This window comes from Streptomyces sp. NPDC006872 (assembly GCF_040635845.1).
In the GTDB taxonomy this organism is placed as follows: Bacteria; Actinomycetota; Actinomycetes; order Streptomycetales; family Streptomycetaceae; genus Streptomyces.
The window spans coordinates 1-57,671 of sequence record NZ_JBEYIL010000006.1 but is presented as its reverse complement, the minus strand read 5'-3'; the positions used below and the strand labels follow the sequence as shown (position 1 = coordinate 57,671).

Genomic DNA, 57,671 nt, shown 5'->3' with positions numbered 1-57,671 from the left:
GAACGTGCCCGCAGAACTGGCCCAGACCTTCTGGTGGGCATCGATGATCTCGACCGCGTCCGCCTGCTGGGCATAGCCGTTGGGATCGACCTTGTCCTTCGGGTTGACCTGACCCTTGGTCATGGCCCCGGTGGCGACGCCGATGTCGACGTTGGTGAAGGTGCCCTTCTTGGCCTGGAGGTCGGTCATGTCGATGTACAGGTCCTTGGCCTTGACCGGCGTGCCCGATCCGCCGGCCTTGAGCGTCATCGTGTAGGTCCCGAGCACGGGAATGTCCACCGGCACGGACTGGCACATGTCGACGATCGTCGCGTTCTTGATGGACGACACGGAGACGGGCACGTGCTTGCCGTTCTTGGCGACGTCCACCGTGGCGTAGTTGCCGAATCCGGTGCCGCTCAGCTTGCCGGCCGAGACCTGGAAGTCGGAGCCGGAGATGCTGAACGAAGCGGCCAGTGCACCCTGGGCCATGGAGACGGCGACCGCCGCAGTGGCGGCCACCGTCGGCACTGCACCGATGGCGAAACGCTTCCAGTGGGTCTTGCCGATTCGCTGGGACATCGTGTGGTTCTCCATTGTCTAGGCGTACGAGACGACCGGACCCAGAACTGACTGGCCCGGGGCGGGGGAAGAACTGCGGCTGGGTGTGGCCGTGGCGGTGCGGGCGGCTTCCGCGGGCGCATGTCGTCCACGCACACGAAGAAGTGGGCACGCCGGAGAAGTGCTCGATAGTGCTACTACCGAGTACCCGATAGTGGCACTATCGAGCCCGGTGGGGCAACCCCTGGTAACGCGATACTGGTGGGACAGTTGAGCGTGAGGGAGCGCATGAGGATTTCAGAGCTCAGCCGACGGTCCGGGGTGCCGGTGGCGACCATCAAGTACTACCGACGGGAAGGGCTGCTCCCCGAGGGGCGCGCACTGAACCCGACGGCGGTCGAGTACGGCGAGGAGCACATCCAGCGGCTCCGTCTGATCCGTTCTCTCATCCAGCTCGGCGGGCTGTCCGTGGCGCGTACCCGGGAAGTGCTCGATGCGGTGGACCGTCCACTGGATGCGTTCGAGACCCTGGGCGTCGTCCACCACGCACTGCCCGTGCCCTCCGCGGAGACGAACCGGAGGAGCGGCGCGGACAACAAGGACGGCCCCGAAGCGGAGAGCGCCGCCGACGAGGCGGTACCGGGTGGAGCCGCCGCGAGGGTCGAGGCTCTCATCGAGAACATGGGCTGGCGGATCTCCGACGCGTCACCGCACCGCCCCGCACTCGCCGAAAGTCTCGCCGCGCTGAGCCGCCTCGGCACCGACTACACGGCCGACGACCTCATCCCCTACGCACGGCTCGCCACCTCCAGCGCCGATTTGGACTTCGCGCAGTTCGAGGGGATCGAGGACCGCATCGCCCTCGCCGAGCGGGCGGTGGTCCTCACCGTGCTGTTCGAGCCGGTCGTCCGCCTGCTACGGCGCCTGGCCCAGGAGGACGCGAACCACCGTCGCCATGATCGCCGTGCGTGCGTGCGGGGCGAGCATCCGGAGGAGTGAGTCCCCAGCAGTGAACCGCCGGCACCCCCGCTCGCGACGGCAGCGAGGCCCGAAGCGCCTCGGGCGAAGGCGCTTCGGACTCTCGGGAGAGTTCAGCCCGCGGCGACGGGGACCCGCTCGCCGGCGGTGTCGTCGGCCGGCATGTCGGTCTCCTTGATGCCGAACCGGTCGTAGAAGCGGGCCAGCGGGCCCGGAGCCCACCAGGCCGCTCTGCCCAGCAGCCTCATGACAGCAGTTCCCAGCAGGATGCGCACCACCAGCACGTCCACCAGGACCGCGAACACCATGCCGACGCCGAAGAGCTTGATGGTCAGCACATCGCTCATCCCGATCGCCGCGAGCGGCACGCACATCAGCAGCGCCGCGCTCACGACCAGGCGGCCGATGGACTGCAGCCCGCTCGCCACGGCTTCCGTGCTGTCGCCTGACTTGTCGTACTGCTCCCGCATCCGGGACACCAGGAACACCTCGTAGTCCATGGAGAGTCCGAAGATCAGCGCGAACAGCATGATCGGCATGTTGGGCTCGATGTTGCCCGTCGGATCGAAGCCGAGCAGGTTGTGCAGATGGCCGTCCTGGAAGATCCAGACCAGGACGCCGAAGGTCGCGGTCAGCGACAGCATGTTCATCGCGATCGCCTTCAGTGGCAGCAGCACCGAGCCGAACGCGAGGAACAGCAGGATGTACGTCATCACCGCGATGTAGAGCAGCATCCACGGCAGGGTCTCGCCCAGTGCGTCCAATGTGTCGTCGTAGACCGCCGACTCGCCGCCGAAGTACGCGCGGGCGCCCGGTGGTTCGGGGACGTTCTTGAGCCGGTTCACCAGGTCGCGCGCGTGGGTCGAGATGGGATTGCCGTCGTAGGTGACCGACACCCGGGCCGTGGTGCCCTCGACTCCGGTGATCCTGGCGCTCTTCGCGCCCTCGGTGGCGCCGAGCCGCTCGGCGTACGCCTTCAGTGCCGCGCCCTGGTCCTTCGAGGTCCCGTCGGACTTCAGGACGAGCAGGGAGTCGATGGACTTCACCGCGTCGCCGTCGAAGTCGTGCTCCATGGCGTCGAAGACCTGGCGGCCCTCGGAACTGCTCCGCAGCTGCTGCGCGTTGATGGAGCCGAACTCGATCTTGGAGAACGGCAGGGCGAGCGTCAGCAGCAGGCCCACCGCGCCCACCACCACGACCCATCGCCGCCGCATCAGGCCGTGCCCGAACCGGTACCAGGCGCCCTCGCCCGCCGCCGTGGGGCGCCCTGCCTTTCTGCGGCGCAGCGGGAAGGCGTTGACCTTCGGTCCCATGACGGCGAGCAGCGCGGGCAGTGCGACCAGCGAGAAGAGCACCGCCAGCAGGACCGCGGCCACCCCGCCGTACGACATCGACTTCAGGAACGTCGACGGGAAGAGGGTCAGGCCGGCCAGCGCCGCCGCGACCGTGGTGCCGGAGACCATCACGGTGCGCCCGGCCGTGGCGAGGGTGCGCCCGATCGCCGCTTCGCCGGTGTAGCCGGCCGCCAGTTCCTCGCGGTAGCGGCTGACGATCAGCAGGCCGTAGTCGATGGCGACCGCGAGACCCAGGATGGTGACCAAGCTCATGGAGAACACGGACACGTCGGTGATGTTGGCGATGGTCCGCAGAACAGCCATCGAACCGAGGATGGAGAGCACGCCGACGAGCAGCGGGAGGAAGGCCGCGGTCAGACCGCCGAACACGACCAGCAGGAGCAGGAAGAGCACGGGGGCCGAGATGATTTCCGCGGTTCTCAGGTCGTGTTCGATCTTCTCACTGGCCTGGTGGCCGGTGGGCACCGTTCCGCCTTGCAGCGTCTGAAGGCCGGGTGCCGGGATCTTGTCCTTGACCGCCTTGTACGCGTCCTCCTTGGCCTTCTCGCTGCTGCCGTGGAGGTTCAGGGCGACGTAGGTGGCGTGCCGGTCATGACTGACCTGCGCCGGCATCTTGGTCGTCCAGAAGTCCAGGTAGCCGGTCACCTCCGACTTCGGCAGGGACGCCAACTGCTGGACGACCGCCTGCTGGAAGGACGGGTCGTCGACGGTGCGGTCCTCGTCCCGGTAGACGATCACCGCGTCGGGTGTCCGCTGCGGGAACGCCTTCTCGGCGATGTGAGCCGCGCGCACGCTGTCCGAGCCGGGGTCCTGGAAGCCGAGCGGTGTCAGAGAGCCGAAGACTCCGGCACCGTAGGCCCCGGACAGGACCGCGAACAGCATGGTCAGTATCAGCACCGGCTTTCGCCTGCGGTGCAGCAGACGCCCAAACCCCTCAAACATGACTTCTCCTAGATCGTTAGCCAGCGCCGGGCAGGACCGCCTGAAGGTCGGCGCCGAACTAACCGTAACAGTGTTTTTATTGCTCGATGCAACGCTGTTGCGCACCTCTCATCCAGAGAGGGGTCGAGCTCATCCGCTCTGACCTGCTGGTATGCAAGAGGTGCTCGTTCGGAAGCGGCGGGTTCCTGGAGCGGACGGCAACAAGCCAAAGCGATACCGAGGAGCATTCGTAACGGCGTTGCAATATGATGGCGCCATGGCCAGGCTCAAGACACATGACGAAGCACTCCGGCTCCGGCTCCTGCACCGCGCGGCCGCCACGGTCTTCGACCGCGGCACTGCCGCGCTGAGCCTGCGACAGCTCGCTGCGGACGTGAAGACCTCGACCACGGCGGTCTACTCGCTGTTCGGCAACAAGGCGGGTCTGCTCAGCAGCCTGTACGAGGAGGCCGTGCGGCTCTTTGTCGCGCGCCTGGCAGCCATCCGGCCCACGGACGACCCGGCCGGCGACGTGATCCGACTCGGACTCGTATATCGCGAGTACGCCGTCGCCAACCCTCACCTCTACGCGATCCTCTTCTCCGACCGCAGCGCCCAGTGCCCGTCCGAGTCGGAGTCGGAGAGGCCGCGTGAGGCCATCGAGACCTACCGGCCCCTCGTCGACGCCGTGCGGCGCGGACAGCAGTCAGGGCAGTTCAGTGCGGAGTCCGACCCGGAGGTCATCGCGCTGTCGGTCTGGGGAACGGCCCATGGCCTGGTGTCCCTGGTGCTGTCGGGGAACGAGCCGCCCGGACTCGCGGTCGCCGACTGCTATGAGCGGGCCCTGGGGGTATTGGTAGCGGGGTGGCGAGTGAGCGAGGGGAAGCTTCAGGGGTTCGCGGACGTGCCGTGAACCCAGGCCGGTCGGATCCTGCGGGACACCGGACGGACTCGGCGGGCTGCGGACGGTCAGGTACCGCCGTGCCGCAGACTGACTTCGATCGCTTGACCGACCAGGGGTGGATTTCATGGCTGACCAGGCCTTGACTCTGATGGCAGTGCACGCCCACCCGGACGACGAAGCCACGGGAACAGGGGGTGTCCTGGCGCGTTATGCGGCGGAGGGCATCCGCACGGTGCTCGTCACGTGCACGGACGGTAGCTGCGGTGACGGTCCCGGGGGCGCCAAGCCCGGCGACCCCGGGCATGATCCAGCTGCCGTGGCCGTCGTGCGTCGAGGCGAGCTCGAAGCGAGCTGTGACGTCCTGGGGGTCGGTCATCTCGAGCTGCTCGGATACGCCGACTCCGGGATGATGGGCTGGCCGGCCAACACCGCACCCGGATCGTTCTGGAGTACGCCCGTGGATGAGGCAGCCGCCCGGCTGGCCGAACTGATGCTGCGTTACGAGCCTGATGTCGTCGTGACCTACGATGAGAACGGGTTCTATGGCCACCCTGATCACATCCAGGCGAACCGGATCACGATGGCAGCGCTGTCGCTGACCGGGATGGCGTCGAAGGTGTACTGGACGACGGCGCCGCGCTCGATGATGAAGGAGTTCGGGCAGATCATGCGCGAGTTCGGCGCGGACTGGGAGGAGCAGGGTCCGTCCGAGGCCGGCGAGGGGCCCGAAATCGGCCTCCCCGACGAGGAGATCCCCACGTGGGTGGACACCACCGAGTTCGGCAGCCAGAAGTTCGACGCGCTGGCCGCGCATGCCAGCCAGGGTGAGAACATCTTCTTCCTGCGGATGGGCAAGGAGAGGTTCACGCAGCTCATGGGCGTGGAGACGTTCGTCCGGGTCCATTACACCACCGGCGCGCCCCTGCCCGAGAACGACCTCTTCTCCGGCCTGCGCTGAGCTCCAGTCGGCGGCCGTCCTTCGGACACACGGAGAACCGCAGCCTGCACACTCCCGCGCGGTTGAAGTACCTGACCACGCGCCTGAAGAAGGTCGGCATTGGGGCATCCACCCCGTCCGTGTACTCGGCGAACTGCCAGCTGTTCTTTCGGCCGACCGGGCCGAGCAGTCCGCGGACGTGGTCCCGCGTCCGCCGCCGGGCCTTCACCCGGGAAAAGCGGGCTCCGGTCCGCAGGAAGAGTTCTTCGAGTTCCAGGTCCCGGGCGTTCGTCGGTACGTCGCGGATCACGACGACGGACTGCTCACTGCGCTGTCATTGCATGCGGCGTGAGCACACGGTGGTGGGACAGTCGGCCCACGACCGTCCCACCCAAGCCAGGCCCCCGCTATGCTCCCCACCGCCAGGCCGCTGACCAGGAGGAATACAGAAGTCCGGCTGGAGTACGAACTGGACCGCCGAACCTCCTATGGAGTCCGCGCTTGCCGGAGGCGTCCTTCGCCGGCCGACGACTCGTCAGCTGGCTCATCCGGCTCCGTAGCGGTGCGGGTTTTAAGGCTTGAGCACCGCCAGCACATCGTCGAGCGAAACGTCGGCGGGGTCACTCATATCGAGACCATCGAACGTCTGCCAGATATAGGACGCCGTACCGTTCTCCCGCAGCGGATGAAAATCGGCCAAGTCCGGATCGTCCCGGAAGCTGTTGAACGCCTCTTCGGACTCCCATTCAACGACAAACAGAACCTGCCGTGGCGCGAGGTCACCGGCTACGTTGTCTCGAAAACGACCAAACGCCACCATTCGACCACCATATTGCGGAGCCTCTTCAGGCAAACGACGAAAGTACGCGAGGTACTTCTCCAAGTCGGCCACGTCAAACATATTCAGGGCGTAGAACTTCTTCTTCTGTGAATTCGCACTCATTGCCAATACCCTCTCCGGTATCAGGAAACTGGCGTTCGCTGCTCCAGGCGGGCGCGGGGCACCGGCAGCAGGACGCATGCATTGATGATGATGTTGACGTCGGTCGCGACTTGCGCCATCTCGGAGACTGACTTTGAAGAACGCACTTCCAGCGCTCGGGTGAAGCCTGAGGTCGCGGGAATCTGAGTACGCTTCCCGTGCCGTTGGGTACACCTTTTGGGCCCAGCGCGGCGCACAGCCTCGTCGACCAACGCCGCGCCGAGGCCAGACTGCTGCACTGGTCCAACTGGCGCAGACGCCACCAGGCAACAGCCCGCCGCAGCCATTACCGACGACGATCCGCCGACAAACCTGTTGGATAGATCACGAAACCGCATTGGAGCACTAGGCGGTTGCCCTACGGCGTAGCACGGAAAGCCATCCGTACTCCTAAGCAATGGGGGTTCGGAACTCGCCCGCTTCCGCGACGAGAAACCGATCGGTTCCCTCATCGTAAACTGATCGGTTTTCGCGCACAAGTCCGAGCGAAGGGGCGGCGTTCGGTGTGCTCCGACAGCGCCCAGGCGGCCGCCTGGCGCGAGTCGGAAAGGTCACGCGAGCCTGACCGGCCCGGCGTCGATCGGCAGGCGGACCAGGAGATAGGGCTTGCGGCGCAGGTCCTTGCCCTCGTGGAAGGGCGACAGCCGGTTGAGCTGGTTGGCGATGGCGTACAGGTGCCGGTCCGAGGCGACGGACAGGGTGTCGACCCAGAGCAGATCGCGTCCCTGGGCGAGGGTCCGGTAGGTGCCGTTCGGGCTCCTGCGCCAGATCGCGTTGTGTTCCAGGTCGCCGCCGTAGAGCCGCCCCTTGTCGTCGCTCTCCAGGCCGTCGGCCATCGGCTTGAACCCCAGGTCCTCGACCGTCGCCGCCACCTCAGCGTCCGTGGCGTCCGGGTCGGCGAGGACGTCGGTGGACACGCTGTGCAGTCGGCGGCTGGAGAGCGGGCAGTAGTAGAGGCGGGTGCCGTCGGCGCTGAGGGCGATGCCGTCGGAGCCGGTCTCGTAGTACGTGGGGTCGCCGCCCGCGGGGCGGACCATGAAGGGCTCGCCCTCGATGACCGGAAGGAACTGCGCGTCCGGGAGTGCCGAGGGATGCCCGGCCAGTCGCCGCCAGGAGCGGCCTGTGGCGAGGTCGACCACGATGATGCCGTTGGAGCCGCCCGAGTCGGTGATGAACGCCGTGCCCTGGGGGCCGCGCCGCAGCTCGAAGCGCATGTCGTTGGGGTAACTGTTCGCCGGCACCACCTCGGGCGGGAAGAGGATCTTCCGTACGATCCGGTCCGTGCGCAGGTCGACCGCCACGAGCTTGGGGCCGCCGTAGGAGGACCCGGCGAACCCCGGGCTTCCGGTGTCGAGGATCCACAGTCGGTCGGCCCCGTCGACGACGACGCTCTGCACCGACTGGAAGTGCCCGGCCAGGTCTGAGGCGTCCTGGCGGTTCACCTCGGCGTCGGGGTAGGCCACCGGCTTCCCGCCGCGCAGTTCGGCGACGGTGAACGGGACGTCGTCGCCCCAGCGGGGAAAGTTGACGAAGATGCGGCCGCGGCACGAGACGGTGACACCCGTCGGCATCGCGCCCCAGAAGCGGGCAACGACCTCGTAGTGACCGGCTGTTGAACCGGAGGGGGATGCGGAGGCGTAGGCGGGTCCGGCGAGTTGGGTGGCGGCCAGCGACGCGGTGGTCGCCGTAAGGAACGTACGTCGGTTCATGGAAGCGTCTCCTGTTGGGTCACGTCACTGGAAGGCGCGGCGAGTTGCCGCAGCACCTCGGCGCATGGGGGGATTGGCCGGACACTGCCGTGGCTGGTGGAGGCCGCCACCAGGAGTGCTGTCCGCCGAGGACATCGCCTGCGGCTACCGCCAACTCCTGGAAGGAGAACGGGGTCAAACGGCCGGTGGACCTGGTGCTCTCAGGTCTATCGGGCTGCCGGGCGGGTCTTCGCAACCATGCTGCGGTCTCCCGAGGAGACCATCGCGTGAATGGGTACGGTGCTGACGCTCATGAGCGTCGCAAGGCCCCGGCGGCCCTGCTGGCGAGCGAGCGCCGGACCCATGAGGTGCATCAGGGCGGTGAGGGCCGGCATCGGACGCCCGAAGAGCGTGATTTCCGTGATGCGTGCTTGGTCGTCGAGCCGCAGCATCTGCACCTCCTCGAACGACTGGGAACCCACCCGTGCCCGGTAGACCAGGGCATACGTGTCGCCCTCGCCGGTCTGGGTGTGGTAGCGGACGTCCTTGACCGCCGCGAACGCCACGGTCAGGAAGTCGCGCAGCTGGTCAGATCCCTCGAAGCGGAACTGCTCGGTGAGCGGCGAGCTGAGCACGACGTCCGGGCTCAGGCACGCGACCGCGGCGTCGACATCACCGCGTTCCTCGGCGGAGCGCCAGCGCGCGATGGTAGTGGCGGCGGAGCGCAGGGGCTCGGACACGGGTCTCTCCCGGTATCAACGGCACGAACGGGTTTGTGGGTGGCGGGATGCGCGGGTGGCAGATGTCAGCCGGTGAGCTTGTTCATCGTGCGGATCTGCTTGTCCAGGACCCAGGCGGGAACGAAGCGGAGCATGCGTGCGCGTGCGGCCATGGGGCCGGCGGCGTAGCGCAGTTTCGGCTTGGTGTCGGTGGCGGCTGTGACGATCGCCTTGGCGACCACGGCGGGGTCGTCACCGTTCTTGATCGTTTCCGTCATCAGGCGGTCGAAGACGTGCCGCTGGCCGGCGTAGGTCTGCAGGGGGGTGTCGGGCTTGGCGCTGTTGGCCTCGAATCCGGTGTTGGTGTAGGCGGGTTCGACGAGAAGCGAGCGGACGCCGTACTGGCGGACCTCGTGGTCCAGGGACTGGGAGTAGCCCTCGATCGCGTGCTTGGACGCGCCGTAGACGGCCATGTAGGGGGCGGGGATGAAGCCCTGTACGGACGAAAGGTTGATGATGCGGCCGCGTCCTTGGGAGCGCATGTGCGGCAGGACCTCTCTCACCATGCGCATGACCCCGAATACGTTGATGTCGAAGACGCCCTGGGCCTGCGTGAGTGAGGTTTCCTCGGCCGCGCCGATCGAACCGATGCCGGCGTTGTTGACCAGGACGTCGATCCGCCCGAACCGGTCGATCACCTGCTGGACCACGGCGGTGACCGACTTGTCACTGACCACGTCGAGGTCGAAGAACGTCACGCCCTGGAGCGGGGTGACGCGTGAGGTGTCGCGGCCCGTGCCGGCCACCTCGAAACCCGCCGCGACCAGCGCGAGCGCGGTCTGCTTGCCGATGCCGGAGGACGCGCCCGTCACTAGGGCCACCGGCCGATTTGTCGTCATCATGCACTCCCGGACTCACCCGGGAAACCGTTCGGTTTCCTCGTGACCTCACTGTAAACCGGTCAGTTTCCACTGCGCAAGCTCAAGCACGGAACTGATCTCGGGCCGCATCACCGGCCGGCTTCAGGTTGACCTGACCAGCGCCCGCCTACAGGGCGGCACGCGCCGGATGAGCAGGCAGGAGAGACGTGACAGCGCCATCCCCGCGCCGCGATCACGAGTTCACGCTCAAGGACTGCTACGACCCCTCCGCCGAGGCGATTGCCAAGAGTGCCGGTGTCACGCAGCCGTACCTCTTCCGACTCTCCCGGGCGCGAAGGCGATCGCCGCCGCCTTGACGCGGAGCACGGAAGAACGCCCGCCTGGCGTTCGAGAGCGTGGGCAAAAGATTGAGGGGCACGAGCGGCCTACCGCTCTATGGACAGCCCAATGGCGATCGCTTACTCGCGGCCGATCTCGGCAAACCCGAAACGCTCCAGATGCAGTTGGAGGGATACGCCGTCGCGGCAGCCACCAGGCAGTAGAAGCCCTCGGCGGCGTCCGGTGAGACGGGCACGAGCCCGATGTCGCCGACGATGATCACTGACGGGGCGCAGCACTCGACTCTGGCGAATGCGTCCACCGCGCGAATACGGACAGTGACTGCGGTCGAGAGCCACAGACACTTGGCGGGCCCGGGCATTTGCGGGCCACCCGGCGATAGCGGCAGCCCGGACTCGCGCGGGCTGGACCCCGGGACAGGCGCGCCAGCGGGGGCGGACTGCGGGTGACCCCCCACCGTTCAGCAGTTCCCCCGACGCGACGGGCCCGTCATGGTTCGCGGCCGCCCAGCCCGATCACATCGCGTCGCTTCCGGATGGATGCTCGATGTGTACCGTCCGACAGTCGATAGTCAGCAGGTGCGCCGCACTTGCGTTCATCGCGCGACGGTTCTCGCCGCCCTCCCTGATCGAAACAGGGCTGCCAAGTGCGCCGGGCCTGAGCAGGGGCGGGGGCTGCCGTCCGATGGAGTAGCTCCTGAAGGAATCCGGCCCTGCCTGATCAGGGCTGATCGCTGATGGCTCGGTAGGCCGCGATGAACAGGGTGTAGCACAGGTCGATCAGTTCTTCGACGGTGGCGTTCTGGTGGCCGAGCGTCCAGTCCACGAGGAGTTCGTTGACTCCGCCGACCAGGCTCATCGCGGTCATGGTGAGCCGGTTGGAGGAGGCTTCCGGGCCAGGGGGCGGTGCAACGACGGCGGCGATCAGCGCGGCGAATTCGTGCAGGACCTCGCGGCGCCGTACTTCGAGGCGGGGGCTGGCGCCCACGACCTCGATGAGCACCAGGCGTGCCATGCGGGCGTCGTCGGCCAGTGTGCGGATGAACACCTCGAGGCCGGCGCGCAGTTGGGCGTCGACATCGGGTGCGACAGCGGCTGCGGCCTGTGCGGTCTCGGCGTGGATCGTAGCGATCAGCTCGTTGTAGACCCCGGCGAGAAGGTCTTCGCGGTCGCGGAACGACTCGTAGAAGTAGCGCTCGGTCAGTCCGGCATGGGAGCACACCTGCTTGACGGAGGCTGAGGCGTACCCGACCGTGCCGAACAGGTCGAGGCCCGCCTGGATGAGGCGGGTGCGGCGCTCCTGCTGTCGTTGCGCCGCGTCGCGTCCGCCGTAGCGCCGCCCGGCGGTCTGTGTGCCGGTCATTTCTCCCCTTCGCAGAGGTGTTGACACCGGTGTGCTCCGAACTGACACTCTAGCTTGTCAGTTCATCTGACACGGCTTCATGTCAGACGTGCGTGGGGGCCGCTTTCCGCTCGGCGTTCCGCTCATGCTCAGGGCAAGAAAGGGGCTCGACCGTGGCAGCACCGCCCAAACACCCGTACACGTCCAGCCGAAGAGACCGCGACAGGCTCCCCCGCACACCACCGCTGACCGGCCGAGTGATCGCGGTCACCGGGGCGGGCCGCGGAATCGGGCGCGCCGTCGCGGCCCGGCTCGCCGCGGCCGGAGCGGCCGTGGCGATCGGGGATCTCGATGCGGAGCTCGCCACGGAGGCGGCCGGTGCCATTGGTGCGCGTCCCGGTGGCCGGCTGCTCGGGCTGTCTCTCGACGTCACCGACACACCTTCCTTCGAAGACTTCCTGCGCACCGTCGAGACCCGGCTGGGGCCGATCGACGTACTGGTCAACAACGCCGGAATCATGTGGGTGGGCCCCTTCGCGGAGGAACCGGAGGAAGCCGCCCTGCGCCAGTTCGACGTCAACGTCCACGGCGTACTGCGGGGGATGAAACTCGTGCTCCCGGGGATGCGGAAACGCGGTCGCGGCCACGTGGTGAACATCGCCTCCGCCGCCAGCAAGGTCGCCCCGGCCGGCGAGGCGACCTACGCGGCGACGAAGCACGCCGTCCACGGCTACAGCACAGCCGTTCGCGCCGAACTGCGCGGCACCGGCGTGCACGTGTCCCTGGTGATGCCCGGCGTCGTGGACACCGAGCTGGCCGTGGGCACCGCGACCGGCCCCACCCGACGCCTGACGAAGGATCAGGTGGCCGACGCGGTGCTCGACGTCGTGCTGCGCCCGCGGTTCGAGGTCTTCGTTCCCCGCCAGGTGGCCGCCCTGACCCGGTTGGCCGCGGTGCTGCCGGGCCGTGCCCGCGACGCCCTGCATCACCGTCTTGTCCCTGACCAGGTCGCCGCCCTGTCCGACCGGTCGGTCCGCGCGGCCTACGAGCAGCGCACCCGGACCGCCCGCCATCCCGAAAGTTGAGCCCGTGACCACCACGCCCAAGCCGGCGCCCAGCGTGAAGAAGGCCCAGGACGCCGCCGCTCCGCGCCCCATCCCCGAATTCGAAGGTGTCCACGACGTATGGCCCCGCGGCGACCGGCTGAGCGCCGTGCGCGGCGCCGCGGCCACCTACCGTGAGCGGTTCGTCCAGCAGGGCCGCATCCACGCCGTCCGCAGTTTCGACATCGCCGCCGCCCCGTACCCGACCCGGTTCGGCTTCCACGGCGCCGCGCTCGCCGTCAACCCGTTCGTGAGCATCGTCAACCGGATGCTCGTCGTGCAGTTCGACGGCTTCGACGGTGAGCCGAAAACACTGGTGTGGGAGCCGACCGTCGCCGCCGGAACGGCTCAAGCGCCGTTCTACGCCCAGCTGAAGCGTCTGGCGGGGGACTTTCTCACCGAGCACGTCTTCGCCCGCTTCTACCAGGAACCGAACACCGTCCTGCCCTCCTGCGGTCTGCGACCCGAGGACGTGGACTTCGTCAGCTTCGACCACCTGCACGTCCAGGACGTGCGCATGATCATGGGAAGCACCAGCACCATTCCCGGCGAACGGGCGCCCCGCGAAGCGCTGTTCCCGCGCGCCCGGTTGTTGGTGCACCGCAGGGAGCTGGGCACCTTCGCATCAGTGCATCCGATGCAGTGGGCCTGGTACGTCGACGGAGGCATGGACGGGGTACCGGACGAGCGCATCACCGCCTTCGACGGCGATGTCGAACTCGGCGTCGGCGTCAGCCTGTTGTGGACCCCCGGCCATACCGACGGCAACCACTCCCTGGTGCTGAACACCCCCGACGGCGTGTGGGTCTCCTCCGAGAACGGCATCTCGGCCGACAACTGGCAGCCCGAGCTCTCCCGCATCCCCGGGGTGCGCCGCCACGCCGCGTTCTACGGCCATGAAGTGGTGCCCAACGCCAACACCCTGGAGGACTCCCTCGACCAGTACGACTCCATGGTCAAGGAGAAGACCCTCGCCGACCCCAGCCGACGCGATCCACGCTGGCTGCAGATCCTGCCCTCCTCGGAACTGGCCCCCTTCAAGCGGCACTGGCCGGTGCAGCCCAGCTTCTTCCACGGCGGTCTGAACTACGGCGAACTCAGCCCTGCCGGTGGTGGCCGATGACTGGCCCGGCCGCCCGTCGGATCGCCGCGGACGGCGTGGAGTTGGCCGCCTACCAGTGGGGAGTGTCCACGGCTCCTCCGGTGGTGCTGGTCCACGGCTATCCGGACACCAGTGCCGTGTGGCGGCCGGTCGCCGAGCGCCTGGCCGATCGCTTCCACGTCACCGCCTTCGACGTGCGGGGAGCCGGTGCCTCCCACCGGCCCAGGGGTCTGCGCGCCTACCGGATGTCCCGCCTGGAAGCCGACCTGGAGGCGGTCCTCGACGCCGTGAGCCCCGACCGCCCGGTGCACCTGGTCGGACACGACTGGGGATCGATCCACTCCTGGGAGTCGGTCACCGGCACTCGCCTGGCCGGGCGGATCGCCTCGTTCACCTCCATCTCCGGCCCGTGCCTGGACCACGTCGGTCACTTGATCCGGGCCCGCCTTCGGCCGCGGCATCCGGATCTGCCGAAGATGCTGCGGCAGGCCGCACGATCCTGGTACATCGCCTACTTCCACTTCCCGCTCCTGCCCGCCCTGACCTGGAGAGCACTGGGACACCGCTGGCGCGCCTTCCTCACCGGCTCCCAAGGCGTACCCGGGCACACCCCCTACCCCGCGCCGACGCTGACCCGCGACGCCGTGGTCGGCACCGCGCTGTACCGCGCCAACATGCTGCCCCGCCTGCTGCGTCCCCGGGACCGCCCGACCACCGTCCCGATCCAACTCATCATCCCCACACGCGACTTCTGCGTCACCCCGGTGCTGTCGTACGGAGTGGAGCACTGGACGCGCCAGATACAGCGGCGCCCGATCGACGCCGGGCACTGGGTACAGCTCAGCCACCCCGAGGAGGTCGCGTCCCGGATCGCGGAATTCGCCCACCGCGTCGAAGACGGCTCCCGTCGCACTCCGGACCACACCGCGCACCCGATCTGACAGCCCAACAGCCCATCAGGCCGGCAGTACTGGACGACTGCCTGACCGCGCTTCCGCACACACCGATCGCCGACGGAGGAGGAACCTGTCATGTTCCGAGCCGCACATGCCCACCCGGAGAGTCCGTCCGAGCCCATCGACCACCACGACCTGGTGCTGCAACCCCGGGACGTCACCTTCGACTGGGGCGCCACCCCGCTGCACTGGCTGCCGGGTGAGCCCTTCGCGACCCACACCTTCGATGTGCTCCACCTCATGCTCCCCGAACTCGAGCGCTGGTTCGTCCGCACCTTCGAGCAGGCGCTGCCGCGGATCACCGATGACCGGCTGCGCGAGGACGTACGCGGCTTCATCGGTCAGGAGGCGATGCACGCCGAGGCGCACCAAGGGGTCCTGGAGCACCTGCTCGCCAAGGGGCTGAACCCCGCTCCGTACACCGTGCAGTCCGAATGGATCTTCCGAAGGGTGCTCGGAGACCGGCCGGAGCTGACGCCGGCCGCCGCACACGCACACCTCCTCCAACGGCTCGCCCTCATCGCGGCCTTCGAGCACTTCACCGCGTACATGGGTCACTGGATTCTCAGCAACGGGCACCTGGACCGGGCCGGCGCGGACCCCGCGATGCTGGATCTGTTCCGCTGGCACGGCGCGGAGGAGGTCGAGCACCGTTCGGTGGCGTTCGACCTGCTGGTGCACCTCGATCCCCGGTACCGGCGCCGAGTGGTCGGCATGCTCGTCACCGCTCCGGTGCTGACCCAGCTGTGGATCCGCGGAGTCCGCTTCCTGATGAGCGCCGACCCCGAACTCGACGACCGGGTCGAGGTCCGCTTCCGCGACTACCTGGCCGCCGCCCGCAAGGACCTGTTGCCGCCACCGGGCGCGTTCACTCGCTCGGTACTGCGCTACTTCCGCCCCGGTTACCACCCGACCCAGGAGGGCTCGACCCAGCAGGCGGTCGCCTACCTGGCGGCGTCCCCCGCTGCCCGAGCGGCTGCCCAATGACCCGGCAACCAGTGGGGCATCCCATGGACACCAGCACACCCGCCACTCGGCCACCGGACCTGTACGGCCGACCGCGCAGCGACTCCTTCATGCGGAAACTGGCGGCTTTCAGCGACAACGCGGTCACGCGCCTCGCGCGGCGCAGCACTCCACCCAGGCGCCCGCCGGCCACCGAGATACCCGCGATCCGGGAACTGGTGGTCGCCACCAGGCACCGGGAGGCCGAGGATGTCGTCTCCCTGCGGCTGGCAGCACCCGACGGGGGAACGCTCCCGCCCTGGCAGCCCGGCGCCCACATCGAACTGCACCTGCCCTCCGGCCGCAAGCGGCAGTACTCCCTGTGCGGCGACCCCGTCGACCGGCACCGGTATCGCATCGCGGTGCGCCGCATCCCCAACGGCGGAGGCGGTTCGGCCGAGGTGCACGACGCCCTCGGAGAGGGTATGCGGGTCGCCGTCACGGGGCCCCGGAACGCCTTCCCCTTCGCCGCCGAGGCATCCATCCTGCTCATCGCGGGCGGCATCGGAATCACCCCGATCCTGCCGATGGCCCGGGAAGCCGCCCGACGCGGGCTGGACTGGAGGCTCGTGCACACCGGCCGCAGCCGCGGCTCGATGCCCTTCGCGGCGGAGCTGGCCGAACTCGCGGCCACAGCCCCTGGCCGGGTCTCCATTCGTCCTGACGACGAGTCCGACGTGCCCGAAGCTGCCGATCTACTGAGCTTGAGCCCGGCGGCGGGTGCGGTGTACTGCTGCGGACCCGCGCCCATGATCGACGGCGTTCGGCGCGCGTTTGGTGGCAGCCGCGCGTCAGCCCTGCACTTCGAGCGTTTCGCCCCGCCCCCGATCACGGACGGCCGTCCCTTCGAACTTCAGCTGGGCGACACCGGACGGGTTCTGCCAGTGCCGCACAACCGCTCCGCCCTGGATGTTCTCCACGACGCCCTGCCAAACCTGCCGTTCTCCTGCCGCCAGGGGTTTTGCGGCACCTGCCGAGTACAGGTAGCCCATGGCCATGTCGATCACCGTGACCGCCGGCTCACCGCCACCGAACGTGCGGCCGGCGCCATGCTGCCCTGCGTCTCGCGCGCACCGGAAGGAGAGCGATTGGTGCTGGAGGTGTGAACGATGGCCGAGCGCCCGTACACCGCCCCCCGCTGACGGCTCAGTGACAGCGCATCCATCGCACCGGCACAGGTCCACGACGAAGTCCTCGAACTCGCCGCCCGACATCGTGTCCACCTCGGCAAGGAACCGATGGGCGGCCTTGAGTGCCTCCTCCTGCCGCCACTGGTGCTAACGCCCTTTGACGAGTCGTAAATCACGGTGGATGTCGGTCTCGCGCCTGCTCGGTCGTTTGTTCACGCCGCCTGCGGGCGACCCGGTCCTAGCACGATGCCGAACCGGCCTATGCGCCGCGTACATCACGCCATTCCCCTACAACACGTTGCCCTGCCTGCTTGGCCACCTCATCCTGAAACGTTCGCCACCAGCCGAGGGGAGCAAGGTGAACGTGCCACGACATGGCGCGAACGACCCTGACGTCATTGGGCAGACCACCGGTCTGATCGGCTTCCTCAAGGAAGTCGTACAGAGCAGCCACAACCGCCTACGCGACGACCGGCGCCCACGAGAACGCCTGTGGCTGGCCAATCTGCCCGCATCCTTACGACGACCGTCGGATCGAATCGACGGTCTACTGCTCACACTCGACCACGTGCCGCAAACAGCTCCGCCTCCTCCGCCAGAGGTACTGGACGGATGGTTATCCGCGGAACGGTGCCAGGACGCGGACGGCGGTGATCCCCCGCTCGCCGTCGAAGGCCCGGGCCGGGAACTCGTGCTGGCCGCAGACGGCCGCCAGTGGTGGGAGGAAGCAGAGGATCACACCGTCCGTCGAGAAGACGCGGCCGAGGTGCTGCGGGCCTACGGTCCATGGCTGGAACGCTGGCGCCGATGGGCGGAGCGGGAGCGTACCGACCGAGCCCTTCGGGAGCTGTACGAGCAGGTCTACCACTGGCACCAGAAGCTGACGCAGCAGGACGACCAACTCGAACTCGTGCTAGCCACGGGGCTGTTGACGTGGAGCGATCCGCGCGGTGACGCTGTCCACCGCCACCTGCTCACTCACCGGGTGGAGACCTCGGTGAACCGCAAGACCGCCCGGCTCACGGTCCGCCTCATGGCCGAAGGAGCGGTGCGGCTTGAGGATCAGGCGTTCCTTGACACCGATGACGGCTGGGCTCCTGAGCGCTCGGCCGCGCTCGCGGAGGAGATAGCCGCCCAGTCGCTGCACCTGCTGGGCACGGAGGCCCTGGAGCAACTGGCACAGTGGCAGGAGCGGGTACTGCAGCGTCCGGTGTCGTTCAGTGCCGAGTGGCAGCCGCCCCGCGAGCCGGAGGCAGGCGCACGGCTCACCTACGCGCCGGCGCTGATCGTACGGCCACGGGACCGCAACGCCCTGCTGAGCTTCTACGACCGAATCGCGGACAGCGTGGCCTCCGAGGCACACGCGCCCCTGGGACTGGCTCAGTTGGTGCTCCCCCTGAACTCCGAGGACCGCGCGAACTGGGACGGCCACGAGATCCCTCCCCTCTTCGGGGACGACCCGCTCTTCCCGGGGAAGACGAACGAACGGCAGCGGAGTGTGCTGCGGCGACTGGAACACGACACGGGCGTGGTGGTTCAAGGCCCGCCCGGTACCGGCAAGACACATACGATCGCCAACCTGGTGTCCGCGCTGCTCGCCCAGGGGCAGCGGGTCCTGGTGACCAGCGCCCGCGATCAGGCCCTGACAGTCCTGCGGGACAAACTTCCGCCCGCCGTACGGGATTTGTGCGTCCTGCTGCTCAGCTCCGCGCGACAGGACGGGTCGGACGAGCTGGAACGCACCATCAATGCCCTGACCGACCAGGTCGCCGCCAGCGACCCCGATCAGCTTCGGGACGAGATCCGTCGTCTCACCGCAGACCGGGAAGACGTGCGGGGAAGGATCAATGCGCTCACGGAGCAAGTGATCGCACTGCGGGAGGCCGAGGTCTACCGGCACCGCGAGGTCGCCCCCGGATACGGCGGCACCCTCGCCGCGATCGTGCAACGCGTCCACGAAAACGCTGAACGTCATTCCTGGATCAGCGTGGTTCCGGATCAAGGGCCTGCCCCCTCCGTTCCGCCGCTCTCCCCCGCGCAGGCGGTAGAACTACTGATCCTGCTGCGCGACGGCGCGGCCGAGCTGCGTGCGGGCGGCCAGCTGCCGGATCCTGACACCCTTCCCACGCCCGACGACCTGGCACAAAAGCTCGCAGCCGGCCGCGTCACCGATGACGGCCTCACTCCCGAGGCTGCACACATCCGCGACCGCCTCGTCCAGTTGGACACTTCCGTCACCGATGAACTGACCTCGCTCGCGGGCGCCTGCCGCACGGCCCTGCACCGCCTCGGTCTGGCGGCGTCCGCCCTGCAGTGGGATTCCGACAAGTGGACCACCAAGGCCCTCACGGACCGGCTCTCCCGTGAAAACCTCCCCCGGTGGCGTCGCGTGTCCGAACTCGCCGATCAACTGGCTGCGGTCTCACGCCAGTTGGATGCGCAGGGGATGAAGCGCGTCACCGTCCCCGAACAACTCTCCGTCGAGCGGGCGGACGCGATGGTCTCGACCGGCTCCGCGCTGCGTGACCATCTTGCCTCGGGTGGCAAGCTCCGGCCCAGCGGCAGTTTCCGCGCGGCCAAAGCGCAGAAGGCGGCTCAAGAGCTCCTCGACACATGCACTGTGAACGGCCGCTCCCCGGAAACACTGGAGGATCTCGATGCCGTCCTCACCCATCTGCGCGTTCGCTCCTCTGTTGTCGCACTCGCGGAACGGTGGGCCCAGGTCGGAGTCCCCATACCCGAAGGCCCAGTAGAACTCCGTCTGACCTCCTTGACCGAGGCGTACGAACGCCTGGAGCACATCGACGCGTTCGGCACCGCCCGTGACCGGATCGACGACCTGCTCGTAAGCCATGGCGTCCACATCCCTTTCACTTCCCGCCCGGCCTGGCAGGACTTCACCACGGCGCTGGCCGCCCTCTCCGGTCGGCGGGCCGCCGATGAAGCCATGGCTGAGCTGGCCATTTGGGAGGAGCACCTCCGCACACCGGTGGAGGGCTCACACCCCGCTACCGAAGCCCTCGCCGCCGCCCAGGCGATCCGGGACCAGGACATCGACCGCTACGCCAAGGAACTTGACGCGTTGCGGAAGGCTCATCTACGGGAACACCGCCGACGCCGATGCGCCGTGCTTCTCGACAGTGTTCGCAGGGCACACCCCATGCTTGCCGACCAGTTGACGCAGGAGCCCGACGATCCGGCCTGGGAGACCAGGCTGGACTCACTGGCCGACGCCTGGGCCTGGTCAGCGGCCTCCGCGTTCGTACGTCGACAGCGCACGCCGGGCCGGGAGCGTCAGCTCGAAGGCGAACTGGCCCAGTACGAAAGGAACCTGGAGGACCTCACCGGTGAACTCGCCGCCATCTGCGGTCGGTTGCACTGCCTGGAACGCATGACGCAGGAGCAGCGGTCCGCGCTCCAGGCGTACCGGACCCACATGGCCTCGTACGGCAAAGGCAAGGGCAGGAGCGCGGGCCGCTACCGCGCTGCGGCACACGACGCCATGCGGACGGCACAGGGAGCCGTACCCGCATGGGTGATGCCCATCTCGCAGGTCGCCGAAATGGTGTTGCCCAAGCGGGACGCGTTCGACGTTGTCATCGTCGACGAAGCCAGTCAGGCCGGCATGGACGCGCTGTTCCTGATGTGGCTGGCTCCTCGCGTGATCGTCGTGGGGGACGACAAACAGTGCGCGCCCTCGCTCAGCGGCATGGGCCGTCACCAGGCGATCCACGACCGGCTGATCTCCCACCTGCCCGACATGCCTACGAGCCTGCGCACGCTCTACGGCCCGGCTACGAACCTCTACCAGTTGCTGTCCACGTTCTTCCCGAAGGTGATCAGGCTGGAGGAGCATTTCCGGTGTATGCCGGAGATCATCGGCTGGTCGTCCCAGACCTTCTACAACAACAAACTGCAGCCGCTGCGCCAGTACGGCGGTGATCGTCTCGACCCGCTCGTGACGCACTTCGTCGAGGGCGCCGTCATCCAAGGACGCGACAGCCGGCTCCGCAACGCGAAGGAAGCCGAGGCCCTCGTCGACTGCCTGGCCCAGTTGGTGGAGGACCCCGCCTACCGGGACAAGACCATGGGGGTCATCACCCTTCAAGGACCGGTCGGCCAGGTCAAGCTCCTGGAACAGCTGATCAACGAGCGGATTCCGGCGCCGGTCCGCGAACATCACCAGATCCGCGTGGGCAATCCCGCCTCGTTCCAGGGTGACGAGCGGCACGTCATTCTGCTGTCGATGGTGGCGACCGACCCGCCGCGCATCGCAGGTGGCGCGCGCAACGAACGACAGGCGTACAACGTCGCCGCGTCCCGAGCCCAGGACCAGATGCGGCTCTTCTACTCGGTTCCGCCGGACCGCCTGAAGACCGGAGACCTCCGACTCAACCTCCTCGCCTACATGGAGAACCCACCAGCCGCGTTGGCCGACTCCGACGACATCGGGGAAGTGTCGAGCGAGATCCCGCAAAAGCCATTCGAATCGCTCTTCGAGCAGCATGTCTACCTGCGTCTGAAAGCTCGCGGGTATCACGTGATCCCGCAGTACCCGGCAGGAAGCAAACGCATCGACCTCGTCGTCGTAGGGGCACGAGGGCGCCTGGCCGTCGAATGCGACGGCGAGCGTTACCACTCGTCACCCGAACAGATCCGGTACGACCAGCAGCGTGACCGAGAACTTCAACGGGTCGGCTGGACGTTCTGGCGCCTCCCCGAAAGCGAGTTCCGGTTCGACCCGGACGAGGCCCTGGTCGGCCTCTGGGAGGAACTGAACCGGCTCGGCATTCGTCCGGCCACGTTCGGCAGCGCCGATGACCGGTCCCATGCCGCGTCCACCTCCGCCGAAGTGCAGTGGACCCCCCTCGATCTCTCCTCCGACGAGGAGCTGGCCGAGGACCCGGCAGAGTCTCCCGACGGCCCGGACGCAACCGATCCCGTCGCCGCCCTCGACATGACCGAAGACGACGTCACCAGTACGGAAGGCCCGGCATGACCCCGCAGTCCCCACTCGGCGTCCTCGATGCCAACACCCTGGAGGAACTGGCTCGCGTCATCTGCGGCGACGACCACCTCTACTACCGCAAGGGCTACGAGATCGCCCAGTTCCTGGAACGTGCCGGCTGGCAGCAGGTTCCGGAGTACGACGGTTACCGCAAGGACTGGGCCCTCGCCCGGCTCACCGAACGCCGAGACGACCCGGCAGAGTTGGAGAAGGTGCTGCTCCGACTGGCCGACCCGCGCGAATACCTCGACGAACCCGAGCAGCTCCCCGCCGTCGTCTCCGCGGCCAACGCCTTCCTCATCCACGAGGGCGTACGCCTGGAAAACCCGGGTGGCCGCCCCCGCCTCGTCGCCTGCGACCCTGCTCTCACCCACCCGGGCAACCAGGGCCAGGTCGAACTCAGAGCTGCGATGACCGACCTCATCAGCGACCAGCGGATGGCCGGTCTCCTCCAGCACCGCCTTGACGAAGCACACACCTGCTATGCGAACGGCGCCCACGTGGCCGCCATCATCATGCTCGGCAGTCTCCTCGAAGGCGTCATGGTCCACGTGGTCCAGGAACGCGACGCATCACTGCTGGGCAACAAGACCCCGGACAACGTGAGCCTGGACTCCCTGATCAAGATCTGTAACAACGCCGGCTGGATCGGCGCCGACGTCGAGCGTTTCGTCCACGAACTGCGCAAGTACCGCAACTTCGTCCACCCGAGCGCCGAAATCCGCGAGGCTCACGCCCCGGACCGCGACACACTGAACATGTGCTGGCCCGTGGTCAACGCGGTCCTGAATGACCTCGCCGACACCCAGACCACGGCAGCCTGACCAAAACGAACTGGCCCCGTCCCACGCTGAGGTTCAGACGAGCCTCAGCGCGGGACGGCTCTCCGGCCCGGGAATCCGCGCCCCCAAAAGGTCAGCATCCGGATCAGACATCACCCGCTATGTCCGTTGGACGGCGTGGACGACCGATCGCTGTCTCTGGTGAGTCGGTGCTCTCATTCCGAGAGCCGGGCTGTCGCACTGAGCCATCCAACCGCCCTCAAGTCACGGATCAACCACTCGTAGGCGAGTGCGGTCGCAGGGCGGGCTGCCCCTGTGGGCAGTTCGCAATCTTGGTAGTACGGCCGGTGAAAATTCGTCTTGGAGTCGACCGGACCACCGGGGAACGGCTCGGTAGGGCCAAACCCTGGTTCGGTCCACAGGTCCAGGTCCACCTCGGGAGGATCGCTGCGGCGGCCTGCGGCCTTGGGACGGAGGGTGTAGAGCAGGCCGCTATGCGATCCGTCTGAGTCATCTTCAGGCATGACCACCATGCCCTCGGCGCTCACAGGCAGGGCGGTGTACAGGCCCAGAGCGGGGGCAAGGGCCGGGAAGCTCGACTCGACCAGCTGCCGGTAGCCAACAATGGCATCCCCTAGAATTTCCATGTTGATTCTCAGCGTCAGCAGTGGGGAGTAGCCCTGCCAGTTGCTTCTGTGCCGCGGGCTTTTCCGATCCGGTTCTCCGTACGGTCTGCGCAGCAGATCGTCAGTGACACCGTCCAACTGTGAATGCATCCACCGAACGTCCGCCGAGTCAAATGTGTAGCCCGCAGCCTGATGGGTGAACGACACGGACGCACGCTCACGCTCCATCATCGCTTCGACTCGCTGGCGCAGTTCGGGTACGACGACCGTATTGGGGGAGCTATTTCTGAGACGAAGTCTCTGGGCGAGGTACCACAGCCGTTCACGGGCCAGCGGTGAGTCTGACGGCACCATGAGAGCGCCACGCAGCACAACCCGCTCAAGCGGCTTACGGATCTTGCCGCCGGCCCAGTGCCACCTGCCCAGCGGATCACGAGGAAAGAGGAATTGGCTCCACCAAAGCCATTCTGGGTCTTCACGAGTCCTCGGGTGCACTGCCAGAGGCGTCACCGCAGGAGACTCGAAGGAGAATCTAGAGGGAGAGACGGCCACCCATCCTTCCTTCACCCACACGCCCCAGCGAGGCAATCGTCCATCATATAGGTCGAGGAGCGAACCGCTCAGTGGGCCAAAACCCTCCACGTAGGCGTCGAGTGCCTCCCGCAACCATGTGCCAACCGTTCCGGCGGTTCGGAGTTCATCGAATTCCGCAGGGACCATCTGGGCGACTGCGGCCCTGGCCTTTTCCTCGGCCTCACCCATCCCGTCTTCTTGCTTCGCGCCTCGCGCGATCTCGTCGAATACCCAGGAAGCAGCCGCAGGGTTGGCACGGGCCAGACGGAGCATGAGATCCTCCGCTTCGTCTGAGTGGCTCGCGTTCACGGCGAAGGCGATCGCGTAACGCCACCGGGGGAAGGTGTCGGCGGCAACGATCTCCTCCAGTCGGACGGCTCCCCGTCGCAGAGCCTGTGCGCCGAAGTGCTGCTCGAAGACCGGCAGCGCAAATCGGAGTCGGGCTCCCTCTTGGACGACGAGGCCGGTGTCCGTCAGCTCCCACACCTCGGCTTCATGGCCGAATTGCTGAGCGGAGACCGGGCCTCCGACATTCAGGATGCGTACGGCAAGACGAGCCAGCCGGTCCCAAGTCTGTGTAGTCGGGCGCCCCGTACGACGGCCTTTGATGACGGATGCGGCCAGGCCGGACAACAACTCCAGGCTTGACACCCGCGCGTCTTCACCGGCGAGAATGCGGGACGCGACGGACAGGACCTGAAGGGGACTGGTCAATAGATCCTGTACTTCGCGTTCCTGGAAGGCCATTCGCGCTTCATCACCGAGCACAAGGTCCAGGAGTTCCTTCCCTTTCCGCGCTGGCCATGGAGCGATTTCGTGCACCCCGACCTTGCCCAGGTCGACGCCAGGTCTGCACGTTGCCAGAATCTGAGCGTCCGGGTGGGCTGCAATCAGGATCCGGGCCTCGCGGAGAAGGTATGCGACCTGTTCGGGTGCGATCCCGTCGAGATCGTCGATCACGATACGACCGAGCCCAGTCGCCGGATCGCCGCCCGCACGTGTGACGGCGTCCACAAGATCAGGTACGGCCTTGCGGGCATCCACCCATACAGGGATCGCCACCCTGGGATCCGTCCCTGCCTCCTCCAGCCCCTCGTGCCACCAGCGCTCGGCTTCTTCGCTCTTGCCGGCCCCCATCGGGGCGACCAGAACCGCCAGAGTGCCAGCAGGGATAGTCACCACCGGCAGCGACGACTTGTCAGCCCAGTCCAGAACGACAGGGACGCGGTCCTCGGGCACAAGACTCAGTCGTGCCTCGCGGCGGTGGCACGCGGCCAGGCCGGCATCAGCGAGCCTGTCCGATCGCGGCTTGGCCCCAGCGGACACCACGTCGAGCAACTGCGCGAGGACATCACCGGGGGTGATGGCACCGGCGTAGGTCCGGCGGACGGAGTCGTAACGATCCAGATAACGGCACAGCTGGTCGTAGTGCCATACCGCCCAGTCCTTGAGCCCCAGGCGGGCCGCGTACGTGGAGACGAACTGATTGATCTGGTCAATACCTCCGCTTCGGGGCACGGGAGTCAGAATCACATTGGTGGTGAAGATCAGATACTCGGGCAGCCGTTCCCTCTTGGACGCCGGGCTCAGCCACGCTTCAACTTCATCCTTGATCTGCCCCTTCAACCACGAGACGGCATCGGGGAGTTGCTGATCGGTGCGCTGCCGGAACTTGGCCTGCACCACTCCGTAGCCGTCCCATGCCTCAAGCCCGCTCGGATACGGCACGCGCCCCTGGAACGTCGCCTCGCGCCCACCGTCCCTGCCGTCCCCGAAGGCGGAGACGCCCGGCCCGAGGATCTCCTGGGCCAGGGCTTGTGACACGTGCTCGAACTCCCGGGTGCTCAACCCGTTGAGGTTGTGATCCACCCCGTCATGATGCCGCTACGACGCCCCCTCCTCTGCACCGGGCACAACTTTCACCGGTCGTCACGCTCCAAGGGCGCGCGCCGTATGCGCACTTGTGTGCGCCCGTTGTTCGACTCGTACCTTGCGACGTTGGTCTTAGGTCTCACTGCGATCCACCGGAGAACAGGGGGAACAGGTGTCGAAGTCGACTGCAGAAGCACTGGAGGATCTCGCAGGGTGTTCGAACGTCGCTGTCCATTCCACCTCGGCAGTCGCTGGGGACGTTAGGGCCGCAGCCGCAGAGGACGACGAGGAACGCAAGGAGAAAGACCTCGAAGCCCTACGGCGCAAGCCGGGCATGCGTCAGTTACGCGCCGCAGAACTCGGCAACTCAGTACGACTAACGCCGTGGGATGTTCTGCATACCCTTGCGCGAGCCATCTCCTTGGCACGCCGAGGAGCAGCCCGTGGCCTGGCCGAGCACTGGGGCAGCCTGAAGTACAGCCTGGCCCTCAGCGGCAACGCCACGTCTTTCATGGGGCTCTCCGCCGAAGGGCGGGACACGGCCGACTACTACAAGGCACTCCAGTCGGGAGAACTCGGCATCGGGTTCGCGCTGGCCGTCGCCGAACGGGTCCTCAGCCGCCGCTACCCAGACCATGCGGTATCGATCGTTCCTGCGGACACGACCCTCCGCGCGGGCTGGGCTCTGAACAGTAAGGAGAAAGGCACCACGGTGGGCTACCGATACCGCCCGCAGTACTTCGGCGAGGTCTGGAAACCAGGAGAACCGTCGCGGATCTTCCCCATCGTCTCCCGAGGCAACCACGGCACCGCAAGCACGTCCTACGGTCAACTCGCTGACGCCTCTGCCTACATAGAGGGGGTCCACATAGGCACTTACGACGAGACGCCCGGCCTGATCTTCAGCACACAGCTACCGCTGGATGAGCCGCTCACGGTGCACGCGCTGAACGCCGAAGGCTCGGGCGGCTGGCTATCCGGTACAGACGCTTTCCCGCTCGGAAACCTGAACGCACAGCTCCAGGACGAGGCGTGGCCCCCGGGTATTCACCCGCCGGCCGACAACGGCAAAGGACCGTCCTCGGAGCCAGGCGTTCACGTCACCGATGACATCTCCGGATGGTTCCAGCGAGTCCTCGCACGCACATCCGCCGCGGGACTCACCGCCTTCGCCGGCGACGGGAACTCCACAGCCCCGTACCTCACCTCTCGCCAGGGGAGCCGCCGCTTCTCCGCCGGCATCGCCCACGCGGCTACCGGAAGCGTCCAGGACGCCAAATACACTCTCCTCGGCATCCCGTTCGTCGGCACCGACCATGTCTTCCGACTCAATGGAACACGTGTGGAGGCATTCTCCGGAGTCCACGCGGACCTCTTCGATCACCTGAGCCACGGTCGCCTGGAGCAATACCGCAGCGACGTCCACGCTCTGCGCTCCGCGTGGCCTTCGGACACCTGGGACAAGAAGTGGGCCGGTCCCGTCTCGATCCACCAAGACGGGTCCGCCCTGGCCATTCATCTGCTGCCCTGACTGGTGGTCCGCCAAGTAGGCGGACCAGCGCTATCCGGAGGTCACGGAGCGACGGGCAAAATGTGTGGCAGAGACTGCCGACGGCTTCTGGACCGACCGTCGGTAGTAACGTTCTGTGATCAGCAAGCCAATCGAACGGATGCACGCCGGGTGCCCCACCGACCACGTGCGGAGCGGTTCTCTGGGGAGAATCTGGGGAGTATGAGCGGCTCTGGGGAGCGCGTGGGGAGAATCGAGCGCGTAACCGGACGCGAGCTTGAAAGGCCCAGAAAGACGAATCAGCCCAGGCCAGAGCCCCATGCAGTGACATCACCGCAGGTCAGCGCCCCCAGGTAGACAACTTCAAGAAGATCTCGTCCTGGGCGGCGATTCTGTTCGCGCCCACGCTGGTGGGGACGATCTACGGGATGAACTTCACGCACATGCCGGAGTTGCGCTGGGGGTTGGGGTATCCCTTCGCGATCGGTCTGATGGGGGTTGTCTGCGTCAGCCTGTATCTGATCTTCAAGCGGCGGGACTGGCTCTAGGCTCCTCGGCGCGCGCGGGTCGATGCGCTGGTTCGCCAGACCGGATTTCTGCGCCTGCCCGAGCAGTCCGGTCAGGGTGCTCAACGGCAAGACGCTGAGCTTCATGGACGACGCGGAGTCCCGCGACCCGGCCTCGGGCGCCTGAAGTTCACCCGGCGTGCAGGATCTGGATCAGGTTGCCGCAGGTGTCGTCCAGGACCGCGGTCGTGACCTCGCCCATTTCCAGCGGCTCCTGGGTGAACTGCACGCCGAGGTCGCGCAGCCGGGCGAACTCCGCCCGTACGTCGTCGACGGCGAAGGCGGCGAGCGGGATGCCGTCCTTGGCCAGGCCGTCCTTGTACGCCTTCACCACGGGGTGACCGGAGGGCTCCAGCAGCAGTTCGGTGCCGTCGGGGTCTTCCGGCGAGACCACGGTCAGCCATCGGTCCTCGCCCAGGGGCACGTCGTGCTTCTTCACGAAGCCGAGCACCTCGGTGTAGAAGCGCAGGGCCGTCTCCTGGTCGTCGACGAAGACGCTGGTCCGGTGGATCTTCATGGGGTGCTCTCCGGTTCGTCGGGTCCGTCGGGCCTGAGCCATCGGGTCGCGATGCGCTCAAGGGGTTCGGTGTCCAGGTCGTGGAACTTGTAGCGGCCCTGGCGCCGTGAGCGGACCAGGCCCGCGGATTCCAGCACGGCCAGATGCTGGCTGATCGCCTGGCGGGAAAGCGTCAGACCGTGCCTGGTCACCAGCCGTGCGCATATTTCGAACAGGGTCTGACCGTCCCGGTCCACCAGCTCATCGAGGATGTGCCGACGGGTGGGGTCGGCCAGCGCCTTGAAGACGTCCTCCGCCATGCCCACCACCATAGGCAAGTATCGCCTTGCCTATCAAGCAGGGCTCCGGGGCCGGCGAGTCGAGTTCGCGCTCCGCCCACCGGTACCCACGACGCACCGCCGGTTCCCCCCTGTCCCGGTCCTGCCGTCAGAAGTCGTAGGCGGTGAAGGCGAGGCAGGCGATCGTGCCGTCCGGCTCGAGCGCCTCGTAGCCGTTCCGTTCCCCCGAACCCTTGACCGATGCCATGTCACCCAGCTTGGCACGGGGGTCCGACAGTGCCCGCGAGCTCCCCCCGCGGCCCGACTGCGCCCGCACCCGGCGGGGGCGTCCGGCCCGCACCGCCCCCAGAGGAAGTGATCTGCGTCACACCTGTCACAACGATCGGGCAGCCGGTGTCCTGTGGGCGAAACCGCGAGACGGACACCGAGGAACAAGGGGAGAGACACCATGACCGGGAACACGGATGTGATCGTGATCGGCGGCGGATACGCGGGCGTCATGGCGGCCAACCGCCTGACCCTGCGCGACGGCGTGAGCGTGACCCTGATCAACCCGCGCGCGACCTTCGTCGAGCGGATCCGCCTGCACCAGCTGGTCGGCGGGTCCGACGACGCGGTCGTCGCGTACCGGGACGTCCTGGCCGAGGGCGTCCGGCTGGTCGTCGACTCCGTGACGCGGATCGACGCGGGCGGACGAAGCCTGCTCCTGGAGAGCGGCGGCACCGTCGGCTACGACTACCTGATCTACGCCGTGGGCAGCGGCAGCGCCGATCTGAGCGTGCCCGGCGCGGCCGCGTTCGCCCACCCGATCGCCACCTTCGAGGAGGCACAGCGACTGCAGTCGGTCCTCGAGGACACGCCCGCATCGGCCCCGGTGACGGTCGTCGGCGCCGGTCCGACCGGTATCGAGACCGCCGCCGAGCTGGCGGAGGAGGGCCGCACCGTGACCCTCGTCTGCGGCGGGGTGCTCGGCCCGTACCTGCACCCGCGCGGCCGACGCTCGGTCGCGGGACGGCTGGCCGCGCTCAAGGTGAGCGTCCTGGAAGGCCCCGACACCAAGGTGACGGCCGTGACACGCGACTGCGTGCGGCTCGGCGACGGCCGAGAGGTGCCGAGCACGGTGACCGTCTGGACCGCCGGGTTCGCCGTGCCGGACCTGGCCGTGCGCAGCGGGCTGAGCACCGACGCCCTGGGCCGGCTGCTCACGGACGAGACGCTGACCAGCGTGGACGACGTCCGCATCGTCGCGGCCGGGGATTCGGCGGCGCCCTCGGACCTGCCGCTGCGGATGAGCTGCCAAGCCGCGATACCGCTGGGCGCGCGGGCCGCCGACACGGTGCTCAGCCGGATCGCGGGCGAGCGGGCCGCGGCCCTCAACCAGACGTTCGCCGGCCAGTGCATCAGCCTGGGCCGACAGGGCGGCATCTTCCAGTTCGCCCACCGGTACGACGTCGCGGTGGGCTTCCACATCGGCGGTCGCCCCGGGGCGAAGATCAAGGAGTTCGTCTGCTCCGGCATCGTCAAGCACCTGGCCGGCGAGGCGGACAAGCCCGGTTCGTACCGCCTGCACAACGTCTCCGGCGGCGCCCATCGCCGGCAGGCGCTCGCGGCCAAGGACACCGAGCGCGGCGAGTCGCCGACCGCTGCCGCCACCACCGTCACCACCGCCACCACCGCCGAACAGGCCGTCTAGGCCGCGCACGAACGGGGGAGGGAACGAGACATGAGTGATCACGCCGCAGACATCGGTGCCGGCACCGGCACCGGCACCGATGCAGATACAGATACAGATACAGATACAGATACGAACACCGACGAGGCGACCGGAACGTTCGTCGCGCACCGCAACCTGCTCTTCACCGTCGCCTACGAGATGCTCGGATCGGCGGCCGACGCCGAGGACGTCCTCCAGGAGACCTGGCTGCGGTGGGTCAAGGTCGACCTGGGGCAGGTGCAGGACCGGCGCGCCTACCTGGTGCGGATCACGACCCGGCAGTCGCTCAACCGGCTGCGCACCATGACCCGCCGCAAGGAGGCCTACGTCGGCCCCTGGCTGCCCGAGCCGCTGCTCACCGCGCCGGACGTGGCCGAGGACGTCGAGCTCGCCGAGAGCGTGTCGATGGCGCTCATGCTCGTCCTCGAGACACTGGCGCCGACCGAGCGCGCCGTCTTCGTGCTGCGCGAGGTGTTCGGCGTCGGCTACGACGAGATCGCCGCCGCCGTCGACAAGAACCCCGCGACCGTACGACAGATCGCGCACCGCGCCCGCCTGCACGTCGACGCCCGCCGCCCGCGCGCGGCGGTCTCCGCAAAGGCGACCCGGGCGGCTCTGGAGTCGTTCCAGCGCGCGGTCGACACCGGGGACCTCCAGGGCTTCCTCGACGTGCTCGCCCCCGACGTCGTCCTCCTGACCGACGGTGGCGGCATCAAGCAGGCCGCGGTGCGTCCGATCGTCGGCGCGGACAAGGCGGCCCGCTTCATCATCGGCACCGCCGAACGGAACCCGGCCGAGCTCACCAGTGCGCTCACCGTGGTCAACGGCAACCCGGGACTCGTCATGCGGCTGGACGGCGAGCTCGACGGCGTCCTCGCGGTCCGGGTCGAGGACGGCCGGATCACCGGCCTCTACTTCGTCCGCAACCCGGAGAAACTGACCCGGGTGGAGTCGGAGACCCCGCTCACCCTGCACTGAGCACCCAAGGGTTCGGCTGTCCCGGCCGCTCGGCATCGGCACGGTCTCCGACGCGGTGGTGGCGGGCGTCGATCCCGTGCCGCACCGGCGGGGCGGGGCCGGGGCCCGGTCACCGCCCCCGATCGGTCCCGCGCAGCCGTCCGCGGGCGGAGGCGAGCAGCTCGCCGATACCGTCCGAGGAGCCGACGCCGCCGAACACGTAGTGATCGGGGCGGGCGAGCACCGCCTCGCACGACCGGTGCCGCATCCAGGCGTCCAGGACGTGCTCCTCCTCGCGGTACTCCTGCGTCCCGGCGGGCGCAGCGCCGTCCACGAGCCGCACGAGACGGACCGGGAAGCCGCCCTCGGCCGCGTGCGCGCGCAGCGCGGACGCGGCCGCGGACGGATCCGCGTCGTGCCGCAGCACCAGCCGGAACGTGCTCCCGGTGAACTCGTCCAGGAGTCCCGTGCCGCCCCGGGAGTCGGTCACGTTCGGCTGCGGCAGGATGTCGCCGCGCGCGGGGAGACCCTCCGGCGCGAGGAACCCGGCGCGCAGTCCGGGGATCAGGGACTGCCGGACGGTCCCCTCGGGCGCCGCCGCCAGCTCCGCCAGCAGCTTGGCGTCGCGTTCGGCGGCCGCGGCCTCGTCGCGTTCGCAGATGACGTGCCCGAACTCCTTTGCGGTGAGCGTGACTTGACGCACATGCGGCGCCCGCTCCCGCTGGTAGGCGTCCAGGAGCGAGTCGTCGGCGCCGCGCAGATGCAGGGCGAGCTTCCACATCAGGTTGGACGCGTCCCGGATGCCCTGGCACATGCCCTGCGCGAGGAACGGCGGGGTCATGTGCGCGGCGTCGCCGAGGAAGAGCAGCCGCCCCACCCGCCACTGCTTCAGGACGAGGGCGTGGAAGCGGTAGGTGGACGCCCGCCACAGGTCGTACTCCCCGGGGGCCAGCCAGCGTGCCAGCAGGCGGCGGATGAAGTCCGGGTCGGCGACGTCCTCGGGCCGTTCGCCAGGGTTGATCATGAACTCCCAGCGGCGATGGTCCCCCGGCCCCACGACGAACGTGCTGGGCCGGGCCGGCTCGCAGTACTGGACGTTCGTCCGTGGCAGAGCGGCCCCCGCGCCGGGGCGCAGCCGCAGGTCCACCACCAGCCAGGGCTGGTCGAACTCCAGGTCCTCCATCCGCAGCCCCGCCCGTCTGCGCGCCGGGCTCGCGCCGCCGTCGCAGGCCAGCACGTACCGCGCCCGCACCGCGCGCGGGCGGCCCGCCGGATCGACGACGTCCACGGTGGCGCCGACGTCGTCGAGGCGGACGTCCGTCACCTCCGTGCCGAGGTGCACGTCGACGCCGTCCGCCTGTTCGAGGCGGCGGCGCAGGGCGGCCTCCAACTGGGGTTGGTCGAAGACGTAGTTGGGCTCCCAGCCCAGCAGATGGGGCGGCGGCGCGACGCCGATGCGCTTGATGACCCGCCCGTCGGCGTTGCGGTACTCGGACGGCCGGTACGGCATGGTGTGGTCCGCGATGGCGTCGGCCAGTCCGAGGCCGGCGAAGACCCGCATCGCCTCCTGGTCGAATCCGATGGCCCGGGGCCGCGGCTCGATCTCCACGGCGCGGTCGAACGCCACGACGCTCAAGCCCAGGTCATGGGCGAGGTTGGCGGCCGTGGCCCCGACCGGGCCCAGCCCCACGACGACCACGTCGGCGTCGAATTCGTCGCTCACCGGCAGCCCCTTCCGACGCCCGTCCGACACCTCCGAACACGACGGACCGTATTGGTCAAAGGTAAGACAGTCAAGGGTCTGACAATCGTTTGGCACGTCCACTGGCAGGCGTCGGCCCCGAGTGCCAGAGTCTGGGCCATGGCCATGGACGTCGCCGCACTGCGCACCCGTTTCCCTTCCCTCACGCACGGTCTCGCCTTCTTCGACGGGCCGGGCGGGACCCAGACCCCCCTCCCGGTCGCCGAGGCCGTGACCAGGACGCTGACCGGCCCGCTGTCCAACCGGGGACTCGTCAGCATGTCCGAGCTGAACGCCGAGCGGGCGGTCGGCGAGTTCCGCGCCGCCTACGCCGACCTGCTGGGCGTGCCCGCCGGCGCCGTCGTGCACGGACGCAGCGCCACCCAGCTCACCTACGACTTCTCACGGCACCTGGCCAAGGACTGGCGGGCCGGCGACGAGATCGTCCTGAGCCGTCTCGATCACGACGCCAATGTCCGCCCCTGGGTCCAGGCGGCGGAGCGCGCCGGGGTCGTCGTCCGCTGGACGGAGATCGACGCCGCGACCGCGGAGCTCGACCTGGACTCCTACGAGCGGGCGCTGTCGCCGCGGACCCGGCTGGTCGCGGTGACCGCGGCCTCCAACGTGCTGGGCACGAAGCCGCCCGTGCGTCGGATCGCCGACCGGGCCCACGAGGTCGGCGCGCTGGTGTACGTGGACGGCGTGCACTACGCGGCGCACCACCTGGTGGACGTGCCCGCGCTGGGGGCCGACCTGTTCGTCTGCTCGCCGTACAAGTTCCTCGGACCGCACTGCGGTGTGCTCGCCGGATCCCCCGAGCTCCTCGAATCCCTCGCCCCGGACAAGCTGCTGCCCTCCCCGAACACGGTGCCGGAGCGCTTCGAGTTCGGGACGCTGCCCTACGAGACCCTGGCGGGCGCCACCGCCGCCGTCGACTTCCTGGCGGCGCTGGACGAGGCCGGGCCGGGCGCGGGGGAGTCCCGCAGAGAGCGGCTGAAGCGCTCGCTGCACTCCCTGCACGAGCACGAGAACACGCTGCGCGCCAGGCTGGACGACGGGCTGCGCGCGCTGGGCGACGCCGTCACCGTCCACTCCAGGGCGGCGGACCGCACCCCGACCGTCCTGATGACCCTGGAGGGCCGGGACGCGACCGAGGCGCAGGCGCATCTTTCCACCCGCGGGGTCGTTGCCCCGGCGGGGTCCTTCTACGCCCACGAGGTCTTCGCCGCACTGAAACTCCCCGACCCCGCGCTGCGGGCGGGGCTCGCCCCCTACAACGACACGGAGGACGTCGACCGGCTCCTCGACGGGCTCGCCTCGTTTCTCTGAAAGTCTCTTCCCCGTCGGTTTCCCCGTCGGCCTCCCGTCGGCTTCCCCGTTGGTTCCACCGCCCCCGTCTCCCCCGCCCCCGTCTCCTCCTGTTTCCCAGACTTGTACTCTTCGTTTTCTTGAAGCGTTCGTGTTTATGAAGTAGGTTCGGCCCCATGACAGCACCCCGTACACCGACCACCGCCGAGGAGCTGCGCGGTGTCGGCCTGCGGGTGACGGCCGCCCGTGTCGCCCTGCTCGAGACCGTCCGGGACGGCGATCACCTCGGTGTCGAGGCGATCGCCACCGGGGTGCGCGACCGCGTGGGCCACATCTCCCTGCAAGCCGTGTACGAAGCCCTCCACGCGCTGACCACGGCAGGACTCGTGCGCCGCCTCGAGCCGCCCGGCAGCCCGGCCCGGTTCGAGGGGCGCGTCGGGGACAACCACCACCACCTCGTGTGCCGGTCGTGCGGCGTCGTCGTCGACGTCGACTGCGCGGTCGGTCACGCCCCCTGCCTCACCGCGGCCGACGATCGGGGCTTCTCGATCGACGAGGCCGAGGTCATCTACTGGGGCCTGTGCCCCGCCTGCTCGACCGCCGATACCGCTTCCACCAGCGGTACCGCAGCACTCTGAATTCCCCCATGTTCGGAAGGATCGCTATGTCCGAGAACCACGACGCAATCGTCACCGACGCGAAGGAGGAGACGGGCGGCTGCCCCGTCGCCCACGGACGCGCCGCGCACCCGACCCAGGGCGGCGGCAACCGCCAGTGGTGGCCGGAGCGGCTCAACCTGAAGATCCTCGCCAAGGACCCCGTCGTGGCGAACCCGCTCGGTGCGGAGTTCGACTACGCCGCGGCGTTCGAGGCGCTCGACCTGGCGGCCGTCAAACAGGACATCGCCGAGGTGCTGACCACCTCGCAGGACTGGTGGCCCGCCGACTTCGGCAACTACGGCCCGCTGATGATCCGCATGGCCTGGCACAGCGCCGGCACCTACCGCATCAGCGACGGCCGCGGCGGTGGCGGCCGCGGGCAGCAGCGTTTCGCGCCGCTGAACAGCTGGCCGGACAACGGCAACCTCGACAAGGCCCGCCGTCTGCTGTGGCCGGTCAAGAAGAAGTACGGCCAGTCCATCTCCTGGGCCGACCTCATGATCCTCACGGGCAACGTCGCGCTGGAGACGATGGGCTTCGAGACCTTCGGCTTCGCCGGCGGCCGCGCGGACGTCTGGGAGGCCGACGAGGACGTGTACTGGGGTCCGGAGACCACCTGGCTCGACGACCAGCGCTACACCGGCGACCGTGAGCTGGAGAACCCGCTCGGCGCGGTCCAGATGGGCCTCATCTACGTCAACCCGGAGGGCCCCAACGGCAACCCGGACCCGCTGGCCGCGGCCCGTGACATCCGCGAGACGTTCCGCCGCATGGCGATGAACGACGAGGAGACCGTCGCCCTCATCGCCGGTGGCCACACCTTCGGCAAGACCCACGGCGCGGGCCCGGCCGAGTCGGTCGGCGACGACCCCGAGGCCGCCTCGATCGAGCAGCAGGGCCTGGGCTGGAAGTCCACCTACGGCACCGGCAAGGGCGGCGACGCCATCACCTCCGGTCTCGAGGTCACCTGGACCACCAAGCCCACCCAGTGGAGCAACGACTTCTTCGACATCCTCTTCGGCTACGAGTGGGAGCTGACCCAGAGCCCCGCCGGCGCCAACCAGTGGGTGGCCAAGGACGCCGAGGCGATCATCCCCGACGCCCACAGCGACTCCAAGAAGCTCCCGACGATGCTCACCACCGACCTCTCGCTGCGCTTCGACCCGATCTACGGTGAGATCTCGAAGCGCTTCCACGAGAACCCGGACCAGTTCGCGGACGCCTTCGCCCGCGCCTGGTACAAGCTGACCCACCGTGACCTGGGCCCGAAGTCCCTGTACCTCGGCCCGGAGGTCCCGGCGGAGACCCTGCTGTGGCAGGACCCGCTGCCGGCGGCCGAGGGCGAGGTCATCGGCGCCGCGGACATCGCGGCCCTGAAGGCCAAGCTCCTCGGCTCGGGGCTCACCGTCTCCCAGCTGGTGTCCACCGCGTGGGCGGCGGCCTCCAGCCACCGCGGCAGCGACAAGCGCGGCGGCGCCAACGGCGCCCGCATCCGCCTCGAGCCGCAGCGCGGCTGGGAGGTCAACAACCCGGACGAGCTGGCGCTGGTGCTGCGCACGCTCGAGGGCGTCCAGCAGGAGTTCAACTCCGGCGCCAAGAAGGTCTCCCTGGCCGACCTGATCGTCCTCGGCGGCGCCGCCGCCGTGGAGAAGGCCGCGGGGGACGCCGGTCACGACGTGGAGGTCCCCTTCACGCCGGGCCGCGTGGACGCCTCGCAGGAGCAGACGGACGTCGAGTCGTTCGCCGCGCTCGAGCCGACCGCCGACGGGTTCCGCAACTACCTCGGCAAGGGCAACCGCCTGCCGGCCGAGTACCTGCTGCTCGACAAGGCGAACCTGCTGACCCTGAGCGCCCCCGAGCTGACGGTCCTGGTCGGCGGCCTGCGCGTGCTGGGCGCCAACCACGGCCAGTCCGCGCACGGCGTCCTCACCGACGCCCCGGGCAAGCTGACGAACGACTTCTTCGTCAACCTGCTCGACCTGGGCACGACCTGGTCGTCCACGTCCTCGGACCAGACCACGTTCGAGGGCCGCGACGCCTCCGGCGAGGTCAAGTGGACCGGCACCCGCGCCGACCTGGTCTTCGGCTCGAACTCCGAGCTGCGCGCCATCGCGGAGGTCTACGCGAGCGACGACGCGAAGGAGAAGTTCGTGAACGACTTCGTCGCGGCGTGGGTCAAGGTCTCGAACCTCGACCGGTTCGACCTGGTCTGATCTCCACCTGAAGTCAGCGGGGCGTCCGGCCCGACCACAACGGTCGGGCCGGACGCCCCGTGGCGTTGCACGCGACCGGCGTCAGATCCGCACGGGCAGCCGCGGCAGCCGGGGAGGGGTGCCGGGGATGACCGTGCGGCTCATGCTCGCGCCCTCGGCGAGCCGCAGCCCGGGGTGACGCTCCAGCAGGGTGTGCAGGGCGATCTCGCACTGGAGGCGGGAGAGGGCGGCGCCCACGCAGTAGTGGATGCCGTGCCCGAAGCCGATGTGTCCCTCCGTGCCGTCGAACGGGCGGCGGGTGATGTCGAGCCGGTCGGGGTCGGGGTAGCGGCGCGGGTCGCGGTTGGCGGAGACCAGGACGAACTGCACGCAGTCGCCCTTGCGGACAGCCGTGCCGTGGAAGTCGAGGTCCTCGGCGGCGATCCGCATCCGCACCATGATGTCGGGCCCGCACCAGCGGATGAACTCGTTGACGGCCCCCGGCAGCAGTTCGGGGTCCGACTGGAGCAGTTTCAGCTGGTCGGGGTGGGTGAGCAGGGCGGCCAGGCTGTTGACGATCAGTTGCGCGGTGTTGTCGTAGCCGGCCATGACGACGTTGAGGACCATCGCCACGGCCTCCTCTTCCGTCAGCCGGAACTTCTCGTCCTCCCGAGCTGCTGCGAGGGTGCTCAGCAGATCGTCGGCGGGCTCCCGCCGCCGCTCGTCGAGCAGCCGCAGCACGGTCTCGACGACGGCCGGGGACGACTCGCGCAGCCGCTCCGGTTCCATGACGAGGATGTCGTCGCCCCAGCGGCGGAAAACCGCCCGGTCCTGCTCCGGGACGCCCGCCAGCTCGCACACCACGGTGACCGCGAGGGGGTAGGCCAAGCCGTCGACCAGCTCCAGGACGCCGTCGGCGGACCGCTGCCGGAGGTCGTCGAGGAGGTCGGCGGTGATCTGTTCCACGCGGGGGCGCAGCGCCTGCATACGGCGGGCCCCGAAGGCCCGGTTGACGGCCCCGCGCGTCCTGGTGTGGGCGGGCGGGTCGGTGTCCAGGGCCGAGACGAGGAAGTACTTCTGGACCTCCGCCGGCAGGTTCAGCATGTCCACGAGGGCGCGGCGCGGGTCCTCGCCGCTGTGGTCCTCGATCGCGTCGGGGCTGCTGACGAAGCGGCCGTCGCGCAGGCCCTCGCGGACGTCGTCGTAGCGGGTGACCAGCCACACGGGCTGTGTGTCGGTCAGCCAGGCGCGCACCACGGGCCCCTGCTCACGGACCCGGCCGTAGCCGCCGGCGGGGTCCGCCAGCAGCTCGGGGTCGAGCAGATACAGCTCTCCGGGCGGTCTGGCGGCGAGGGGGGCCGTGGCGGCGGTCAGGTTCGGCATGGGTCAACTCCCTTGTCCTGAAGGCTTGTTCATGTCCTGCGAGGTCGTTCATGACGTACGGGGTCGTTCATGACGTGCGGGGTCGTTCATGACGTGCGGGATGGTTCATGACGTGCGGGGATCGTTCATCGGATCCGGGTGGCGATGTCCGCGACCAGCTCCGCCTCACGGGGGACGAGGTAGAAGTGGTCGCCGGGGAACGAGCGCAGCGCGAAGCGGCCCGGCTCGGTCAGCTCCGCCCAGGCGCCGACGGAGCGCACCGGGCAACTGGTGTCGTCGCGGCCCGTGTAGGCGGTCACGGGGGTGCGCAGGGGCAGGGGGCGGCCTGGGCGGTAGGTCTCGATGAGGCGGTAGTCGGCGCGCAGCGCGGGCAGCAGCAGTTCCCTGAGCTCGGGGATGTCGTAGACCTCCGTCTGATAGTCGCCGAGTCCCCGGACCACGGCGAGGAGGGCGTCGTCGTCGCCGTCCTGGACACCGGGCGGCAGGGCCCGGTGCGGGGCGGCGCGCCCGGAGACCAGCAGGTGCGCCGGAGGCAGTCCGCGTGCCTGAAGCCGCAGCGCCACCTCGTAGGCGACGGCGGAGCCCATGCTGTGGCCGAACAGGGCGAGCGGCAGATCCGTGTACGGCGTCCGGGAATCGGTGAGGGCCTCGGTGACGGCGTCGGCCAGTTCGGCCATGTCCTCGACGCACCGCTCGGCCAGCCGGTCCTGACGGCCCGGGTAGCGCACGGCGAGGAGTTCGACGTCGTCGGGCAGATGCGCGGGCCAGCCGTGGAAGAGGTGGGCGGTGCCGCCGGCGTGCGGGAAGCACAGCAGGCGGCGGGCGGCCCGGGGCGCTCGGCACCGGTGCACCCGGAACCACCGGTCCGCCGGTGGCCGCCGGCTCGCGGGAAGCGCGGCGGCCGTCGTGAGGTGGGTCGGCGCCATGGTCGGACGGTCCTCCTGAAGGGGAGCTCAGTGTGTGTGGGGGGGGCGGCGGAGTCAGCGAAACGCGCCGAACCGGCGGGAGTCGAGCATCGACAGGAAGTACGGGAGCTTGTCCACGGCCCGTTTCGGGACCTGGGCGGTCTGCACGGTGTCCCGGCGCAGATCGGTGACGACGAGCTTGTACACGCCGTCCTCCTCGACGAGTTCGGCCGAGTAGAGAGGGGTCTCCATCAGGGGGCCACCTCCGCCAGCCAGGTGTCCCACGCGCGCGTGACGCTCTCGACGCCGGCGTCGGCATCGGGTGCGAACAGGTGGTGGCCGAGCCACACCGGCCAGTTCCAGGCGCTTCCGTCGTAGAAGCGGTACAGGGCGTCGGCGGTGCGCAGACCGAGGAAGTCGGCGTCCAGGAAGTCGACGACCGCTTCGACGGGGGCGCCGGGCCGGGCCGGCAGGGTCACCTTCACGGTGTCGCCCGCGCCCGCCGTGCCGGACAGCCCGAGCCGGTCGCGGACGGCGCCGAGGGCCCCGGGGACCGCCGGGTCGGGGCGGGTGGCCGTGACGTAGGCGGCGCGGCGGCCGGCGAAGTGCCGCAGATACTCGGCGAGGCTGTGCTGGTAGAAGTCGATGTGCTTCTCGGCGGCGTCGGCACGGGTGTCCCAGCCGTCGTCGACGGCGCCGGTGTGGACCCAGTGGACGCCCATCGACAACCGGGCGGCCGAGTCGCCGTGCGCCTCGACGGCGTAGTCCAGGGTGTTGCTGAAGCCGCCCTGGTCGGCGGTCCGGCAGGCGAACCTGCGGGGCGGCTCCCACTCGACGACGGTGGCCTGCCCCCGCGACACCGCACCGCCGACTCGCGGCTCGACGTCCATCGGGTACAGCCAGCCGAGGTTGCCCTCGCCGGTGGCGACCGCGTTCCACACCTGCTCGGGTGTCGCGGGCAGCACCTGCTCGCGGCGCACCCGGAACTCGCGGGCCATGCGGGTCACTTCCTCTCTCGGACGGATGTGTACGTGACCGGCAGCGCCGTGAGACGGCGTTGCAGCGGGTTGGGACGCCACTGGAGTTCCTCCGGTGCGACGGCGAGGCGCAGGTCGGGCAGTCGGCGCACCAGCGTGCCGATGGCCAGCTCGGCCTCCAGCCGGGCCAGGGGCGCGCCCAGACAGAAGTGCGGCCCGTGCCCGAAGCCGAGGTGCCGGTGGGCGGGACGGCCCAAGTCGAGCCGGTCGGGGTCCTCGTGGCGGTCGGGATCGCGGCCCGCCGAGGCGAGCAGCAGAAAGACGAGGTCGCCGGCGGGCAGGGTGCACCCGCCGAGCGGCACGTCCTCGGCGGCCACCCGGACGATGGCCTGGCTGGGGGTGTCGTAACGGACGATCTCGTCGACGGCCGTCCGGATCAGCGCCGGTTCGGCGCGCAGCCGGGCCAGCTGGTCCGGGTGGCGCAGCAGCGCGAGGACGCCGTTGCCGATGAGGTTCGTCGTCGTCTCGTCGCCCGCGGTGATGAGCAGGAAGCACGTCGACAGCAGCTCGTGGTCGGTGAGCCGGTCGCCGCGCGCCTGGGCCGTGACCAGGGCGCTGATCAGATCGTCGCCGGGGTCGGCGCGCCGCTTCTCGGCGAGCCCGCTCAGGTACGCCTCGAACTCGTCGACGACCCGCTCGGCGCGGTCGATGTCCTCGTGGATCCGGCCGAGCCCGCGGAACCACTCCTTGACGCGGTCCCGGTCGCCGTCGGGGATGCCGAACAGCTCGCAGACCACGGTGTGCGGCAACGGCGAGGCGACGGCGGCGAGCAGATCGACGGACCCGTCGGCGCCGGCGCCGCGGCGGGTGGCGACGGCGTCGTCGACGAGCCCGTCCACGACCTCCTGGACCCTGCCCCGCAGTTCCTCGACCCGGCGCGCGGTGAACGCCTTGTTGACGAGGCCCCGCAGCCGCGCGTGGTCCGGCGGGTCGGTGTTGCTCATGACCCGTCCGAGCCGCGCGGCGAGCCGGCTCAGGTCGCGCATCCGGCCGTCGCGGGCGACCAGCGCGCCGGTCATGCGCTCGCGGTCGTTCGACAACCGCAGGTCGCCGAGGGCCTGTTCGACGTCCGCGTGCCGGGTGACGTACCAGACGCCCTGCGGCGCGCGGTACACCGGGCACTCGGCGCGCATCCGGGCGTAGGTCGGATAGGGGTCGCGGCGGAACGCGTCCGACTGCATGACCGCCGCGAAGTCCCCCACGTCGGCGGTGACGGCGACGCCGCTCACGACGTGGCGTCCATCGCCTCGACGAGGCTCTTGGGACGCATGTCGGTCCAGGTCGCCTCGACGTACTCCAGACACGCCGCGCGACTGTCCTCGGGATGGGCGACGCTCCATCCGTCGGGGACGTCGGCGAAGGCGGGCCACAGCGAGTACTGCGCCTCGTCGTTGACGAGCACGAGGTAGGTGGCGTCCTGGTCCTCGAAGGGGTTGTTCACGAGGGCTCTCCTGGTTCTGAATCTGGTTCTGGATGTGGTTCTGGATCTAGATGTGGATGTGGATCTGGTTCTAGATCTGGTTCTGGTTCTTGGGGACGGTGTCGTCGGGGGCGGGCAGGCCCCGCTGGACCTCGGTGATCCGGGCGGCGAGGAGCGGGCCGAGCTGCGCGAGGGAGCCCGGCCGGGTCATCCGGTCGTGGCGGGCGGTGATGTCGTACGAGTCGATGCCGCCGGTGACGTAGGGGCGCCAGACGTCGGCGCCCGGGGAGTCCTCGCCGCGGTCGATGGTGGAGTTGAACAGGAGCAGGTCGCCGTGGAACACGGCGGGCCGGAAGGAGAGGGCCAGGCTCGCGTTGTTGATCATGATGGCGACGACGGCCTCGACGTGCCGTTCCGTCAGCCCGGCCAGGGCGCTGCCTCGGCGGCGCAGCACCTCGACGACCTCCTGGTGGGTCAGCGGGTCCTCGCCCACCTCGTCCGGGTCGCAGTCGAGCATGCCGACCAGGACGTCCCGCTCGCTGGGCACGGGCGTCTCGTCGAAGGCGAGGTCGACGACCGGGTAGGCGTCGAGGACCGCGAGGAGGGCGGTGTGCCGGCCCTGCCCCTGGAGTTCCGTGGCGACGGCGTGCGCGATGAGCCCGCCGGCCGACCAGCCGAGGAGCAGATACGGGCCCTCCGGCTGGATCTTGCGGATCTGCTGGACGTAGTCGGCGGCCATCTCCTCGTAGGAGGTCGGACGGGGTTCGTCGCGGCCGAGACTGCGGGCCTGGATCGCGTACACGGGGTGTTCGGGGGCGAGGTGGCTGAGCAGCCCGCTGTAGCACCAGCTGATGCCGCCGCCCGGGTGAATGCAGAACAGCGGGGTGGCCGAGCCCTCGGGCCGTAGGGGCAGCACGACGTCCAGGGAGTCGTCGGTGTCGCGCAGCGCGAGACGCTCGGCGAGTCCGGCGACGGTCGGGGTCCGGAACAGGGTGCGCAGTCCGACCTCGGCGCCGAGCGTGTCCCGGACCCGGGCGACGAGGCGGGCGGCGAGCAGGGAGTGCCCGCCCAGGTCGAAGAAGCCGTCGTCGATGCCGACCCGGTCCCGGCCGAGCACCTCGGCGAACAGATCGCACAGCACCTGCTCGTGCGGGGTCCGCGGACCCCGTCCGGCGCCGTCGTCGCCGGGACCGTACTCGGGAGCGGGCAGCGCGGCCCGGTCGAGTTTGCCGTTGGCGGTCAGCGGGAGCGCGTCGAGCGTGACGAAGGCGGCGGGGACGAGAGGGGCGGGCAGTTCCCGACGGAGCCGGTCGGCGACGGCGTGCGCATCGAAGCAACCGGTTTCGCCGGCAGCGCGAGAACCGCTCCCGGCAACGACGTACGCGACGAGTCGCCGGTCGCCGGGACGGTCCTCTCGGGCGACGACCGCGGCCTGGGCGATCCCGGGGCAGCGGGCGAGCTCGGCCTCGATCTCGCCGGGTTCGACGCGGAAACCCCGTAGCTTGACCTGGTCGTCGGCGCGGCCGGCGAACTCCAGGCGGCCGTCGTCGAGCCACCGGGCCAGGTCGCCGGAGCGGTACATACGGGCGCCGGGCGGGCCGAAGGGGTCGGCGGTGAAGCGTTCGGCGGTGGCGGCGGGGCGGCCGGCGTAGCCGCGGGCGACGCCCGTCCCGGCGATGTACAGCTCTCCCGTCACACCGGCCGGGGCGAGCCGCAGCCGGTCGTCGAGGACGTACAGCCGCATACCGGCCATGGGGCGGCCGAGGGGCACCGAACGCCTGGTGTCGGGCGGGGCGTCCATCGGGTGGTGGGCGGCGAAGACGGTGGTCTCCGTCGGGCCGTAGCCGTTGACGACCCGGACGCCGGGGCAGGCGTCCAGGACCCGCGCGACCGCCGTCGCGGACACGACGTCGCCGCCGGTCCACACCTCGCGCACCCCGGCGAGCCCGGCGGGCTGCGCGTCGGCCACGACCCGGAACAGACCGGCCGTCAACCACAGCCCGGTCACCCCGTGTTCGGCCACCGTCGCGCACAACTCCCGTACGTCGAGGCGGCCCTGCGGGGCGACGACGACACGGCCGCCGCGCAGCAGCGGCACCCACAGTTCGTAGGTGGACGCGTCGAAAGCGGTCGGCGCGTGCATCAGCACCCGCTCGTGGGCGCCCCAGCACGGTGCGGCCGCGAGCCCGGCCACGTCGGCGTGGGTGACGGCGATCCCCTTGGGCCGGCCGGTGGAGCCGGACGTGTACATCACGTACGCCAACTGGGCGGGGTGACACATGACTTGAGGCGCGTGGGTGCGGGACTCGGCGGCCAGCAGCGCGGTGAGCACGTCCTCGGTGAGGACGAGGGCGGCACCGGTCTCCCGGACGACGAGGTCGATCCGGGCGGGCGGGAAACCGGGGTCCAGCGGCACGTATCCGCCGCCCGCCTTGACGATGCCCAGGATCGCCACGACCAGGTCGGCCGAGCGTTCCATGAGCACGGCCGCGGGCGTCTCGGCTCCCACGCCCTGACCTGCGAGTGCGTGGGCGAGGCGGTTGGCGCGGGCGTCGAGATCGGCGTACGTGAGCAGGTCGTCGCCGCTCGCCACGGCCACCGCGTCGGGCGTGGCCCGTACCCGTTCGGCGAACAGTTCGGGCAGGGAGCGGGCGGGCGGCAGGACGGCGCCGGTGTCGTTGTGCCGCACCAGCAGGCGGTGGCGTTCCTCGGGCGACAGCAGGTCGATCCCGCCGATGGGCTCTGCGGGACGGGCCACGGCCGCCTCCAGCAGCCGGGTCCAGCGGGCGACGAGCGTGGCCACCGTGGCGGCGTCGAACAGGTCGGTGGCGTACTCGACCGCGCCGGTGAGTCCCAGCGGGGCGCCGTCGTCGGCGTACCGCTCGGCGAGGCTGAGGGTGAGATCGCAGCGGGCGGCGCCGGTCGGCACGCCCACCGGCTCGGTCGTCAGCCCGGTCAGGCGGAACCCGCCTCCCGAGTCGCCGCCGAGGCCGCCGCCGGGGGCGTTCTGGAGGGCCAACATCACCTGGAACAGGGGGTGATGGGAGAGCGTGCGGGCCGGGTTGAGGACCTCGACGAGGTGCTCGAAGGGCACGTCCTGGTGGGCGTAGGCGGCCAGCGCGGTCTCCCGCACCCGCCGCAGGAGCTCGGTGAAGCTCGGGTCGCCGGAGGTGTCGGTGCGCAGCACGAGGGTGTTGACGAAGAACCCGACGAGCTCGTCCAGCGCCTGGTCGGTACGCCCGGCCACCGGGCTGCCGACGGGAATGTCGGCGCCGGCGCCGAGGCGGCTCAGAGTTGCGGCGAGACCGGCCTGCAGCGCCATGAACACGCTGGCGCCCTGCTCGGCCGCGAAGTCCCGCAAGGAGCGGTGGAGTCGGGCGTCGATGCGGATCGGCAGCGTGCCCCCGCACTGCGAGGCGACGGCGGGCCGGGGCCGGTCGAAGGGCAACGGAATCTGAACCGGAAGCGCAGCCAACGCCTCGGTCCAGTAGGCGAGTTGGGCAGCGAGCCGACTGTCCGCGTCGGACGCCTCACCGAGCAGCTCCCGTTGCCACAGGGCGTAGTCGGCGTACTGCACCGGCAGAGCGGCCCAGTCGGGCGTCTCGTCCTCGCGGCGTGCCGCGTAGGCGGTCGCCAGGTCCCGGGAGAACGGGCCCATCGACCAGCCGTCCCCCGCGATGTGGTGGATAGCCACCAACAGGACGTGTTCGTCGGGCGCGAGGGCGAACAGCTCGGCGCGCAGGGGCGGTTCGGTGGCGAGGTCGAACCCACGCCGTGCGGCCCCGGCGAGCAGCTCCGGCAGCCCCGCCTCGTCGGCCTCGGCGACCGGCAGCTCCGGGCGGACGTCCAGGACCAGTTGGTGCGGCGCCCCGTCGGCCTCCGGGAACACCGTCCGCAGACTCTCGTGCCGGTCGACCACGTCACCGAGGGCCAGTCGCAACGCCGTCCGGTCGAGCGGACCGGTCAGCCGCAGCGCCAGCGGCAGGACGTAGGTGGCGGCGCTCGGCCCCTCCATCCGGTGCAGGAACCACAGTCGACGCTGGGCGTAGGACAGCGGCACCCGTTCAGGCCGCACCGCACGGGCCGTGAGCGGGGTCCGGGCCTCGCCTGCGGTGTCGAGCCGCACGGCGAGCAGCGCCGGCGTGGGTGCCTCGAACAGGGCGCGGACGTCGAGTTCGGTGCCGAGTGCGGCGCGTACCCGGGAGACCAGCCGGGTGCCGAGCAGCGAGTGTCCGCCCAGGTCGAAGAAGTTGTCGTCGACGCCGACCCGGCCGACGCCGAGGACCTCGGCGAACAGGTGGGTGAGCAGTTCCTCCTGCGGGGTGCGCGGCTCCCGGCTTCCCCGGCTCTGCGGCGCGGCCGGGTCGGGCAGGGCGGCCCGGTCGAGTTTTCCGCTGCCGGTGAGCGGCAGTTCGTCGAGCACCACGAACACGGACGGCACGAGGTGCTCGGGCAGTCGTGCGCGCACGAAGTCACGCAGGTCCTGGACGAGGGAGCCGGGGCTGCGGCCGGCAGCCGGCGTGTTGGTGAGCGCCCCGGCGGGGCGGGCCGGCCGGTACGCGTCGACCGGAGCGGTCGGATCGTCCGCCCGCTCCGGGTCGACGAGGACGACGTCGAGGGCGTCGGGGGACTCGGGCGCCCAGGTGAGGTGCGCCCGACGTCCGGTGGCGGCGGCGAGCGCGTGCCAGACCTCGGGGTCGACGCCGGGCGCCGTGTCGGCGTCGACCCCGTGCACCGCCCGGTCCGCCGCGACCTCCTCGCTCACCCGGGCGTTGGGCACACCCGTGATCCACAGGAGCGGGGGGTCGTCCGCCGTCACGAGGGCGCGTACCTCGTCCGCCGTGGACACGCCACGGCCCCAGGCGGTCTCCGTGAAAGCGTTCCACTTCCCGGCGGGCCGGGTGTGCAGGGTGACGTCATAGCGGTGGCGCGTGAGCTCGTTGTGGTGCCGGCCGCGCTTGACCTCGACGGAGACCGCGGCGATCGAGTCGATCCGACCGCGCAGCGCGGCGAAGAAATCGGGATCGACGAGGAGCTCCTCCTCCGTCCGCAGCGCCCGCTCGACGGCCCGGCGGACCTCCGAGGGGCCGGTGCCCGCATCGGCGTCCGCAGCGGCGCGCCGGTGCGACCGGACGGCGGTGGCCAGTGCCCGTTGCGACCGCAGGTTCCGTACGTCACCGATGAACAGGGCGCCGCCGGGCGCGAGCAGCGAGGTCAGCTTCCGGACGACGTCGAGCAGGTAGTCGGCGCCGGGGAAGTACTGGACGACCGAGTTGACGACGATGGTGTCGAACCCGCCCGGCAATCCGCCGATGTCGTGCGCGGGCTGCGTGCGCAGCACGACCCGCTCCGCCAACTCCGGTTCCCGGCCGACGTGTTCACCGAGGGCGTCGACGGCAGTGGAGGAGAAGTCCGTGGCCCAGTAGGCCTCGCAGTCCGGGGCGAGCCGCGCCAGCAGCAGGCCCGTGCCCACACCGACCTCCAGGATCCGGCGGGGCTTCAGCTCCCGGATGCGGTCCACGGTGGCGTCCCGCCACTCCCGCATCTCCGTCTCGGGGATGGGCCGGCCGTCGTAACTGCTGTTCCAGCCGGTGAAGTTCTCGCCGAGGGCGCTGCGTGCCGTCCTGAGCGGGAGGGCGTCGTAGATCTCCCGCCAGCCGCCGATGTGGTCCTGCTCCCGGCCGTGGTCCCGCTCCGGGCCCGTCGTGGCTGCGGCGGACACGGGAGCAGGGACGGCGGCGGGGCCGCGCTCGGGCACGACGTAGCCGACCAGCCGCTCGTCGCAAACGGTTACGACGGCACGTCCGACGGCCGGGTGAGCGGCGAGCACGCTCTCGATCTCACCGGGTTCGATACGGAAACCGCGTACCTTGACCTGCTCATCGGCCCGCCCGACGAACTCCAGCTCACCGTCCGCCCGCCATCGCACCACATCACCCGTGCGATACATACGCGTGCCAGGCGCACCGAAAGGATCGGCGAGGAAACGGGAAGCCGTCAGCCCCGGCCGCCGCAGATAGCCCCGGGCCAGACCGGCACCGGCCACATACAACTCACCCGGCACACCGGGCGGAACCGGCTGCAGCCCCGAATCGAGCACATACACACGAGCGTTGGCGATCGCCCGCCCGATCGGCGGCACACCGCCCGACACCGCGAGCGGCGCACTCATCGTCGCGCACACCGTCGTCTCCGTCGGACCGTACGCATTGATCATCCGCCGCCCACCGGCCCACCGCGCCACCAACTCCGGCGCACACGCCTCCCCCGCCACCACCAGAGTCGACACCGACAACTCCTCGACCGCCGCCAACACCGACGGCGGCAACGTGACGTGCGTGATGTCCGAGGTCAGGCCCGACAGCGGGTCGTTCGGCGGGGCGAGAACCAGCGTCGCCCCGGTCAGCAGGGCCGTGTACAGCTCGGACACGGAGGCGTCGAAACTGGGCGAGGCGAACTGCAGCACCCTGCTCGTCGCGTCGATGGCGAACCGCTCCACCTGGGCGGCCACGAGATGCGCGATGCCCGCGTGACTGACGACGACGCCCTTGGGGCGACCGGTGGAACCGGACGTGTAGATGACATAGGCGGGATGCCGTACGTCCACCGGGATCCCCGGATCGGACTCCGGGCAGTCGGCGGCGAAGCCCAAGTCATCGACGACCAAGGCCGGTTGGGCGTCCTCCAGCATGAACGCACGACGGGCGGCCGGGTACTCGGGATCGACGGGCAGGTAGGCGGCGCCCGCCTTCATCGTCCCCAGGACCGCCACGACGAGATCCACGGAACGCGGCAGCACGAGAGCGACGACGTCCTCCGCACCCACCCCCCGCCCGACGAGAGCATGCGCGAACCGATTGGCGCGCGCGTCGAGTTCGGCGAACGTCAGCTCGATGTCGCCCGCCGCCAGGGCCACCGCGTCGGGCGTGGTGCGGGCCTGCCGTGCGAAGGCGGTCGGCAGCGGGGCCGGGTCGACGGGTACGGCGGTGTCGTTGGCGTCGAGGAGCAGTCGTCGGCGTTCGTCAGCGGAGAGGAGGTCGATGCGGCCGACGGGACGGGCGGGGTCGGCGACGACGGCGTGCAGCAGCCGGGTCCAGCGGTCCACGAGGTCCGCGACCGTGGCCCGGTCGTACAGGTCGGTGGCGTATTCGACCGCGCCCGCGACGCCTGCCGGGGAGCCGTCGCCGTCGTGCGTCTCGTACAGGTTGAAGCCGAGGTCGAACTTGGCGGTGCCGGTGGGCACGATCACGGGGGCGACCCGCAGACCGGGCAGGTCGAACTCACCCATCGGTGCGTTCTGGAGGGCGAACATCACCTGGAACAAGGGGTGTTGAGACAGGGAGCGGACCGGGTTGAGCTCTTCGACGAGGTTCTCGAACGGCAGGTCCTGGTGGGCGTAGGCGCCCAGCGCGTTCTCCCGGACACGGCGGACCAGCTCCTCGAACGAGGGATCGCCGGAGGTGTCGGTGCGCAGTACGAGCGAGTTGACGAAGAAGCCGACGACGTCGTCGAGGGCCTCGTCGGTGCGCCCGGCGATGGGACTGCCGACGGCGATGTCGGCGCCCGCGCCGAGACGGGTGAACAGGGCTGCGAGGGCGGCCCGCAGCACCATGAACATGCTCGCACCCGAGCGACGCGCGAGCCGGGCCAGTCCGGCGTGCAGCTCGGCGTCCAACCCGACCGGCAGATGCTCGCCCCGGTAGGAGGCGACCGCCGGTCGGGACCGGTCGGCGGGCAGCCGGAGTTGCTCCGGAAGGTCGGCCAACCGCTCTCTCCAGTAGGCGAGTTGGGTCGAGAAGACGCTGTCGGGGGCGAGCGGGTCGCCGAGCAGCTCGCGTTGCCAGAGGGTGTAGTCGGCGTACTGGGCGGGCAGCGGCGCCCACTCGGGCTTGTGCCCCGTGCTCCGGGCCGCGTACGCCTCGGCGAGATCGCGGGAGAGCGGTCCGGTGGACCATCCGTCGCCGGCGATGTGATGCATGACGAGCAGCAGGACGTGCTCGTCGCCCTCGAGCGCGAACAGGTGGGCCTGCAGCGGGACTTCGGTGGCCAGGTCGAAGGAGTGGCGGGCCGCTTCGGCGAGCGCCTCCGGCAGCCGGGACTCGTCCGTGGGCGTCACGCGCAGCCGTGGGCGGGCGGTGTCGGCGTCCAGCACCTTCTGGTACGGGGTGCCGTGCGCCTCGGGGAAGACGGTGCGCAGGGTCTCGTGCCGGGCGACGAGGTCCGCGAGCGCCTCGGTCAGCGCCCGCTCGTCGAGCCTGCCGGACAGCCGCAGGGCGAGGGGGATGTTGTAGCCGGCGCCGGCGCCCTCCATCTGCTGGAGGAACCACAGGCGACGCTGAGCGAACGACAGGGGCGTGCGCTCGGGCCGGTCGCCGGGCGTCAGCGCGGGCCTGGCCCGGCCGGCGACGTCGAGCGCCGCGGCGAGCCCGGACACGGTCGGCGTCTCGAACAGGGTGCGCAGGGCGAGTTCGGTTCCCAGCACGGCCCGGACGCGCGAGACGAGGCGGGTGGCGAGCAGGGAGTGTCCGCCCAGGTCGAAGAAGCTGTCGTCGAGGCCGACGCGTTCGACGCCCAGCAGCTCGCCGAACAGCCCGGCCAGCAGTTGCTCCCGCGGTGTGCGCGGCGCCCGCCCGTGGGTCTCGGACGCGAATCCCGGAGTGGGCAGGGCCGCCTTGTCGAGCTTGCCGTTGGGGGTCAGCGGCAGCGCTTCCAGCAGGACGACCGCACTCGGGACCAGGTGCTCGGGCAGCCGGTCCCGCAGAAAGGCGAGGAGTGCTCCCGATTGAGGGGCGGCGGCGCTGCGCTCGGGCACGACATAGCCGACCAGCCGCTCGTCGCAAACGGTTACGACGGCACGTCCGACGGCCGGGTGAGCGGCGAGCACGGTCTCGATCTCACCGGGTTCGATACGGAAACCGCGTACCTTGACCTGCTCATCGGCCCGCCCGACGAACTCCAGCTCACCGTCCGCCCGCCATCGCACCACATCACCCGTGCGATACATGCGCGTCCCGGGCGCGCCGAACGGATCGGCCAGGAAACGACAGGCAGACAGACCAGGCCGCCGCAGATAGCCCCGGGCCAGACCGGCGCCGGCCACATACAACTCACCCGGCACACCGGGCGGAACCGGCTGCAGCCCCGAATCGAGCACATACACACGGGCGTTGGCGATCGCCCGCCCGATCGGCGGCACACCGCCCGACACCGCGAGCGGCGCACTCATCGTCGCGCACACCGTCGTCTCCGTCGGACCGTACGCATTGATCATCCGCCGCCCACCGGCCCACCGCGCCACCAACTCCGGCGCACACGCCTCCCCCGCCACCACCAACGTCGACACCGACAACTCCTCGACCGCCGCCAACACCGACGGCGGCAACGTCACATGGGTGACGTCGGCGGTCAGGCCCGACAGAGGCGCGTCGGTCGGCGCCAGGACCAGACGGGCTCCGGTGAGCAGCGCTGCGCACAGGTCCCAGAAGGAGGCGTCGAAGCTCGGCGAGCTGAGCTGGAGGACACGACCGGACTCGTCGAGGCCGAGCCGCTCCACCTGAGCCGCGACCAGGCTGGCCACGCCACCGTGCGTGACGACGACACCCTTGGGACGGCCCGTCGAACCGGACGTGTAGATGACGTAGGCGGGATGCCGTACGTCCACCGGGATCCCCGGATCGGACTCCGGGCAGTCGGCGGCGAAGCCCAAGTCATCGACGACCAAGGCCGGTTGGGCGTCCTCCAGCATGTGCGCGATGCGCGCCTCGGGATATTCGGGGTCGACGGGCAGATACGCCGCCCCCGCCTTCATCGTCCCCAGGACCGCCACCACGAGATCCACGGAACGCGGCAGCACGAGAGCGACGACGTCCTCCGCACCCACCCCCCGCCCGACGAGAGCATGCGCGAACCGATTGGCGCGCGCGTCGAGTTCTGCGAACGTCAGCTCGATGTCGCCGTCACCCTGCATCCCACCGGACACAGCCGCGACCGCGACCGCATCCGGCCGACGGGCCGCCTGCGCGCGGAACAGCTCGGGGAACGTGGCTTCCGGGACCTCGGTGGCGTCGTGATCGTGCAGGAGGGTGTGCCGTTCGGCTGCGTCGAGGACGTCGAGGCGGCCGATCGGGCGGTCCGGTGCGGCGACGGCGGCGGTCAGGAGCCGTGCCCACCGCTGGAAGAGGGTGCGGACGCTGTCCTCGTCGAACAGGTCGGCGCTGTACTCGACGAGGGCGTCGAGCCCGTCGGGCGTGCCGTCCTTGCGTCGGCGCTCGGTGAGGGCGAAGGCCAGGTCGAGCCGGGCGGCGCCGGTGCGCAGGGGCTGGGGCGAGGTCTCCAGGCCGTCGAGGAGGAAGGCGCCGTCGGGGACGTTCTGGACGGCCAGCAGCGTCTGGAACAGCGGGTGGTGGGAGAGGGAGCGTGCCGGGTTCAGAGCCTCGACCAGGTGCTCGAAGGGAACGTCCTGGTGGGCGTAGGCGGCGAGGGCGTTCTCCCGTACGCGGCCGAGGAGTTCGGTGAAGGTCGGGTCGCCGGACGTGTCCGTGCGCAGTACGAGCGTGTTGACGAAGAACCCGACGAGCTCGTCCAGCGACTGATCGGTGCGGCCGGCGAAGGGACTGCCGACGGGGATGTCGGTGCCCGCGCCGAGACGGGTGTAGAGGGCGGCGAGACCGGCCTGGAGCACCATGAACAGGCTGGCGCCGTTACGGCGGGCGAGGGCGGCCAGCGCTCCGTGCAGGTCGGCGTCGATGCCGGTGGCGAGCAGGCCGCCGCGGTGGGTGGCGCCGGCGGGGCGCGGCCGGTCGGTGGGGATCCGAAGGCGGTCGGGGAGGCCGGTGAGCGTGTCTGTCCAGTAGGCGAGTTGGCGTGCGTAGACGCTGTCCGGGTCGGACTCGTCGCCCAGCAGCTCGCGCTGCCAGAGCGTGTAGTCCGCGTACTGCACCGGCAGCGGCGTCCAGTTGGGCTCATCTCCGGCGCGGCGGGCCGCGTAGGCGGCCGCCAGGTCCGTGGAGAGCGGGCGCAGGGACCAGCCGTCGGCGGCGATGTGGTGCAGGGCGAGGAGGAGGACGTGTTCGTCCTGCCCTTCCGTGTGCGCCTTGCCCGGGGTTTGCGCGAGTGCGAACAGGTGGGCGCGCAGGGGCGGTTCGGATGCCAGGTCGAAGTCCTGGCGCGCGGCCGCGGTCAACTGCCCGGGCAGGTCCGCCTCGTTCGACGTGGTGACCGTCAGCGGGACGGGTGCGTCGGCCGCGGGCAGGATCCGCTGCTGCGGGACGCCGTCGATGTGCGGGAACACCGTGCGGAGGGTCTCGTGCCGGGCCACGACGTCCGCGAGCGCCTCGCTGAGGGCGGTCCGGTCGAGCGGGCCGCGCAGCCGCAGCGCGAGCGGCATGTGGTACGTGGCGCCCGCGCCTTCCAGCCGGTGCAGGAACCACAGGCGGCGCTGCGCGAACGACAGCGGAAGCGCAAACCGCTCGGTCCGCACGGCCGGGGCCAGGGCCGGGCGGGCCTCGGCCGCCCCGTCGAGGCGGGCGGCGAGGCCGGCCGGGGTCGGGGCCTCGAAGAGGTGGCGCAGCGGCAGCTCGACGCCGAGGGCGGCGCGGACGCGGGACATGAGCCGGGTCGCGAGCAGGGAGTGGCCGCCCAGGTCGAAGAAGTCGTCGTCGAGGCCGCCGCGTTCGAGCCCCAGCACCTCGGCGAACAGGTCGCAGAGGATCTGCTCGCGAGGAGTGCCCGGTGCGCGGCTCCCCCGGGTGTCCGGGGCGGGAGCGGGCAGGGCGGCACGGTCGAGTTTGCCGTTGGGCGTGAGCGGGAGAGTCTCCAGGGTGACCACGCGTGACGGGATCATGTAGTCGGGGAGGCGGTCGCGCAGGTGGTCCTGGAGTACTACGGGTACGGCACGCGCGCCGACGGCCGGGACCACGTAGGCGACGAGCCGGTCCTCGCGGGGGACGACGGCGGCCTGCGCCACCGTCGGGTGGCCGGTGAGCGCGGCCTCGACCTCGCCGGGTTCGACGCGGAAACCGCGTACCTTCACCTGGTGGTCGGCGCGGCCGAGGAACTCCAGCTCGCCGTCCCCGCGCCATCGTGCGAGGTCGCCGGTGCGGTACATGCGGACGCCGGGCGGCCCGTAGGGGTCGGCGACGAAGCGCTCGGCCGTCGGGGCGGGCCGGTTCAGATACCCGCGGGCGAGGCAGGCCCCCGCCAGGTACAGCTCGCCGGGCACACCGGGCGGCACGGGGCGCAGCGTGGCGTCGAGGACATACGCGCGGGTGTGGTCGACGGGTCGGCCGATGGGCACGGGCAACGGACACTCGTCGAGATCGGCGGGCAGAGCGTAAGCGGTGACGACGTGCGTTTCCGCGGGGCCGTAGTGGTTGTACAGGCGCCGGTCCGGGCGACGGGAGTGGAAACGACGCAGCGCGTCGCCGAGCCGCATCGCCTCGCCGGCCTGGGCGATCGTCCGTAGACACGGCAGGTCCCGGCCGTGTTCCTCGGCCGCATGCGCGACCGCCTCCAGCACCAGGGCCGGCGCGAACAGCTCCTCGACGCGATGCGCCTCCAGCCAGGCGGTGAGCAGCTCGGCGCTGCGCCGCTGCTCCTCGGTGGGGATCACGAGCGTCTTGCCGTACAGCAGCGCGGAGAGCGTTTCCTGCACGGATACGTCGAAGCTCACCGCGGTGAACTGCGCGGTACGCGTGCCAGGGCCGCCGCCGACACTGCCGTGATGCCAGCGCAGCAGATTGACGAGCGCGGCCGACGGCATGACGACGGCCTTGGGACGGCCGGTGGAGCCGGAGGTGTAGACGACGTAGGCAGGATGACGCCCGTCGATCGCGACGTCGGGGTCGGTTTCGTGGCCGGCGTCGGGGCTTGCGTGGGGGCCGGAAGCGGTTTCGAGGTCGGCGCCGACGAAGGCGAGGTCGTCGATCACCAGGGCCGGACGAGTGTCCTCCAGCATGAACGCACGGCGGGCGGCCGGATACTCGGGGTCGATGGGCAGATAGGCGGCGCCGGTCTTGAGGACCGCCAGGATCGCGACGACCAGCTCGGTCGAGCGGGGCAACACGATCGCCACGACCGACTCGGGGGCGATCCCCCGGCCGATGAGCGCGTGCGCGAGCCGGTTGGCCCGGGCGTTGAGCTCGCCGTACGTCAGGACCGTGTCTTCGAGAACGACCGCGGGCACGTCCGGAGTGGCCTGTACCTGTGCCCGCAGCAGCTCGGGGAGGCTGCCGGTGGCCGCCGTCGGCCCGTCCGCCGTCGCGAGGAGCCGGGCCCGTTCGTCGTCCAGGAGGATGCCGAGGCTGCCGATCGGCCGGTCCGGGTGGGCGACCGCCTCGCGCAGCAGTAGCGTCCAGCGGGCCAGAAGCAGCTCGACGGTGGCGTCGTCGAACAGATCGGTGGCGTACTCGATGTAACCGTGGATGCCCCCCGTTTCCCCGGTGCCGCCTTCCCTCAGGTGGCCGGTGCCGCCCTCCCTCAGGTGGAAGGACAGGTCGAACATGGCCGTGGCGTGATGCACCGGCAGGATCTCCGCGCGCACGCCCGGCAGATCGAAGTCGCCCCCCGGAACGTTCTGCAGCGCGAGCAGCACCTGGAACAGCGGCTGGTGGGACAGCGACCGGGCCGGGTTCAGCGCCTCGACCAGGTGCTCGAACGGCAACTCCTGGTGGGCATAGGCCCCGAGGGCGGACTCCCGTACGCGACCGAGGAGTTCGGTGAAACTCGGGTCTCCGGACGTGTCCGTCCGCAGTACGAGCGTGTTGACGAAGAACCCGACGAGATCGTCCAGGGACTCGTCGGTCCGGCCGGCGATGAGGCTGCCGACGGGGATGTCGTCCCCGGCGCCCAACTTCTGGAGCAGGGCGGCGAGTCCGGCCTGGAGCACCATGAACAGGCTGGCCCCGTGCTGCCGGGCCAGACCGAGGAGGCCGGCGTGCAGGTCGGCGTCGAGGGCGACGGGCAGCCGGCGACCGTGGAAGGACGGGGTCGCCGGACGGGGCCGGTCGGTGGGCAGCCGGATCTGCTCGGGAAGCGCGTTCAGCACGCTCGTCCAATGGGCGGCCTGGCGGGCGAACAGGCTCTCGGGGTCGTCCGGTTCACCGAGCAGCTCACGCTGCCAGAGGGTGTAGTCGGCGTACTGCACCGGCAGCGGCGACCAGTTGGGCTCCTGCCCGGCGTGGCGAGCCGCGTAGGCGGTCGCCAGATCCCTCGACAACGGCCCGAGCGACCAGCCGTCGCCCGCGATGTGGTGCACGACGACGAGGAGCACATGCCGGTCGACTCCGGTGCTGAACAGGTCGGCGCGCAACGGCGTTTCCGCGGCGAGGTCGAAGGGGCGGCGCACTGCACGGTCGAGCAGGACCGCCAGTTCGCTCGCGCCGCTCGCACCGCTCATGTCGCTCTCGTCGCCCGTATCGCCCGTATCGGTCTCGATGGCCTGGCCACGCTCGTCCGCGTCGGTGACGGGCAGACCGGGGCGGGCCTGTTCGGCGTCCAGGACGAGCTGATGGGGCACTCCGTCCGCGGACTGCGGATAGAGGGTGCGCAGAACCTCGTGCCGGGCCACGACGTCGGCGAGTGCCTCGGTGAGCGCGTCGCGGTCGAGGGGACCGTCCAGTCGCCAGGCGAGCGGAATGTTGTAGGCGGCGCTGCTCCGGTCCAGTTGATGCAGGAACCAGAGGCGGCGTTGCGCGTGCGACAGCGGCAGCCGCTCCGGCCTCCTGACCGGCGCCAGCACGGGCCGCGCCGCCCCGGCATCGCTCAGCCCATCCGCCAGCCCCGCCACGGTCGGCGTCTCGAACAGCGCGCGCAGTTCGAGTTCGGCGCCGAGAGCCGAACGGACACGGGCGACGAGACGAGTGGCGAGCAGGGAGTGGCCGCCCAGGCCGAAGAAGTCGTCGTCCAAGCCGACGCGTTCGACACCGAGCACCTCCGCGAACAGCTCGGCGAGCACCTGCTCCTGCGGGGTACGCGGCGCTCGTCCGGCCGCCGCCGGAGTGAACTCCGGCTCGGGCAGGGCCTTCCGGTCCAGTTTGCCGTTGACGGTCAACGGCAGCGCTTCCAACGTGACGAAGGCCGCCGGCACCATGAACTCCGGCAACCGGTCGCGCAGATGCCCCCGCAGAGCGTCCGCGCGAACCTCCCCGTCGCCGTTCGGGACCACATAGGCGACGAGACGTGTGTCGTCGGCACGGTCCTGTCGGGCGACGACGGCGACATCGCCGACCTCCGGACGAACCGCCAACGCGGCCTCGATCTCCCCGAGTTCGATCCGGAACCCACGCACCTTGACCTGGTCGTCGGCGCGTCCCGCGTACTCCAGCGTGCTGCCGTCCCGCCCGGCACGCCATCGCACCAGATCGCCGGTCCGGTACATACGCGCGCCGCGCGGACCGTGGGGATCGGCGACGAAACGGGAGGCCGACAGGCCCGGCCGGTTGAGATACCCACGGGCGAGCCCCGCGCCGGAGACGTACAACTCCCCCACCACACCGGCCGGTACGGGACGCAGCCATCGGTCGAGCACATACGTCCGCAGGTCCGGGATCCGGGTGCCGATCACATTGGAGAGATCACCGACGGACCGGGCATCGAGGGCGGTGTGGGTGACGTGGACGGTGGTCTCGGTGATCCCGTACATGTTCACCAGCACAGGAGCATCGTCCGCATGCCGCGCATACCACTCCGCCAACCGCGCCGGCTCCAACGCCTCACCACCGAACACCACCCGACGCAAAGCCAG

General features: G+C 69.9%; 35 protein-coding genes and 2 pseudogenes (1 of these 37 running past the window's edge). 18 read left to right on the top strand and 19 right to left on the bottom strand.

Annotated features, from left to right (window positions below; genetic code table 11):
- Positions 1–561: the 5' portion of a DUF6230 family protein gene (locus ABZ725_RS19085; RefSeq protein WP_358803800.1), read on the bottom strand. 54 nt of this gene lie to the left of the window's left edge; only the first 561 of its 615 coding nucleotides appear in the window; it begins with the start codon at positions 559–561; the stop codon falls past the left edge of the window.
- Between the two features lie 267 nt (positions 562–828).
- Here ABZ725_RS19085 and ABZ725_RS19080 point away from each other — a divergent pair, with 267 nt between their 5' ends.
- Entirely contained in the window at positions 829–1,539 is a 711-nt protein-coding gene (locus tag ABZ725_RS19080) for a MerR family transcriptional regulator (RefSeq protein WP_358803799.1), read from the top strand.
- Between the two features lie 92 nt (positions 1,540–1,631).
- On the opposite strand, the gene ABZ725_RS19075 is transcribed toward ABZ725_RS19080, so the two are convergent.
- Positions 1,632–3,815: an MMPL family transporter gene (locus tag ABZ725_RS19075; RefSeq protein WP_358803798.1), complete on the bottom strand. Its 2,184-nt coding sequence runs from the start codon at positions 3,813–3,815 to the stop codon at positions 1,632–1,634.
- 256 nt (positions 3,816–4,071) lie between these two features.
- Between ABZ725_RS19075 and ABZ725_RS19070 the strand changes: the two genes are divergently transcribed.
- Both ABZ725_RS19070 and ABZ725_RS19065 read left to right on the top strand, forming a co-directional pair.
- Complete coding sequence (locus ABZ725_RS19070; RefSeq protein WP_358803797.1) at positions 4,072–4,707, top strand: WHG domain-containing protein; 636 nt, start codon at positions 4,072–4,074, stop codon at positions 4,705–4,707.
- 115 nt (positions 4,708–4,822) lie between these two features.
- Positions 4,823–5,656: a PIG-L family deacetylase gene (locus ABZ725_RS19065; protein WP_358803796.1), complete on the top strand. Its 834-nt coding sequence runs from the start codon at positions 4,823–4,825 to the stop codon at positions 5,654–5,656.
- 124 nt (positions 5,657–5,780) lie between these two features.
- Here the strand turns inward: ABZ725_RS19065 and ABZ725_RS19060 are convergent.
- The 6 genes and pseudogenes from ABZ725_RS19060 to ABZ725_RS19035 form a co-directional block, all read right to left on the bottom strand.
- A pseudogene (locus tag ABZ725_RS19060) lies at positions 5,781–5,912 on the bottom strand (IS701 family transposase); the annotation flags it as partial.
- A 294-nt stretch (positions 5,913–6,206) separates the two neighbouring features.
- The gene (locus tag ABZ725_RS19055) at positions 6,207–6,656 is read right to left on the bottom strand and encodes a DUF1330 domain-containing protein (protein WP_358803795.1); all 450 of its coding nucleotides are present in this window, start codon (positions 6,654–6,656) and stop codon (positions 6,207–6,209) included.
- 512 nt (positions 6,657–7,168) lie between these two features.
- Positions 7,169–8,326 (bottom strand): L-dopachrome tautomerase-related protein, encoded by a 1,158-nt coding sequence (locus tag ABZ725_RS19050; RefSeq protein WP_358803794.1) that lies wholly within the window; start codon positions 8,324–8,326, stop codon positions 7,169–7,171.
- A gap of 206 nt (positions 8,327–8,532) precedes the next feature.
- On the bottom strand, positions 8,533–9,045 hold the full coding sequence (locus ABZ725_RS19045) for a nuclear transport factor 2 family protein (protein WP_358803793.1): 513 nt from the start codon (positions 9,043–9,045) through the stop codon (positions 8,533–8,535).
- Between the two features lie 65 nt (positions 9,046–9,110).
- On the bottom strand, positions 9,111–9,923 hold the full coding sequence (locus ABZ725_RS19040) for an oxidoreductase (protein ID WP_358803792.1): 813 nt from the start codon (positions 9,921–9,923) through the stop codon (positions 9,111–9,113).
- Positions 9,924–10,964: 1,041 nt separating this feature from the next.
- Positions 10,965–11,606 carry a TetR/AcrR family transcriptional regulator gene (locus ABZ725_RS19035; RefSeq protein ID WP_358803791.1) on the bottom strand — a complete coding sequence of 214 codons (642 nt, stop codon included), beginning with the start codon at positions 11,604–11,606 and terminating at the stop codon, positions 10,965–10,967.
- A gap of 152 nt (positions 11,607–11,758) precedes the next feature.
- On the opposite strand from ABZ725_RS19035, the gene ABZ725_RS19030 reads away from it, so the two are divergent.
- The 7 genes from ABZ725_RS19030 (at position 11,759) to ABZ725_RS19000 (ending at position 22,713) form a co-directional block, all read left to right on the top strand.
- A complete protein-coding gene (locus tag ABZ725_RS19030) occupies positions 11,759–12,670 on the top strand; it encodes an SDR family oxidoreductase (RefSeq protein WP_358803790.1) in 912 nt (303 codons plus the stop codon).
- A 4-nt stretch (positions 12,671–12,674) separates the two neighbouring features.
- Positions 12,675–13,811, top strand: coding sequence for a hypothetical protein (locus tag ABZ725_RS19025; RefSeq protein WP_358803789.1), 1,137 nt, complete (start codon positions 12,675–12,677; stop codon positions 13,809–13,811).
- Complete coding sequence (locus tag ABZ725_RS19020) at positions 13,808–14,731, top strand: alpha/beta fold hydrolase (protein ID WP_358803788.1); 924 nt, start codon at positions 13,808–13,810, stop codon at positions 14,729–14,731. The genes ABZ725_RS19025 and ABZ725_RS19020 overlap by 4 nt, the downstream gene beginning before the upstream one ends.
- Positions 14,732–14,821: 90 nt before the next feature.
- Positions 14,822–15,733, top strand: a complete 912-nt coding sequence (locus tag ABZ725_RS19015) for a metal-dependent hydrolase (protein ID WP_358803787.1) — start codon at positions 14,822–14,824, stop codon at positions 15,731–15,733.
- A gap of 23 nt (positions 15,734–15,756) precedes the next feature.
- On the top strand, positions 15,757–16,857 hold the full coding sequence (locus ABZ725_RS19010) for a PDR/VanB family oxidoreductase (RefSeq protein ID WP_358803786.1): 1,101 nt from the start codon (positions 15,757–15,759) through the stop codon (positions 16,855–16,857).
- A gap of 205 nt (positions 16,858–17,062) precedes the next feature.
- On the top strand, positions 17,063–21,880 hold the full coding sequence (locus ABZ725_RS19005) for an AAA domain-containing protein (protein ID WP_358803785.1): 4,818 nt from the start codon (positions 17,063–17,065) through the stop codon (positions 21,878–21,880).
- The gene (locus ABZ725_RS19000; RefSeq protein WP_358803784.1) at positions 21,877–22,713 is read left to right on the top strand and encodes a DUF4145 domain-containing protein; all 837 of its coding nucleotides are present in this window, start codon (positions 21,877–21,879) and stop codon (positions 22,711–22,713) included. The genes ABZ725_RS19005 and ABZ725_RS19000 overlap by 4 nt, the downstream gene beginning before the upstream one ends.
- Before the next feature lie 173 nt (positions 22,714–22,886).
- On the opposite strand, the gene ABZ725_RS18995 is transcribed toward ABZ725_RS19000, so the two are convergent.
- Positions 22,887–25,739 (bottom strand): hypothetical protein, encoded by a 2,853-nt coding sequence (locus tag ABZ725_RS18995; protein WP_358803783.1) that lies wholly within the window; start codon positions 25,737–25,739, stop codon positions 22,887–22,889.
- Between the two features lie 175 nt (positions 25,740–25,914).
- Between ABZ725_RS18995 and ABZ725_RS18990 the strand changes: the two genes are divergently transcribed.
- The 3 genes and pseudogenes from ABZ725_RS18990 (at position 25,915) to ABZ725_RS18980 (ending at position 27,945) form a co-directional block, all read left to right on the top strand.
- Entirely contained in the window at positions 25,915–27,273 is a 1,359-nt protein-coding gene (locus tag ABZ725_RS18990; protein WP_358803782.1) for a hypothetical protein, read from the top strand.
- A gap of 344 nt (positions 27,274–27,617) precedes the next feature.
- A pseudogene (locus ABZ725_RS18985) lies at positions 27,618–27,800 on the top strand (CorA family divalent cation transporter); the annotation flags it as partial.
- 22 nt (positions 27,801–27,822) lie between these two features.
- Entirely contained in the window at positions 27,823–27,945 is a 123-nt protein-coding gene (locus ABZ725_RS18980; RefSeq protein WP_358803781.1) for a hypothetical protein, read from the top strand.
- A gap of 3 nt (positions 27,946–27,948) precedes the next feature.
- On the opposite strand, the gene ABZ725_RS18975 is transcribed toward ABZ725_RS18980, so the two are convergent.
- Entirely contained in the window at positions 27,949–28,335 is a 387-nt protein-coding gene (locus tag ABZ725_RS18975) for a VOC family protein (protein ID WP_358803780.1), read from the bottom strand.
- Positions 28,332–28,634 (bottom strand): metalloregulator ArsR/SmtB family transcription factor, encoded by a 303-nt coding sequence (locus ABZ725_RS18970; RefSeq protein ID WP_358803779.1) that lies wholly within the window; start codon positions 28,632–28,634, stop codon positions 28,332–28,334. The genes ABZ725_RS18975 and ABZ725_RS18970 overlap by 4 nt, the downstream gene beginning before the upstream one ends.
- 427 nt (positions 28,635–29,061) lie before the next feature.
- Here ABZ725_RS18970 and ABZ725_RS18965 point away from each other — a divergent pair, with 427 nt between their 5' ends.
- Positions 29,062–30,306, top strand: a complete 1,245-nt coding sequence (locus ABZ725_RS18965; RefSeq protein WP_358803778.1) for an FAD-dependent oxidoreductase — start codon at positions 29,062–29,064, stop codon at positions 30,304–30,306.
- Positions 30,307–30,336: 30 nt separating this feature from the next.
- Positions 30,337–31,305, top strand: a complete 969-nt coding sequence (locus tag ABZ725_RS18960; RefSeq protein WP_358803777.1) for an RNA polymerase sigma-70 factor — start codon at positions 30,337–30,339, stop codon at positions 31,303–31,305.
- A 109-nt stretch (positions 31,306–31,414) separates the two neighbouring features.
- Here ABZ725_RS18960 and ABZ725_RS18955 read toward each other — a convergent pair whose 3' ends face one another.
- Positions 31,415–33,007: a bifunctional 3-(3-hydroxy-phenyl)propionate/3-hydroxycinnamic acid hydroxylase gene (locus tag ABZ725_RS18955; protein WP_358803776.1), complete on the bottom strand. Its 1,593-nt coding sequence runs from the start codon at positions 33,005–33,007 to the stop codon at positions 31,415–31,417.
- 138 nt (positions 33,008–33,145) lie between these two features.
- Here ABZ725_RS18955 and ABZ725_RS18950 point away from each other — a divergent pair, with 138 nt between their 5' ends.
- From ABZ725_RS18950 to katG, 3 genes are all read left to right on the top strand, one after another.
- Complete coding sequence (locus tag ABZ725_RS18950; protein ID WP_358803775.1) at positions 33,146–34,354, top strand: cysteine desulfurase-like protein; 1,209 nt, start codon at positions 33,146–33,148, stop codon at positions 34,352–34,354.
- A 155-nt stretch (positions 34,355–34,509) separates the two neighbouring features.
- Positions 34,510–34,971 carry a Fur family transcriptional regulator gene (locus tag ABZ725_RS18945; protein ID WP_351905556.1) on the top strand — a complete coding sequence of 154 codons (462 nt, stop codon included), beginning with the start codon at positions 34,510–34,512 and terminating at the stop codon, positions 34,969–34,971.
- A 26-nt stretch (positions 34,972–34,997) separates the two neighbouring features.
- Positions 34,998–37,205, top strand: a complete 2,208-nt coding sequence (katG, locus tag ABZ725_RS18940) for a catalase/peroxidase HPI (protein WP_358803774.1) — start codon at positions 34,998–35,000, stop codon at positions 37,203–37,205.
- Between the two features lie 81 nt (positions 37,206–37,286).
- On the opposite strand, the gene ABZ725_RS18935 is transcribed toward katG, so the two are convergent.
- The 7 genes from ABZ725_RS18935 to ABZ725_RS18905 form a co-directional block, all read right to left on the bottom strand.
- On the bottom strand, positions 37,287–38,567 hold the full coding sequence (locus ABZ725_RS18935) for a cytochrome P450 (protein ID WP_358803773.1): 1,281 nt from the start codon (positions 38,565–38,567) through the stop codon (positions 37,287–37,289).
- Positions 38,568–38,692: 125 nt separating this feature from the next.
- Complete coding sequence (locus tag ABZ725_RS18930; protein ID WP_358803772.1) at positions 38,693–39,493, bottom strand: thioesterase domain-containing protein; 801 nt, start codon at positions 39,491–39,493, stop codon at positions 38,693–38,695.
- A 54-nt stretch (positions 39,494–39,547) separates the two neighbouring features.
- Positions 39,548–39,724: a hypothetical protein gene (locus ABZ725_RS18925; protein ID WP_351920528.1), complete on the bottom strand. Its 177-nt coding sequence runs from the start codon at positions 39,722–39,724 to the stop codon at positions 39,548–39,550.
- Positions 39,724–40,470 (bottom strand): SRPBCC domain-containing protein, encoded by a 747-nt coding sequence (locus tag ABZ725_RS18920; RefSeq protein ID WP_358803771.1) that lies wholly within the window; start codon positions 40,468–40,470, stop codon positions 39,724–39,726. Before ABZ725_RS18920 ends, ABZ725_RS18925 begins: the two co-directional genes overlap by 1 nt.
- A 5-nt stretch (positions 40,471–40,475) precedes the next feature.
- On the bottom strand, positions 40,476–41,738 hold the full coding sequence (locus tag ABZ725_RS18915) for a cytochrome P450 (RefSeq protein ID WP_358803770.1): 1,263 nt from the start codon (positions 41,736–41,738) through the stop codon (positions 40,476–40,478).
- A complete protein-coding gene (locus ABZ725_RS18910) occupies positions 41,735–41,950 on the bottom strand; it encodes an MbtH family protein (protein ID WP_358803769.1) in 216 nt (71 codons plus the stop codon). Before ABZ725_RS18910 ends, ABZ725_RS18915 begins: the two co-directional genes overlap by 4 nt.
- Positions 41,951–42,020: 70 nt before the next feature.
- Positions 42,021–57,653, bottom strand: a complete 15,633-nt coding sequence (locus tag ABZ725_RS18905; protein WP_358803768.1) for an amino acid adenylation domain-containing protein — start codon at positions 57,651–57,653, stop codon at positions 42,021–42,023.
- Positions 57,654–57,671 lie beyond the last annotated feature (18 nt).

Excerpts from the sequence above, each read along its gene's own strand:
- ABZ725_RS19080 (WP_358803799.1), top strand. The coding sequence starts at position 829 with ATGAGGATTTCAGAGCTCAGCCGACGGTCCGGGGTGCCGGTGGCGACC.
- ABZ725_RS19075 (WP_358803798.1), bottom strand. The coding sequence starts at position 3,815 with ATGTTTGAGGGGTTTGGGCGTCTGCTGCACCGCAGGCGAAAGCCGGTG.
- ABZ725_RS19070 (WP_358803797.1), top strand. The coding sequence starts at position 4,072 with ATGGCCAGGCTCAAGACACATGACGAAGCACTCCGGCTCCGGCTCCTG.
- ABZ725_RS19065 (WP_358803796.1), top strand. The coding sequence starts at position 4,823 with ATGGCTGACCAGGCCTTGACTCTGATGGCAGTGCACGCCCACCCGGAC.
- ABZ725_RS19055 (WP_358803795.1), bottom strand. The coding sequence starts at position 6,656 with ATGCGTCCTGCTGCCGGTGCCCCGCGCCCGCCTGGAGCAGCGAACGCC.
- ABZ725_RS19050 (WP_358803794.1), bottom strand. The coding sequence starts at position 8,326 with ATGAACCGACGTACGTTCCTTACGGCGACCACCGCGTCGCTGGCCGCC.
- ABZ725_RS19040 (WP_358803792.1), bottom strand. The coding sequence starts at position 9,923 with ATGACGACAAATCGGCCGGTGGCCCTAGTGACGGGCGCGTCCTCCGGC.
- ABZ725_RS19035 (WP_358803791.1), bottom strand. The coding sequence starts at position 11,606 with ATGACCGGCACACAGACCGCCGGGCGGCGCTACGGCGGACGCGACGCG.
- ABZ725_RS19020 (WP_358803788.1), top strand. The coding sequence starts at position 13,808 with ATGACTGGCCCGGCCGCCCGTCGGATCGCCGCGGACGGCGTGGAGTTG.
- ABZ725_RS19015 (WP_358803787.1), top strand. The coding sequence starts at position 14,822 with ATGTTCCGAGCCGCACATGCCCACCCGGAGAGTCCGTCCGAGCCCATC.
- ABZ725_RS19010 (WP_358803786.1), top strand. The coding sequence starts at position 15,757 with ATGGACACCAGCACACCCGCCACTCGGCCACCGGACCTGTACGGCCGA.
- ABZ725_RS19005 (WP_358803785.1), top strand. The coding sequence starts at position 17,063 with ATGTCGGTCTCGCGCCTGCTCGGTCGTTTGTTCACGCCGCCTGCGGGC.
- ABZ725_RS19000 (WP_358803784.1), top strand. The coding sequence starts at position 21,877 with ATGACCCCGCAGTCCCCACTCGGCGTCCTCGATGCCAACACCCTGGAG.
- ABZ725_RS18980 (WP_358803781.1), top strand. The coding sequence starts at position 27,823 with ATGCGCTGGTTCGCCAGACCGGATTTCTGCGCCTGCCCGAGCAGTCCG.
- ABZ725_RS18975 (WP_358803780.1), bottom strand. The coding sequence starts at position 28,335 with ATGAAGATCCACCGGACCAGCGTCTTCGTCGACGACCAGGAGACGGCC.
- ABZ725_RS18970 (WP_358803779.1), bottom strand. The coding sequence starts at position 28,634 with ATGGCGGAGGACGTCTTCAAGGCGCTGGCCGACCCCACCCGTCGGCAC.
- ABZ725_RS18965 (WP_358803778.1), top strand. The coding sequence starts at position 29,062 with ATGACCGGGAACACGGATGTGATCGTGATCGGCGGCGGATACGCGGGC.
- ABZ725_RS18960 (WP_358803777.1), top strand. The coding sequence starts at position 30,337 with ATGAGTGATCACGCCGCAGACATCGGTGCCGGCACCGGCACCGGCACC.
- ABZ725_RS18950 (WP_358803775.1), top strand. The coding sequence starts at position 33,146 with ATGGCCATGGACGTCGCCGCACTGCGCACCCGTTTCCCTTCCCTCACG.
- ABZ725_RS18945 (WP_351905556.1), top strand. The coding sequence starts at position 34,510 with ATGACAGCACCCCGTACACCGACCACCGCCGAGGAGCTGCGCGGTGTC.
- katG (WP_358803774.1), top strand. The coding sequence starts at position 34,998 with ATGTCCGAGAACCACGACGCAATCGTCACCGACGCGAAGGAGGAGACG.
- ABZ725_RS18935 (WP_358803773.1), bottom strand. The coding sequence starts at position 38,567 with ATGCCGAACCTGACCGCCGCCACGGCCCCCCTCGCCGCCAGACCGCCC.
- ABZ725_RS18930 (WP_358803772.1), bottom strand. The coding sequence starts at position 39,493 with ATGGCGCCGACCCACCTCACGACGGCCGCCGCGCTTCCCGCGAGCCGG.
- ABZ725_RS18925 (WP_351920528.1), bottom strand. The coding sequence starts at position 39,724 with ATGGAGACCCCTCTCTACTCGGCCGAACTCGTCGAGGAGGACGGCGTG.
- ABZ725_RS18920 (WP_358803771.1), bottom strand. The coding sequence starts at position 40,470 with ATGGCCCGCGAGTTCCGGGTGCGCCGCGAGCAGGTGCTGCCCGCGACA.